Below are 55,378 nucleotides of genomic sequence, written 5' to 3'. Positions count from 1 at the left end.
GCGTGCGGGGCCATAGCCGACGCCGCACAGGTGCGTGCCCTCCCCGGCCCTGGGCGTTCCTAGGAGACCCGGCGGCGGGTCCAGTAGAAGCAGAAAGCGGTCAGGGCGGCGGACAGGACCAGGAAGAGTCCGGTCTCGATCCACTGGAAGGGCCAGAACCGTCCCGCGGGCTGGAAGGTGAGCTTCTGCCGGTAGCCGAGCCGGGTGATCTCGGAGAAGCAGCGTTCCTTCGCGTTCGCCGCGTTCCCCGCCCGGGTCGGCGGCGCGCAGGCCCCCGTGGCCAGCGAGGACGGCAGCGAGCTCACGGCGCGCCCGGACGAGTCGATGGTCCGGCTGGAAAGTTCCCATATGCCGGGCTCCTGCTTCAGCCGTACCTTCACCTCGCGCCTGTCGGTGAACATCAGGCCCTCGATGTTCTCGGACGTCATCTTGGTGACGGTCACCTTCGCGGGGATGTAGTACGGGCGGATCCACGCCGGTACGGCGAGCTGGACGGCGACGAAGACGGCGAGGGTGACGGCCATCGCGGTCAGCGTCCGGCGCAGCAGCACCCCGGCGGTGACCCCGAGCACGAACCCGAACATGGCGTAGCCCAGTGGGACGATGCCACGGGAATCGAACATCAGCGGCGTCATCCGGGGGAACTGCTCGGCGCCCGCCTTCTCCAGGGGCCCGGCCCACCAGCTCAGCATGAGCCCGGCCAGGGCGCCCGAGACCGTCGCGGTGAGCCCGACCAGGCCCAGCTTGACCACGAGCCAGCGGGTGCGGGTGATGGTCTGGTTCCACACGAGCCGGTGCGTGCCGGTCTCCAGCTCGCGGGTGATGAGGGGCGCGCCCCAGAACAGGCCGATGGCGCCCGGGAGGCACATCAGCGCGGCGACGAGCGTCTGGTAAAGGGCCTGGTGGTCGTCGAAGAACTGGCGGGTGAACACGGCGCAGTCGCCGCCCGCCTCGCAGGCGGCGATGCCGCGGTCGTAGTCGTCGGCCATGCCCGGGCCGGTGAGGGCCAGCAGCGCGGCGAGCGCGACGAGGGCGCCGCCCATGATCGCGGCCTGGACGCGGAACTGCCGCAGGGTGAGCCAGATCATCGCAGGGCCTCCAGGGCGGGACGGGCGCCGGCGCCGCCGGACCGGCTCATGTAGGCGAGGACGAGGTCCTCCAGGGAGATCCGCCCGACCGTCCACGAGGGGTCGTGCAGCGGCCCGTCCGAGCGGACGATCAGGCTGGTCTGCCGGTCGGTGTGGCTCTCGGTCAGAACGTGCTGGTCCGCGGGGAGCCGGGACGGGTCGCGCCGGGGCCCGGTCAGCCGGTGGTGGGAGGCGAGCAGCTCGTCGACGTCCCCGGCCACCTGGACGCGGGAGTCCACGAGCACGATCAGGTAGTCGCAGGTGCGCTCCAGGTCGGAGACCAGGTGCGAGGACAGCACGACGCTGAGCCGCTGCTCGACGGCGGCCTCCATGAGGGCCTGCATGAACTCGCGCCGGGCGAGCGGGTCGAGGGCCGCGACGGGCTCGTCCAGGATCAGCAGCTCGGGCCGCTTGGCGATGCCCACGGTCAGCGCGAGCTGGGCGCGCTGCCCGCCCGACAGCCGCCCGGCGCGGCGGCGCGGGTCCAGGCCGAGGGTCGCGATCCTGTCCCGGGCGAGCGCGTCGTCCCAGGACGGGTTGAGGCGCGCGCCGAGCTTCAGGTGCTCGGCCACGGTGAGGCCGGAGTAGGTGGGGGTGTCCTGGGCGACGTAGCCGACCCGGGCGAGCTGGGCCGGGCTCTCGGCGGGCTGTGCGCCGAGCACCTCGATGCTGCCCGCCGTCGGCGCCATCTGGCCGCTGGCGAGGTTGAGCAGGGTGGTCTTCCCGGCACCGTTCGGGCCGACCAGCCCGACGACCCGTCCCGCCGGGACGTCCAGGGTGCAGTCCGACAACGCCCAGTGCTTCCGGTACCGCTTGCCCAGTCCCCGGGCCCGCAAGACGGCGGTCATGCTATTTCCTCCTCGGCCTCGGCCCGAAAGGTGGTCAGGAAGAGGGCCTCGATGCTCTCCTCGTCCAGCCCGGCGCGGCGCGCCTTGGCCAGCCATCGCCGCAGGTCCAGGCGGAGCGGCCCGAGTGCGGCGAGCGAGGCGTCGGCCAGTGTCCGGGTCACGAACGTCCCGACGCCGGGACGGGCCGCCACCAGGCCCTCGTGCTCCAGCTCCCGGTACGCCTTGAGCACCGTGTTCGGGTTGATCGCGAGCTGTGCGACGACGTCCTTGACCGTTGGGAGCTGGTCTCCCTCGCGCAGCATGTCCAGCCGCAGGGCGTGCCGGACCTGCCGGACGAGCTGCATGTACGGCGACACCCCCGACTGGGGGTCGAGATGGAACTCGATCAACGTGCCTCCCTCAGGGCGCTGTCCCCGGCCCTTATCTGATTTATCTAGGTTCCTAGTATTTTAGACTCCTAGACAGACAGACTGTCAAACGATCCGGCCGGGATCGCCCGCCGCGTAGGGGATGCTGGGTCGCGCTCCACCCCGGCGCGGTCGAGCGCGCAGGGGCGCGCCGGGCCGGAAGCGCTTACCGTCCCGACCGAAAGCCTCACCGTGGGCGATCTTGTCTGGGTTTGGTCGTATATGTAGCGTTTGATACCAAGAGCGATGGTCCTGTATGGCTTGCATCCTGTACGGGATGGTGTGGCCGTCTAGGCGATGTGCGTTCCTGATGCCCCGATCGTCGATCGATTCGGAACACGCCGACCGAGGAGTGACGTGGACGTCGAGGAAGCCGGTGGGGCGCCCCGCGCGGCGGGAGCGGACGCTCTCGCGCGGGGTGCGGCGGCGCCGGGCGCGCGGCAGGTCGTACGGGAGGTCGCACGGGAGGTCGAGCGCGACCTGCGGGCGTGCGCGGCGGCGCGTCCCGCGCTGTTCCCCGCCGGGCCGATGGGTCCGGTCGCGTCACGGCTCGCCGAGGCCATCGCCTTCGGTGCCCTCGGGTACACCGCGGCCGAACTGCGTCCGGCGGCCCGCGCCTCGCTGTGGATCTTCGGTCTGGACTACCGGATCGACACGCTGGCCACCCGCGCCACGGAGGTCGGCGGGATCGTGGACCGGTGCCTGCGCGTCGCCGCCGGGGCTCCCGCCGTGACGGCCGCGCCCTCCTCCCCGTCCGGAGCCTCGTCCGGGCCCTCGGCCGCCTCGGCGGGGGAGGACGAGCTGGCGGCCATGCTGGCGGAGCTGCGCGGGGATCTGGCGGACGCTCCGGCGTTCGCCGAATACGGGCCCGTCTGGCGCGAGGAACTGCAGCGGATGCTCCAGGCGATGGCCCGTGAATGGACCTGGAAACAATGCCTGGGCATCGGCCTTCCGGGCGAGGGACGGGAAGAGGCTCCGGCGCGGAGATTCGCGGAGGTGGAGCCGGGCGTCCCCGCGACCCTTGAGGAGTACCTCGCCAACGCCGACAATTTCGGATCGGCGTGGGTGAACGTCTGCCATTGGATCTCCTGCGGCGATCCGCGCGTGCTGGAGAACCTCGATGGGCTGCGGGCCGCGAGCCGGGTCGTCCAGGCGACGTTGCGGCTGCTCAACGACCTCGTGTCCCGCGGCCGGGAGGCCGACTGGGGGGATCTGAACGCGCTGACGCTCGGCGTCTCCGAAACGGCGGTCCGCGCGCGCGTCCGGGAACTGGCGGGGGAGGTCGAACGGCTCCTGCGCCCGCTGGAGGCGGGCTGCCCGCGAGGCGCGGCCTACCTGCGCCAGCAACTGGCGTTCAGCATGGACTTCTATGGTGTCCGTGGAGAGGACTACTGGGGCGAGCGCTGACGCCGGGCTCGGCCGCCGCCGGAATGCCGGGGTATATATCCCTTTTCTGCCTTTTGTCCGACTCCTTGGGGATGATGGGGAAAATCTGGTGACGTCCGATGTGCCGGAAGCTGAACGGCGGGCATCGCGGCGGCGGAGATCTGGCTCACATCTGCGCGTCCCCGATGCCTGGTCCGCACCCCGCCGCCGTGATCCGCGCGGCCATGTCCGAGACCAAGCGGGGGATTCGGTGAATTCGCGAAAAGCTCGTTGCTAGGGTCTTCGGGTGCGAACAGTGGCCTGACGGGCCATCCGACGGCCGGAGAGTGGCGCCGGACCCGGATGCCCGCGGCTTCGCAACCCCCCGAAGATCGTCTGAGGACTCGTCGATGCGTCTGCGCAGATCGCCCGCCCGCCGGGATCGTCCCCGTAACATCCGACTGCGCTCGCGGATCGTGTTCATGCTGGGCTCACTGGTGGCGCTCTGGGTCTTCGCGGCGTGGGTCACCACGCAAGAGGGCTACACCCTGCTGCAGACCGGCAAGCGCGACTCCACCGCGGGCCGTCCCACCAAGACCCTGATCAACCAGCTGCAGGACGAGCGGCGCATCTCCCTGGTGTACCTCGGCGGCAGGCGGCACGGCGCCGACGGCACGAGCCTGCGCGAGCAGCGGGCGCGCACCGACCGGACCGTCGCGCAGTGGCGGCGGTCGGCGCACAAGGCGCCCGGCGACAAGATCAAGCGATACGTCCGCGCCACCACCCGGCAGCTGGAGGGGCTCGCCTCGGTGCGCGCGTCGATCGACGCCGGGACGATCGCCCGCGACGCCGCCGCGGGCTCCTACAACGACACGATCGACGCGGCCTTCCTGATCACCACCGCGACCGCCGAGGTGGACGACGCCGGCATCGCCGCCGACGCCCGCTCGCTCATCGCGCTGACCCGCTCCCGGGAGATGCTGGCCCGCGAGGACGCCGAACTGTCCGGCGTGCTCGCCGAGGGACGTTTCGGCCCGGGGGACCTGACCAGGTTCGCGCAGTCGGTCGCCTTGCGGAACGCCGCGGAGAAGGAGACCGTCCCCCAGCTTCCCGACTCCGACCGCGGCCGCGTGGAGGCCCTCCAGCGAGGGACGGACTACGCCGCCCTCCAGGCGGCGGAGAAGCGGGCGCTGCAGCCCCGCCCGCAGGGCCGGCCCACGCTGACCGCGCCGCAGTGGCAGGCCACGACCCAGCCGCTGATGTCGCAGCTCGACCACATGATCGACCTCGGTGGTGACGAGGTGCTGGAGCGCGCGAAGCCGCTCGGCTACATCCTGCTGCTCAAGTGGCTCGGCGCGGCCCTGCTCGGCGCGATCGCGGTGAGCGCGTCGGTCGCGCTCGCCATCACCAGCGCCCGCCAGCTCCTGCAGCAGCTCAACCGGCTGCGCGACGCGGCCCAGAACCTGGCCGAGCAGCGGCTTCCGCTGGTCATGGACCGCCTCACCGCCGGTGACTCGGTGGACCTCGCGGTGGAGGCGCCGCCGCTGGAGTTCGGCACCGACGAGATCGGCCAGGTGGGCCGGGCGTTCAACGCCGTCCAGCACGCGGCGGTCACCGCCGCGGCGGGGCAGGCCGCCCAGCGCGAGGCGACCCGCCGCATCCTGCTGCACCTCGGCCAGCGCAACCGGGTGCTGCTGGGCCGCCAGATCAAGCTGATCGACACGATGGAGAAGCGCGAGGACCTCGACCTCGCCCAGCTGAAGGAACTGTTCACGCTGGACCAGCTGACCGTCCAGGGGCAGCGCTACGTCAACAACCTGGTGCTGCTGGCGGGCGGCCTGACCACGCACGGCGCCCGCCGCCCGATGCCCATGATCGACGTGGTGCGCGCCGCGATCGGCCAGGTCGAGAGCTACCAGCGGGTCCGGATCAGCCACGTGGGCAACGACCACCTGGTCGGGTACGCGGTCGAGGACGTGGTCAGCCTGCTCGCCGAGCTGATCGACAACGCGGTCACCTACTCGCCGCACAGCGTGGACGTCGAGAGCCAGGTCACCGCCAGCGGGATCGCGGTCACCATCGACGACCGCGGCCTCGGCATCGAGGACGCGGAACTGGACCGGATCAACGCCTTCCTCGCCGCGCCGCCGGAGTTCCTGGACTCGGCCTTCGACGACGCCCCGCAGCTCGGCCACTTCGTGGTCGCCACCCGCGCCCGCAAGCACGACCTGACGGTCACGCTGCGGCGCAGCGCGTGGGGAGGGGTCACCGCCGTCGTGCTGATCCCCGCCAAGCTGTTCGTCGACCCGGGCTCCGAGCCCCGCGACGTCACCCGGCAGAGCTCGACCGGCACGGGCGGGACGCCGGCGCCGGTCGCCGCGTCCGCCGAGGCCGGGGTCCCGGCGCCGGCGGGCAACCTGGCGCTGCTGCACCGGGACCGCCCCGCCGCGCGGACGCTGACCTCGGTGCCCACCTCCGTGCCCGAGCCCGCGCGGGTCTCGGGCACCTCGCCCGTCCCGATGCCGGTCACCGCCCAGTCCGGCCGGGGGGACGAGCCGGCCGGGGAGATCGCGCCCGAGCCGGCCGCCGAGCCCGCCGAGACGCCCGGCGGGCTGCCCATCCGCAAGCCGCAGGAGAGCCTCGTGGAGGCCCTGCGCACCAGCGAGCCGGTGATCGAGCAGGACCCCGAGCCGAGCGAGGGGCGCTCGCCGGAGGAGGTCAAGCGGATCATGGGCTCCTACCAGGCGGGCACCCAGCGGGCGCGGCTGGACGCCATCGCGCAGGAGGACCCGCCCGCCCCCGCCGCCCCGTCCGACGAGCCCGGGGACGCGCCGCCGTCCGGCGGCACCGACCGGTAGCCGGCGGGCCCTCCGGTGCCGAGCGACCGAGGGCCCGAGTCCCGCCCCGGAGACCACCGGGGCGGGCCGGGCGGCTCGATCCTGCGTCCCTACATGACCCGGCGGCCCGGCCCGGAGCCGGCCGGGCACCGCTTCGACCTGGCGGACATGGTGGTCGCCACCGCGCCCTGGACGGCGGCGCGCGCCGAGATCAAGGAGTACGTGACGATCGTCGACGGCGCGCGCACCGTCCGGCCGCGCGCGTTCGGCCTGGAGGCCGAGCACCTGGACGTGCTGCGCTGGTGCCAGGAGCCGCGGACCGTCGCCGAGATCGCCGCGCGGTTCGGCCGGGAGCGGCCCGCGTCCGCGCCGCTCACCGGCGAGGACGCCCTGTTCGCCGCGGAGGTGGACGGTCCCCGCGAGCTGCCCCTCGGGGACGTCCGCGCCCTGCTCGGGGACCTGGCCGACAAGGGCCTGGTCAGGCGGCTCGACGGCCCCGACCTGCGCGACCCGCGCCTGTACGCGGTGCTCCTGGAGGGCCTGCGCGACCTCGGCGGACCGGACGGCCGCGGCACGTCCTGAGCCCGGCGCCATCGCGCCGTCCGGCCGTGAGGTTCCGTTTGTGCCGATGGGGGACTTGCGTGATGCTGGGGGCGTGTCAACGGAGACTCACACCAGCGCCGCCGAGCTGCGCGCGTTCCTGCACGGGCTTCCGGGCGTCGACCGGGTCGGCGCCGCGGAGCGGGCGGACCGGCTGGCCGGCCGCTCGGTGAAGGCGGCGGCGAAGGCCGAGGCCATCGATCTGGCGATCTCCATGGTGGACCTGACCACCCTGGAGGGCGCCGACACGGCCGGGAAGGTGCGGGCGCTGTGCGCCAAGGCCGCCCGGCCCGACCCGTCGGACGCCTCGGTGCCGCGGGTGGCGGCGGTGTGCGTGTACCCCGACCTCGCGGGCGTCGCCGTCCGGGCGCTGGCCGGGACGGGCGTCGCCGTCGCGAGCGTCGCCACCGCGTTCCCGTCCGGGCGGGCGCCGCTGGAGGCCCGGCTGGCCGACACCCGCGCCGCCGTCGCGGCGGGCGCCACGGAGATCGACATGGTGATCGACCGGGGCGCGTTCCTGGCCGGCGACTACCTGAAGGTGTTCGAGGACATCGCCGCCGTCCGGGACGCCTGCGGCCCCGCGCACCTCAAGGTGATCCTGGAGACCGGCGAGCTCGCCACCCTCGACAACGTGCGCCGCGCCTCGTGGCTGGCGATGCGCGCGGGAGCGGACTTCATCAAGACCTCCACGGGGAAGATCCCGGTGGCCGCGACGCTCCCGGTGACGCTGGTGATGCTGGAGGCCGTGCGCGACTACCGCGCCGCGACCGGCCGCCAGGTCGGGGTGAAGCCCGCCGGGGGGATCAAGACCACCAAGGACGCCATCCGGTACCTCGTGCTGGTGAACGAGACCGCCGGCCCCGACTGGCTCTCGCCCGCCCGGTTCCGGCTGGGCGCCTCCAGCGTGCTGAACGACCTGCTGATGCAGCGCCGCAAGCTCACCACCGGCGTGTACTCCGGGCCCGACTACTTCACGGTGGACTGATCATGGTTTTCGAGTACGCGCCCGCGCCCGAGTCCGCCTCGATCGTCGACATCCGGCCGTCCTACGGGCTGTTCGTCGGGGGCGAGTTCGTCGACGGGCACGGCGAGCCGTTCAAGACCGTCAACCCCGCCGACGAGACCGCGCTGGCCGAGATCGCCCGCGCGGACGCCGCCGACGTCGACCGGGCGGTCCGCGCCGCCCGCACCGCGTTCGAGAAGGTGTGGGGGCCGATGCCGGGCGCCGAGCGCGCCAAGTACCTGTACCGGATCGCGCGGCTGATCCAGGAGCGCGCCCGCGAGCTGGCGGTGCTGGAGTCGATCGACAACGGCAAGCCGATCCGGGAGTCGCGGGACGTGGACGTGCCGCTCGTCGCGGCGCACTTCTTCTACCACGCCGGGTGGGCGGACAAGCTGGAGCACGCCGGGTTCGGGCCGGACCCGCGGCCGCTCGGCGTGGCGGGCCAGGTGATCCCGTGGAACTTCCCGCTGCTGATGCTGGCCTGGAAGATCGCGCCGGCGCTCGCCTGCGGCAACACGGTGGTGCTGAAGCCGGCCGAGACGACGCCGCTGACCGCGCTGCTGTTCGCCGACATCTGCCGGCAGGCCGACCTGCCGCCCGGCGTCGTCAACATCGTCACCGGCGCGGGCGAGACCGGCCGGGCGCTGGTCGAGCACGACGGCGTCGACAAGGTCGCCTTCACCGGCTCCACCGCCGTCGGCCGGGGCATCGCGCGGAGCGTCGCGGGCACCCGCAAGCGGCTGACGCTGGAGCTCGGCGGCAAGGCCGCCAACATCGTGTACGCCGACGCGGCCCTGGACCAGGCCGTCGAGGGCATCGTCAACGGCATCTTCTTCAACCAGGGGCACGTGTGCTGCGCCGGGTCGCGGCTGCTCGTCCAGGAACCGGTCGCCGAGGAGCTGGTGGAGCGGCTGAAGACGCGGATGGGCACGCTCCGGGTGGGCGACCCGCTGGACAAGAACACCGACATCGGCGCGATCAACTCCGCCGCGCAGCTCGCCAGGATCGGCGAGCTGGCGCGGGCGGGGGAGGACGAGGGCGCCGAGCGCTGGTCGCCGCCGTGCGAGCTGCCCGGCCGGGGCTTCTGGTTCGCGCCGACGCTGTTCACCGGCGTCGCGCAGTCGCACCGCATCGCCCAGGAGGAGATCTTCGGGCCGGTCCTGTCGGTGCTGACGTTCCGGACCCCCGAGGAGGCCGTCGCCAAGGCCAACAACACCCCCTACGGCCTGTCCGCCGGGATCTGGACGGAGAAGGGCTCGCAGATCCTCTGGACGGCGCAGCGGCTCCGGGCCGGGGTGGTGTGGGCCAACACCTTCAACAAGTTCGATCCGGCCTCCCCCTTCGGCGGCTACAAGGAATCGGGGTTCGGCCGGGAGGGCGGACGCCACGGACTGGAGGGCTACCTCGATGCCTGACGCGACCCGGCTGACCGTCCGCAAGACCTACAAGCTGTTCATCGGCGGAGCGTTCCCCCGCTCGGAGTCTGGCAGGTCCTACGTGGTCGACGACGCCAAGGGCGGCTTCCTGGCCAACGCGTCCCGCGCGTCGCGCAAGGACGTCCGCGACGCCGTCACGGCGGCCCGCAAGGCGTTCCCCGGCTGGTCCGCGCGGACCGCCTACAACCGCGGCCAGATCCTCTACCGTGTCGCCGAGATGCTCGAAGGCCGCCGCGACCAGTTCGTCGGCGAGCTGCGCGACCTCGGTCTCGGCAAGGCCGCCGCGGGCACCGCCGTGGACGGCGCCGTCGACCGGTGGGTCTGGTACGCCGGATGGGCCGACAAGCTCGCCGCGGTCGCCGGGTCCGCGAACCCCGTCGCGGGGCCGTTCTTCAACTTCTCCACGCCCGAGCCCACCGGGACGGTCGGCGTCATCGCCCCCGACGACCCGCTGCTCGGCCTGGTCTCGGTGGTGGCGCCCGCGATCGTGTCCGGCAACACCGCCGTCGTCGTGGCGGCCGAGCGGGCGCCGCTGCCCGCCATCACCCTCGCCGAGGTCCTGGCCACCTCCGACCTTCCGGGCGGCGTCGTCAACATTCTCACCGGGTCGCGCGCCGAGCTCGCGCCCTGGCTGGCCTCCCACATGGACGTCAACGCGCTCGACCTCGCCGGGGCCGCCGCCGAGGACGTCGCGGCGCTGGAGGAGGCCGCCGCGGGCAACCTCAAGCGCGTCCTGCGGCCCGGCGCGCAGGACTGGGCGCGGACCCCCGGCACGGGGCGGATGACGGCGTTCCTGGAGACCAAGACGGTGTGGCATCCGGTGGGCGTCTGAACGCCGTGACCGCTTACCGTGTGTAGAGCGTCACCAAACGTGGAATAGATCTCCCCGTAAAGCTGATCATCACTGGGGGGAGATCAGTGCCTATCAAGACCGCATCGCGTACGGCGTCGAGCCGAGGCACGGCCAGTCGTACGAAGAGCACAGCAGCGAAGAAGTCCACGGCCGCCAAGAAACCCGCCGCCAAGCGGACGTCGTCCGCGCGGTCGGCCTCGTCGCGGAGCACGTCCGCGCGCGCGTCGTCGAGCCGCACCGGGACCCGGACCACCACCGCGCGCAAGAGCACCACCGCGGCGCGCAGGCCGGCGGCGGGCTCGGCGCGGACGAGCGCCGCGTCCAGCCGGACGTCGACGACGGCGGCGACCCGCGTCACCAAGGCCGCGAGCCAGGCCAAGGCCGCCGCGACGCAGATGAAGTCGGTGGCGACCAAGGCGTCCACCTCGGCCAAGGCCATGACGGCGATGACCAAGGCGATGACGACCGCGACCAAGGCGATGACCGACGCCGCCAAGGCGATGGACGCCGCCGCGAAGGTCATCACGACCACGGCCAAGGCCGCGAAGTCCTCGACGGCGCGGACCGGTACGGCCCGCACCGGGACGCGCGCGACGACGGCGCGCGGCACGACGGCGCGCAAGACCACGGGGACGCGGAGCACCGCAGCCAAGTCCGGCACGACCCGCAGGACGTCGACGTCGGCGGCGAGCCGCACCAGGTCGGCGGCCTCGGCGCGGACCGGCGCGGCCAAGAGCACCACGGCGCGCAGGACCGCGTCCGGGACGCGGTCGGCGAGCACCGCGCGCAAGACGCCGGCGGCCAAACCGAAGGCGTCCGCCGCGCGCGGGTCCACCGCGCGGAGCGGCACGGCCAAGGCGGGCACGGCACGGTCGTCGGCGGCCCGGTCGGGCACGGCGCGCAAGTCCACCGCCAGTGCCCGGACGGGCGCGGCCAAGCCGAAGGCGGCCGCGACCCGCGCCCGGTCCTCGGCTCCGGCCCGCCGCTCGGCGACCTCGCCCGCCGCACCGGCGCCGATGGTCGAGCCGAAGACCGACAGCGGGCTCCAGCACTCGACGAGCAGCGACGGCGGGTTCCTGAGCGGCCTGACGAGCGGCTCCGACCGGGGCCGCTGAGCACCGGCGCCCGGCACCGGGCCCCTGCCCGCCCGCGGGAGGGGGCTCCGCCGGAGACCGGCCACGGACGGGGGGAGCCGATGGACGAGAAGGAGATCCTGGCGCGCATCGACGATTACGTCGGCGAGGAGCAGCGGCTCCGCGAGCGGTACCAGCGGGGCGAGCTCGGACGGGACGAGGAGCACCGGCGGCTGGAGCGGCTTGAGGTCGCGCTTGACCAGTGCTGGGACCTGCTCCGCCGCCGCAGGGCCCGGCTGGAGGCGGGTCTCGCGGAGGGCGAGGGGAGCGACGACACGGCGGTCCGGCCGCCGGACGAGGTCGAAGGCTACCTGCAGTGACGGCCGCCGGCCGGTCCGGGCCGCTGCGGTTCGGGCTGTCCCTGATGCCGGACGCGTCCGCCCCGCTGGTCCGCATCGCGCAGGACGCGGACCGGTACGGGCTCGACCTGCTCGGCCTGCGCGACCATCCGTTCCACCGCGGCACCGCCGACACGCCGACGCTGATGGCGACGATGCTGGCGGCCACGTCCCGGATCCGGGTGCTGCCGGCGGTGGCGTGCCTGCCGCTGCGGCCGCCCGCCCTGCTGGCCAAGGCCGTCGCCACCATGGACCGCGACAGCGGCGGCCGGGTCGCGCTCGGCCTCGGCGCCGGGTCGTTCTGGGACGGTGTGGAGGCCTACGGCGGTGCGCGGCTCGACGCGGCGCGGGCGCGCCGCGCGCTGGAGGAGGCGGTGCAGGTCATCCGGCTGCACTGGAGCGACCAGCACGGTCTGCGCTTCCAGGGGGAGCACTACCGGTTCGCCGCCGCGCAGGCCGGCCCGGCGCCGGCCGGCCAGATCGCGATCTGGCTCGGCGTGACGGGGCCGTGGGGCCTGGACCTGGCCGGCCGTGTCGCCGACGGGTGGATCGCGCCGTCCTCGCTCGTCCCGCCCAAGCGGCTGGCGGACGGGCAGCGCCGGATCGACGACGCCTGCGCCGCGGCCGGGCGCGACCCGGCCGAGATCCGGCGCGTGTACGTGCTGGAGGGCGTCATCGACACCGGCGGGTCCCAGGGGTTCCTGCACGGCCCGCCCCGGCAGTGGATCTACGAGCTGACGGAGCTGGCCGTGGGCCATCGCGTCGACACGTTCCTGTTCGGCGGCCATCCCGACCAGCTGGCGCCGTTCGCGCTGGAGATCGTCCCGGCGGTCCGCGAGCAGGTCGCCCGCGAGCGCGGCGCGCCCGGCGTGACCGGCCGGGCGGGCGGCGCGGCGACCCGGCCGCCGCAGCACCGCCCCGTCTGAGCGCCCGGCTGAGCACCCTTCTGAGCGCCCGGCGCCGCCCTCCCGTCCGACGGTTCCGCCCGCCGCGCCGTGTCCGGCCGCCGGCGGGCGCCGCTACATGCGTTCGGGCGTGGGGACGCCGAGCAGGTCGAGGCCGGTGACCAGGGTGCGCAGCGTCACCGCGCACAGCGCGAGCCGGGACGCCCGGGTCGCGGCGTCCGGGGCCTTCAGCACGGGGCAGTTCTCGTAGAACGTCGTGTAGGCGTCGGCGACCGCGTAGACGTAGCCGGCGAGCCGGTGCGGCTCGGCGCTCTCGCCGACCTGCTCCAGGACGGGCCCGAAGTCCAGCAGCCGCAGCGCCAGGGCGCGCTCGGCGGGGTCGGTGAGCGTGATCGGCCCGGTCGTCTCGTCCGGCGCGAGCCCGCCCTTGCGGAAGATCGACCGGATCCGCGCCGCGGCGTACTGCAGGTACGGGCCGGTCTTGCCGTGGAACGAGGTCATCCGGTCGACGTCGAAGACGTACTCGCTGCCGAGGGCCACCGACAGGTCGGCGTACTTCACCGCGCCGACGCCGACGGCCTCGACGATCGCGGCGCGGGAGGCCGCGTCGAACGGCTCGTCGTGCTTGATCTCGTCGAACGCCGCGCCGGCCCGCTCGACGGCCTCGTCGATCAGCTCGGAGAGCTTGACGGTGCCGCCCGCCCGGGTGCGCAGGATCTTGCCGTCGGTACCGAGGACGTTGCCGATCTGGGCATGCTCGGCCTCGACCTCCTCGCCGAGCCAGCCGGCCATCCGGGCGACGGCGAAGACCATCTGGAAGTGCAGCGCCTGCGGCGCGCCCACCACGTAGATCATCCGGTCGACGTGGTCGGTGTCGACCCGGTACCGGATGGTGGCCAGGTCGGTGGTGGAGTAGTTGTAGCCGCCGTCGCTCTTGCGGATGATCACCGGCAGCGGGTCGCCCTCGCGGCCGGTGAAGCCGGGCGGGAACGCGCACAGCGCCCCGTCGCTGACGACCGCGATGCCCTTGTCCTCCAGCTCCTGGACGGTCGGCGCCAGCAGGTCGTTGTAGAAGCTCTCGCCCCGGATGTCGTCGTCGGTCAGCGTGACGCCGAGCCGCCCGTACACCGAGTTGAAGTAGCGCTTGGACACCTCGACGAGGACCCGCCACAGCCGCAGTGTCTCGGCGTCGCCGGCCTGCAGCGCCACGACCCGCCGCCGCGACCGGTCGGCGAAGCCCTCGTCGCCGTCGAACTTGGCCCGCGCGGCCTGGTAGAACGCGGTCAGGTCGCTGACGGAGGCGTCGTCGCGGGCGGCGGCCTCCTCGCCGAGGTCGAGCAGGTGCTCGATGAGCATCCCGAACGGGGTGCCCCAGTCGCCCACGTGGTTGTCGCGGATCACGTCGTGGCCGAGGAACACCAGGATCCGGGCGATGGCGTCGCCGACGATCGTGGTGCGCAGGTGCCCGACGTGCATCTCCTTGGCGACGTTGGGCGAGGAGTACTCGACGACCACGGTCCGCGGCCGCTCGGTCCTCGGGACGCCGAGCCGCGCGTCCTCCAGGGCCCGCTGCGCCTGCGCGGCGATCCACCCGTCGTCCAGCGTCAGGTTGATGAAGCCCGGCCCGCTGACCTGGACGTCGCCGATGAGGCCCGCGGTGTCCAGGTGGGCGACGATCGCGTCCGCCACCTCGCGCGGCGGGCGGCCGAGGCGCTTGGCCAGCGGCAGGGCCACGTTGGCCTGGAGGTCGGCGAACTGCGAGGGCCGGATGACGGGGTCGGCGCCGGCGTAGGACGGCCCGAACGCGGCGGTGAGCGCGTCCTGGACCCGGGCGGCGAGTACGGCTTGCGGAGCGGGCATGGGTCAAGGTTATCGGCGTGCGGCGATTGCGCCGGAACCTTTACCGGACCGCCGAACCCTCTGGTGAACGGAGCGTTCCACACAGTTCACGAGGAGTGGGTTGAGCGGCCGCCCGCGTTGCGGGGATTCTGGGGGTGTCAGCCGCCCCCCGTCACGGCACCCAGTGCTCTCGACACGCCTGAAAGGCGGGAGAGGGACGGTCGGTCATGACCGTGCTCGACACATCACCGAAGACCTGCGCCCCGGCGAGCCCGCGGATGAGCGGGCGCGAGCATCCGGTGGGCGGGATGTGCTGGCGGCGCGCCTTCGCCGGCCGTCCCGCCCAGGCCCGGCCGGTCCGCGAGTTCGTCGCCTTCCTCGCCGCGGGGTTCCCCGGCGCCGACGACGTCGTCCTCGCGGCCGCGGAGATGACCGCCAACGCGATCCAGCACACGCGCTCGGGCCTGCCGGGCGGCCTGTTCGTGGTGGAGCTGCGCCGCTGGCGCGGCCGGCTGGCGCTGAGCGTCACCGACCAGGGCGGCCCAAAGGACCCCCGGCCGGGCGGTTCCCTCCGCCGCGGGCACGGGGGCGCCGCCGCGATCCCGGCGGACGGGACGCCGGAGGAGGCGTTCGCGCTCGCCGAGTCGGGGCGCGGGCTGCTGGCGGTCGCCGCGGTGGCGACCGGCTGGGAGTGGAGCGGCGGGCCGTCCGGGCGGACCGTGACCGCGATCTTCTGACCGGCCCGGGGGAGGCGCCGCCCGCTCAGGTCGCGCCGGGAGGGTCCGGGAGGTCGGGGACGGTGGTGTCGGCGGGGGACGGGTCGTGCGGGGCCGGGTCGCCGCCGGTCCGCTCCGCCCTCTCGCCGCCGTTCCTGTCCGGCCTGTCGGGGGCCTGCTCGCGTTCGCCGTGCGTCCAGCGGCCGAAGCGGGACGTGCGGGTGGCGGCGACCTGCTCCCGGATCCGCTCGACGATGCGCCCGGCGGCGAGCCGGTGCGCCAGCTCGCACGCCGAGGTGATCGCGCGCGCCTCGGACGCGCCGTGCGCGATCACGACCGTCCCGTTCAGGCCGAGCAGCACGCCGCCGCCGTAGGTGTCGGGGTCGAGCCGGTCGCGCAGCTCCTGGAGGCGGCGGCGCTGGAGCAGCGCGCCCATCCGCGCGGCCGGGGTGGCGGTCATCGCGGCGCGGATCTCCTCGAACGCCGTGCGGATGGTGCCCTCCATCGTCTTCAGCGCGACGTTCCCGGTGAACCCGTCGGTCACGATCACCTCGACCTCGCCGCGCAGCAGGTCGTGGCCCTCCACGTTCCCGGCGAACTCCAGCCCGTGGTTGCCGCCGGTGAGCAGCTCGTGCGCGCGGCGGGTGGCCTTGTCGCCCTTGTCGGGCTCGGCGCCGATGGTGAGCAGCCCCACCCTGGGCCGCTCCATGCCGAGGACGATCCGCGCGTAGGCCGTGCCGAGCGCGGCGAACTGGACCAGCCCCTCCGGCTTGACGTCCACGGTGGCGCCCGCGTCGAGCAGGATCGTCGGGCGCGGGCTGGTCGGCAGCGTCACCGCGATCGCCGGCCGCAGCACGCCCTGCTGGCCCTTCAGCCGCAACCGGGACGTGGCCACCACCCCGGCGGTGCTGCCCGCCGACACCAGCGCCGACGCGCGGCCCTGCTTGATCAGGTGGCAGGCGATCGCGATGGACGAGCGCGGCTTGCGCCGGCTGGCCAGGGCGCCCTCGCCCATGTCGAGGGCCTCGTCGGCGTGCACGACGGGGATCTGGCCGATGCCGCCGTAGCGGTCCAGCTCGCGGCGGATCCGCGGCGCCTGCCCGACCAGCACCACCCGGACGCCGTGCGACCGGACGGCCTCGACCGCCCCCGCGATGATCTCTCCGGGGGCGTTGTCGCCGCCCATCGTGTCGACCGCGATCGGCAGTGGGTGGACCACCGCCGGACCGCCGGCGTCCGGGCGGCGGGCCGGTGCCGGACGCGCCGGCTCGCCTTTGCCGGTCATGGCCGCTCCAGGAGGGTGAACGATGCTTCGGGCCGCAGAAACGCAGCTCATCGCATCGTAGGACCTTCCCTCACCGGCCCTCGCAACGCCCGCCCGGAGTGGCGATCCTCACCCCGGGCCCGCCCCCCGGTTCAGCCCTTGTCGCGGCGGCAGTCGGCGCCCAGGCAGAGCACGTTCTCCACGACCGGATGGCCGCCCACGAGGATCGTGTAGTAGGTCTTGTGCGTCTTGCGCTCGCCGCTGCCGAGCACCCGGACGTCCCGCTTGTCGGTGGTCGTGCCCGTGCAGGACGCGCGCAGCTTCTGCTTCGTCCAGCCGGGCAGGTCCGCGCACTTGAGCGGCGCGCTCAGCTTCAGGCCCCGGGCCTGGAGCTCGGCGGCGGCGGTCACCGCGAGCGACTTGCGCAACGCCGACTGTGTCTTGTAGCGCAGCTCGTCGCCGCCCGCGAGCACCAGGTAGGCGATGCCCGCCAGCGCGACGAGGAGCGCGGCGGAGCCCATGACCAGGGCTTTCGTACGATTCAACTCCACACCGGATATCTCCACACCAAGTACGTCACCGACCGTACAGGGGTGTATGCATGGCGTGGTGGTGGTTTTCCCCGTCCATGGGGAGATGTTGCTTTCCGGGGGTCAGTGGCAGCCGAGGCCGAGGCAGTTCTGGCGCAGCACCACGCGCCGGCCGACCGTGATCACGTAGCTCTCCCGGGGGTGGTCGGTGTTGGCGGCGGTGGCGACGCCCCTCACGGCCACGGGTTCGCCCGCCAGGGTGCGGGCCGTGCAGCGCACGTGGACGACGGACGCGGACCCGGAGTCCGGCGTCTTGCAGGAGGGCCGCTTCTCCAGGCGGACGCCGCGGTTCTTCAGTTCCAGCACCGTCCCGTCGGTGACCGCGTTGTTGAACGAGCCGTCGGAGATCCGGCGCATGAGCTTGCAGCCGGGCAGGGTCAGCACGAGCAGCCCCGCCGCCACGGCGGCGGGCACCCGGCCCGCCCGCCGTCCGATCACCTGCCGTCCGATCACGCGGCCTCCGATCATGCGCGTCCGGTCATGCGGTCTCCACCGCCCCGGCGGCGTTCCCGCCCGGGTGGGCGAGCACCGCGGCGACCGCGTCCGCGACCGCGTCCGGGCGGTCCAGGTGCACCATGTGGAGCGCGTCCGCCAGCTCTATCTGGCTCCCGAGCGGGCTCATCGCGGCCAGCCGGGCATGCCCGGCGGCCCACTTGCGCGCCTCGGCGGGCTCCTTCACGTCGCCGAGCGCGGTGAGGACCACCAGCGGGACGGCGGGGAACGGGCACCGCTCGCGCAGCCGCGCCAGGTCCAGCGCCATCTCGGGGTAGGCCAGGTTCTCCGCCAGGGCGGTCCCGAGCACCGTCCCGCGCCCGTACACCGACCGGACGACGCCGCCGGAGGCCGGGTCGTCCCGCCGGCTGGTGTGCTTCAGGACCAGCCGCCGGCCGAGCGGCCCCACGACCCGCGCCAGGCGCGTCGCGCCGAGGACCGCGCCCGTCGCCGTCGCCGCCGGCGTCAGCGCCGCCGCGTACCGGAGGGCGACGCGCGGGTTCCGCTCGTAGCTCGGGTCGACCAGCACCAGCCCACGGACGAGCCCGGGGCGCAGCCGGGCGAGCGCCTCGGCGTGGAAGGCGGCCATCGAGTGCGCGAGCACGACCACCGGCCCCCCGGCCCGCGCGGCCAGCGCCGCGAGCACGTCCACCTCGCGGCGCAGCGTGGGCGCGGCGTGGGCGGCGGGGCTCAGCCCGAGCCCCGGCCGGTCGAAGGCGATCACCCGGTGCGCGTCCTCCAGCAGCGCCGCGCTCGGCCGCCAGTCGAACCAGGCCCCGCCGAGCCCGGAGCTCAGCAGCAGCGGCGGCCCGTCCGCCGGGCCGCTCGTCACGACGTGCACCTGTTCTCGGCCGACGTTGACCAGCTCACCGCCCGGCCGCGCGGCGGCGTCACCGGCGGTGTCCACGGCGGGGAGGCCCGCGGGGGCGCTCGCGGGGCTCCCGGATCCGGCGTCCAGGGCCGCTCCGGCGTTCGCGGGGTCCTCGGCGGCGTCTTCGGCGGCGTCTTCGGCAGGGGGCACGATCTCGGTCATAGGGGGCTCTTCTCTCGTGGGAGCGGGACGCCCCGCTCGGCGCGGCGCACCTCCCGCCGGTCGGCGTACAACGCCCAGGCGATGGTCAGCAGGCCCAGGCACAGGATGCCGATCTGGACGCGCTGGATGATCCCGAGCCAGCGGCCGAGGAGCATCGCCAGCAGGGTGCTCAGCGCGAAGACCGACTCGGCGAGCGCGAGCGGCCATCCCCAGCGGGCCAGCGCGGGCCACCAGCCGTACCGGCGGGCGGCCATCGACAGGGTGAACAGCGAGACCACGCCACAGAAGATCACCGCGCCGCTGGTCACCGAATGGAACTCGTGGGAGAACGAGACGCTCTCGGAGCGCTCCCGGAGCGCGCACCAGGTCTCCAGGCTGGGCGCGCAGTCCAGCGGGAAGAGGGCGTCGCCGATCGCGCACAGCCCGAACAGGCCGAGGAACGCCCAGCCGGCCGTCGCCAGCGGCCGCCGCGCCAGCCGGCCCAGGGCCTGCGCCGCCACGATGATCGTCAGGACGCCGGTGACCAGGTCGCCGCCGCTGTAGACCAGGTGGTAGGGCTGGTCGATCGCCGACAGCTCGCTGACGTAGCCGTTGACCACGTCCAGTTCAGGGCTGAGCCAATTCTCCAGCAGGAACGTTCCGTAGGAGATCCCGGCGACGACGGCCAGCGCGATCACGTGGGCGGGCAGCGTCCCCGGCCCGCCCTTCGCCTCGTCCGAGTTCACCAAGCCCCCTCCGCCGCCTGGCCGCGCCGCCCCCTCCAGTATCGACGACCCCACCGCCCGCCCGTGACCTGGGGCCTCTTTCGGCGAGCCCGTCCCCGGCGGCGGGAGCGGTTGACGTCCCGTAGTCGTTGTACAAGCGGCGGACGGTCCACGATGATGTTTTGGCGATTTGTCTGGATCGGCCTTGACCTGCTTCTTCGTACTCTGTAGGGGGTATCAATTCGGCATGAATCTGCCCGTAACGGTTCAATGGGGGTGCTCCGAGGCTTTCTGATCACGGTCCGTGACGAAGTGCCCCGGGGAGTGTCTCCCCCGCTGACTCCAAGGAGTACCAACACGTGACACTGGTGAACGACGCGGCTCCCGCAGTGCGATCCACAGGTCGCAATTTCCGCGCCTTCACGGCGAAGCACCTGGACGAGCTCACCGCTCGCGCCGGGCTGTCGCCGGCACAGCAGCTCGCGACCCGGGCCGTGGCTACGGTCCTGCCCTTCCGTACCAACGCGTACGTCATCGAGGAGCTCATCGACTGGTCGGCCGCTCCGGACGACCCGATCTACCGGCTGGTCTTCCCGCAGGAGGACATGCTCCCCGCCGACGACGTCGCGCACCTGTCCGACCTGCTCCGCCGCGAGGCACCCAAGGCCGAGGTCGAGGCCGCCGCCCATGCCGTCCGGATGAAGCTGAACCCGCACCCGGCGGGTCAGATGGAGCTCAACATCCCGAGCTTCGGCGACGGCAAGATACCCGGCATGCAGCACAAATACGACGAGACCGTTCTGTACTTCCCCAAACAGGGACAGACGTGCCACGCGTACTGTACTTACTGCTTCCGCTGGGCCCAGTTCGTCGGCGAGCCCGACCTGAAGATGGCGGGCGACGACGTCACCGCCCTGCGCGACTACATCGTCTCGCACCCCGAGGTGACCAGCGTCCTGTTCACCGGCGGCGACGCGATGATCATGGGCGAGCCGGTGCTGCGCCGCTACATCGAGCCGCTGCTGGACCTGGAGCAGCTGGAGTCGATCCGCATCGGCACCAAGTCCCTGGCGTACTGGCCGCAGAAGTTCGTCACCGACCCCGACGCCGACGACATGCTCCGGCTCTTCGAGCAGGTCGTCGAGTCGGGCAAGAACCTGGCCTTCATGGCCCACTTCACGCATCCGCGCGAGCTGGAACCCCTCATGGTCGCCGAGGCGTGCCGCCGCATCCGCGACACCGGGGCGATCATCCGCACCCAGGCGCCGCTGATCCGCACCATCAACGACGATCCCGCCGCCTGGGAGACCATGTGGCGGACGCAGACCCGCATGGGCCTCGTCCCGTATTACATGTTCGTCGAGCGCGACACGGGGCCCCAGGACTACTTCGCCGTCTCCCTCGAACGGGCCTACGAGATCTTCCGGGACGCCTACAAGAACGTCTCCGGTCTCGCCCGCACCGTCCGCGGGCCCTCGATGTCGGCCACTCCGGGCAAGGTCTGCGTGGACGGCGTCGTCGAGCTGTTCGGCGAGAAGGTGTTCGCGCTGCACTTCATCCAGTGCCGCGACTCGGACCTGGTCGGCAAGCCCTTCTTCGCCAAGTACGACCCCAACGCGGTGTGGCTGGACGATCTGAAGCCGGCCTTCACCGACCGCTTCCCCTACGAGCGGTGACCCGCGTGGCGTGTTCGCCGCCCTCCGGCGAACACGCCACACTCAAGCCTCCGCCGCCCCGAACCGGTGAAGCGCCCCGGGGCCGGGGACCCGGCGATCCAGCACCGGCCTACGACGGCCGATGCAGGGACCGGGTGAGGCCGAGGCACACCGCCACCGCCGCGGCGCCGCACAGGGCCATGAGGCGGGGCGGAGAGACGATCTCCCCGAGCGCGCCCGCCGCGCTGATCGCGGCGGCCTGCCCCGTCATGACGCCGGTGCCCGCCAGGCCGAGGGCCTGGCCGCGGACGGCCTCCGGAGCCGCCTCCACCAGGCGATGCTGGACGGTCAGCTCATAGCTCAGCCCGGCCGTGGCACAGGCCAGCACGACGCAGGCCAGGACGAGCCCGGGAGCGAGGGCGAAGAGCAGGAGGGGCGCGCCGGTCAGCAGCGCCAGCGGGAGCGTGAGCCGGTCGCGGAGCGGGGCGGGCACCCAGCGGCCCACGACGAAGTTGCCCGCGAACATCCCGGCGGCGCCCGCGGCGAGGAGCTGCCCCGCGGCGCCCGGCCGGCCGAGATCGGCCGCGTAGGGCACCACCACGCCCTCCGCGCCGGCCGACAGCGAGATGGGCAGCCACCCGGCGAGCAGGAGACCGCGCGTGACGGGATCACGCAGGAGCACCCCGTTGACCCGCCAGGTCTCGCGCGCCGTCCCCCGGGACGGCTGCGACGGCTCGCCGCCGCCGCCCGGGAGCCGCAGGGCGACGACGACCGCCAGGGCCGCGCCCGCCGTGCACAGCCACAACGTCCCCGCCGCGCCGAGCACCGGCAGCAGCAGGCCGCCTGCGGCCTGGCCCACGATCTGCGCGCCCGCCGCCGCCATCATGAACAGCGACCGCCCGAGCACGTACGCGTCGCCGGGGAGCAGCCGGGGAAGACGCGCCTGCACCGCCGCCGACCCGACCGGGGCGAAGAGGCCGGTCAGCGTCAGCAGCGCGATCGTCACCGGGAGCGGTGTCGCACCGGTCGCCAGGACGGCGGTGACGGCGAAGCGCAGGAAATGCTGGCCGGTCAGCAGCACGCGGGCGGGAACGCGGTCGGCGAGCGACAGCAGGAACATGCCGCCCACGACGTAGGGGAGCATGCTCGCGGCGAAGACCAGCGCGGCGGCCAGGGCTGATCCGGTCCGCTCGAAGGTCAGCACGGACAGCGCGACCGCGCGGGCCGAGTCGCCCGTCACCTGGAGGGTGAACAGCGTGAACAGGACGCGGAACTCCGCGACGCCGAAGGCGGCGCGGTAGCGGGCGGGCGTCCGAGGGGGAGCGGTCATGGGGTGATCCTCCGGTCGCGGTCCCGGCCCGGGATAACGTTTCGGTGAGGAGCGAAACATGTACCGGATAGTGATCGGCCCGCAGGACCTCGCGGCCAGCCGCTTCGGCGTCGCGCCGCTGCTGGAGACGCTCACCGCGCTCGGCCTGGTGGCCGGCCGCGCCCCGGCGGGGCCGCTGCGCCCCTGGGTGGAGCGGATGCGGCCCGCCTACCGGGAGGCGGCGGGCGACCCGGCCGTCCGGGCGCTGGCGTTCCTGCGCCGCCGCCACGCCTACATGGCCGACTTCGTCCAGCCGCCGCCCGTACGGCCGAACCTGACGGTCGCCGCGCAGCTGGCGGTCATGCGCGCGACGCCGCCGGACCGGGCGCGGTGGGAGATCGCCCGCAACCTGGACGGGCTGCCGGAGCCGGAGCCCGCCGTGCGCGACGTCCTCGCGGCCCCGGACGTGGTGGAGCGGCTGGCCGCGGGCCTGGAGGTGGCGTGGCGGGCGCTGCTGGAGCGGGACTGGCCGCTGGTCCGGTCGATCCTGGAGCAGGACATCGTCCACCGCGCCGGCCGCCTGGCCGCCTACGGCTGGGCGGAGGCGCTGGACGGCCTGTCCCGCCGGGTGCGCTGGCGCGACGGGGTGATCGAGGCGGACATCGGCGGGGAGCCGCGCGACTGCCGGCTGGACGGCACCGGCCTCGTCCTGGTGCCCACGGTGTTCTCCGAGCTCGGCGGGCAGCTGGAGCAGGGCCCGCCGTTCACGCTGATGTACCGCGCCCGGGGCGTGTCCGTCCTGTGGGAGGGCCGGGCCGCGGCCGGCGGGGCGGCCGCGCCGGACGCTCTGGGGCATCTGCTCGGCCGGACCCGCGCGGACGTGCTGCGCGCCCTCGCCGAACCCGCGACGACCAGCCGGCTCTCGGCCCGCCTGCGGGTCAGCCTCGGCGGCGTCGGCGGCCATCTCGCGGTGCTGCGCGCGGCGGGGCTGGTCACCCGCGGGCGGGACGGCCGCGCCGTCCTCTACCGGCGCACGCCCCTCGGCGACCTTCTGGCCGCCGCCGGGTGAGCCGCGCCGTCACCCGCCCGGCGGTCCGCCGGGCGGGCGGCGGGTCAGACGCCGTACTCGGGGACGATCGAGGCGCGGGCGAGGGTGTGGGCGGTGATGTTGAAACCGGCCACGGCGGGGGAGACGGTGGAGTCGATGCCGAGGGTCTCGACGTCCAGGGCGTGAACGGTGAAGACGTAGCGGTGGGGGTCGCCGGGCGGCGGGGCCGCGCCCCCGTACGCCTTGGTGCCGTAGTCGTTGCGGACGTGGAACCCGTCCGCGGGGTCCGCGGCGCCGGCCCCGGTCGGCAGTTCGGTGACGGTGGCGGGCAGGTCGACCAGCGCCCAGTGCCAGAAGCCGCTGCCGGTCGGCGCGTCGGGGTCGTAGCAGGTCACCGCGAAGCCCTTGGTCCCCTCGGGGAACCCCGACCAGCGCAGGTGCGGCGACTCGTTCCCGCCGCCCAGGCCCCAGTCGTCGAACACGTGCCGGTCCGCCAGGCGCTCGCCGTCGGTCACGTCGTCGCTGGTGAGGGTGAACGACGGGACTTCGGGCAGGTGCTCGTGCGGGAGCGGCGGCTTGCCGGGCATGGCGGTCTCCTCGTCAGTAAAAGCTCGTCCCCCCCATCTTTATCAGGATGGGGGGGACGAGGACGCCGTGCCGGCGGTGCCGCCGCGTGACGGGGGTTACTTGCCGGTGGCCTCGATGTAGGCGGGGATGACCTCGGCGGGGTCGCCGTCCATGTGCATGCGGCCCTCGTCGATCCAGATGACGCGGTCGCAGGTCTCCTTGACGACGTCGAGCTGGTGGGCGACCAGGAACACCGCGCCGGCCTCGCGGCGCAGCTCCTCGATCCGCCGCTTGCTCTTGACCTTGAACTTGGCGTCACCGGTGGCGAGCGCCTCGTCGATCAGCAGCACGTCGTGGGTCTTGGCCGCGGCGATGGCGAACCGGAGCCGGGCGCCCATGCCGGACGAGTACGTCCGCATGGGGTACTGGATGAACCCCTCCTTGAGACCGGCGAAGTCGACGATCTCCTTGTACTTGGCGCGGGTCTCCTGGGGCGTCATGCCCATGGCCAGGCAGCCGAGGACGATGTTGCGCTCGCCGGTGAGGTCCTTCATCAGCGCGGCGTTGACGCCGAGCAGGGACGGCTGGCCGTCGGTGAAGACGCCGCCGCTGTGCGGCGGGAGGAGCCCGGCGATCGCCTTCAGCAGCGTCGACTTGCCGGACCCGTTGGTGCCGATGATCCCGACCGCCTCGCCGCGGTACACGACGAAGGACAGGCCCTTGATCGCGTGCACCTCCTTCATGGAGGGGCGGCTCTCGCGGCGCAGGACGCGGGAGAACGCGCTGGCGGCGTTGCCCTTCCCGCCCGCGCCGAACACGCGGTAGATGATGTGGAGGTCGTCCACCACGACGATGGGCTCGCGGTGCGGGTCGATCTGGAGGGTCCCTCGGACCTTGGTGTCAGCCACGGCCGTATCGCTCCTCGGCTCGGTAGAAGAACCAGAAGCCGCCGATCAGCGCGACCGCGGCCCAGGCCAACGCGTAGGCCCACAACTGCGTGGTGGAGTGCATGCCCATCTTGTGGACATAGCCCCGGTACTCGCCGAGCAGCGTGTGCCTGCTCAGCTCCACGTAGATGTAGGCGGGGTTGGCCTCCAGCAGGCCGGAGAGCCAGGGGTTGTCCTTCAGCGCGGCCTTGTGGTTGATCAGCTGCGGCAGGCTGAAGATGACGCCGGACATGTAGAGCCACGTCCGCATGATGAACGGAAGCAGCTGGGTGATGTCGCGGTTGAACGCGCCGAGCCGGGCCATCACCAGGCTCGCGCCGACGTTGAACAGCAGCTGCAGGGCCAGCACCGGGACGAACAGCAGCATGTGGAAGGTGATCGGCTCACCCCACGCGAACACGATGGCCAGCAGCACCACCAGCGACAGCAGCAGCTGCTGGAACTCGACGACGGCGATCGCCAGCGGCAGCGTGGCCCTCGGGAAGTGCAGCGCCCGGATCAGCGAGAGGTTGTCGCCGACGGACTTGGAGCCCGAGGTGATCGACCGCTGCGTGAACCCGAACATGAAGACACCCGTCACAAGGAACGGGATGAAGTCGGGGACGCCGCGGCTGGTGCCCAGCAGGACACCGAAGATCAGGTAGTAGACCGAAACGTTCAGGATCGGTGTGAGCAGCTGCCACACCTGACCCAGTCGCGATTCGGTGTACATCGAGATGTTCTTGGCCGACGCGAACGCCCAGATGAAGTTACGTCGAGCCCACACATTCTGGATGTACTTGCGCAGCGGGGGGCGCGCCGCGCTCTGCTTCAGCCCATACCGTGCGGCGTAGGCGGCCAGCGTCTCGTTCACGTGAGGAGGCTCCGCGATCGTGCCGACCGACTCGCCACCCTGGGAACCGAGCCGTTCCGGGTGACTCATGCCGCGAAGCCTATTGCAGTCGACGATGTGTGAGCGACGTTCGCCCGCATGTGACCCCCGATTTGAGATCTTTACGGAATCATGTCGTCGTCCTAGGGGATACCCCGGTCATGCGCGCCAACCATCCGACGCCGGGTCACCGGTCACTGCCCGTGCACGCCCGCGCCGCGGCGGCCCCGCCGCCCCCGCGCCGCCGCCGTCCCCGCGCCCCCGCGAGCGGCCTGCTCCGCAGGCTCGGCCGGGCCGACCGATGGGCGTTCGACCGGGTCGCCGCGGCCCGGCTGCCGGGCCTTGAGTACGTCCTGCCGCGGCTGTCGCGGTCCGCCGACCACGGTGTGCTGTGGTTCGGGACGGCGGGCGCGCTGGCGGTCAGCCGGCGGCCCCGGCTGCGGCGCGCCGCGCTGCGCGGGTCGATGGCCATCGCGGTGGCGAGCCCGGCCGTGAACATCCTCGGCAAGCAGGCGTTCCGCCGCAAGCGCCCGGTGGTGGACCTGGTGCCGCCGATCCGGATCCGGTGGAAGCTGCCGACCTCGCACGCGTTCCCGTCCGGGCACTCGGCGTCGGCCGCGGCGTTCGCGACGGGGGTGGCGCTGGAGGCGCCGCCCCTTCTCGCGGCGCCGGTCGCGGTGGCCGCCGCGGCGGTGGCGTTCGCCCGCGTCTACACCGGCGCCCACTACCCGGGGGACGTGCTGGCGGGGCTCGGGATCGGGACGCTGGCCGGCCTCGGGACGCGGATGGTGTGGCCGGCGCGCCCTCCGGTGGCCCGCGTGACGCGGGCCGAGGGAGAGGACGTCCAGGTCAGTGAGGACGGGGCCGGGCTCGTCGCGGTCGTCAACCCGGGGTCGGGCACCGGCGGCGAAGTGCCGGGCGGGCTGCGGCCGGGCAACGCGGAGGCGGCGCTCGGGCTGATCCGGCGGGAGCTGCCCGCCGCGGAGATCGTCCGCCTGGAGCCCGATGAGGACATCGACAAGGCGTTCGGCAAGGCCGCCGAGCGCGCGCGGGCGCTGGCCGTCGTCGGCGGCGACGGCACCGTGAACGCCGCCGCCCGCGCGGCGCTGAAGCACGGCGTTCCGCTGCTGGTCGTCCCCGGCGGGACGTTCGACCACTTCGCCCGCGCGCTCGGCATGGAGACGCCCGCGCAGGCCGTGGCCGCGTACCGGGGCGGGCGGCTCGGCCTCGCGGACGTGGCGTACGTGACGCCCGCGAGCGCCGCCGCGGGCCCCGAGGAGGAGCGGCTCTTCCTCAACACCGCCAGCTTCGGCGCCTACACCGAGCTCGTCGACCGGCGGGAACGGCTGGAGCGGCGGATCGGCAAGTGGCCCGCGCTGGCCGTCGCCGCCGTCCGGACCCTGCGGCACGCCGAGCCCGTCGAGGCGGTGGTGGACGGCCGCCGCCGCCGGGTCTGGCTGGCGTTCGTCGGCAACGGCGTCTACGGCTCGCACGGCGCCGCGCCCACCTGGCGGGAGCGCCTGGACGACGGGCGGCTCGACATCCGGATGATCACGACGGGACGGCGCGTCCCGCGGACCCGGGCCGTCGCCGCGGTCCTGGCCGGGCATCTGCGCCTCACCCCCGGTTACCGTGCGTGGCGGGCGGGGGCGCTGGAGGTGGTGTCGCCGGGCGGCGAACTGCGGCTCGCCCGCGACGGCGAGGTCTCCTCGATGCCCGCCGCGGTCCGCTTCGGCAAGCACGCGGGCGCCCTCACCGTCTTCCATCCGCCCGAGGACTGAGGCGCAGGGTTCCCGCGATGTTCAGGCGCCCGTCACTCCCCGGCGGGCGCCTGAGGCGTCGTTGATGCCCGGTATGTCAGTCATTGCGATGTTCGGTCCGGCGGGCGCGGGACGGCGGTTCACCCGGCGGACACCGGGTAGAGGAGAGGCGGCACCGACTCGGCCGACCCGCGGGCACGGGCCCGCGGGAGACACGGGCCCGCAGAGGACACAGAGGCGCCGCGCACGGGTGCACGGGCGTGCGCCGGAGGGAGCACCGCAGATGACGATGGGAATCGACCCGGGCGTCCTCACCGACGACGATCTCTTCCGCGAGCTGGCCAGCCTGTACGACACGAGGCTCGACGCCCTGCGGCACGCCGCCCCCCAGGCGTACGGGGAGCACACCCGCCGCATGAACGAGCTTGAGACCGAGTACCTGCGCCGCCGCCCGGCCCGCGAGATCGACCCCAACCGGCTGCGCGAGGGCGCCCGCGCCCGCTGAGCCCTGCCCGTGCCCCATCGGCCCGAGCGCGCCGACGCCGCCCGCGCCCGCCGTGCCCGCCCCGCCGTGCCCGCCACCGTCCCGCCATCGTTCGCGTCGACCCGTGCGCGCTGACCCGTTCTTCGCCGTCCGGTCATTCGCCGTCCCGTCACCGGAGTCCACGCCGACCCGCGCGTCAGCGCGCCGGGGATCGGCCGCGCGCGGGTCGCGGCTCCCGGGCGCGGCGGGCACGGGTGAACTGGTCGTCGAGGGTGCGCGGGAACGGCAGCATCCGGTGCCGGTCCCGCCAGGGCGCGAACTGGCGGACGGCGTTGAACCCGGCCGCCGTCACGATCCGCTCGACGCGCGGCCCCGGCGGGCACGCCGGATAGGCGTCCAGGTGGGCGAACCCGGCGGGCAGCCCGGCCGGCCTGCGGGGCGACACGACGGTCATGCGCGGGGCGGCGCCCTCCAGGGCGGCCATGTCCCGCGCGTAGCCGGCCAGTTCGAGGATCTCCTCGTCCGGGCCGCCGTGCACGATGATCCAGCCGTCCAGGTCGAGGGGCTCGGCCGGCGGATCGATGAGGGTCAGCGGCCCGATCTCGGCGGAGACGCCGCGCAGGTGCGCCTCGTGCGCCGGGTCGAGCGGTTCGAGGACGAACGTCCGGTCGAAGCGCGGCGGATCGGCGGGCAGCAGCGGCCGGTAGGCGTCCCAGCGCAGCAGGCGGGCCAGGTGCGTGACCCGCGCGTCCCCGGGGAGGACGGTCAGCTCCCCTTTGAGGCCGGCGGGGAAGGCGTCGACGACCACCTCGTCGGGCCGCAGCGCGGCGAGGGCGCGCGCCGGGTCGGACGCCGCGATCACGCGGAGGCCGTCCACGACCCGGCGGTCCCGCGCGAACGGGGAGGCGGTGATGACGGCGGCCTCTCCGGGAGGAACGCCGCCGCCCGCCCCGAGGGTGTGCAGGTAGGCGCGGAGCCGCGTCAGATGGCCCAGCCCGTCCCCGCACGCGTAGAAGACGATCATCCGGGCGCGCCGGGCCCCGTGCTGGACCCAGTGCCCGCCACGGCGTCCAGGACGGCGAGGTACCCGGCCGTCTCCCCGGCCGGGGTGAAGTCGCGGCGGATCCGCTCGGCGCCCGCCGCGCCGAGCGCGGACAGCCGCGCGGCGTCCGCGCGGGCGGCCCGGTCGATCGCGGCGCGGCAGCCGTGCGCGTCGCCCGCGGGAAAGGTGAACCCGATCTCGTCGTCGGCGACGTCGCCGAGGCCGCCCGCGTCCGAGGCGAGCAGCGGGACGCCGAGCGCCGCCGCCTCCAGCGCCACGTTCGGCATGCCGTCATAGAAGGACGGCAGGGCCGCCAGGTCGCAGCTCGCGTACACCGACGGCAGGTCGTAGCGCTCCAGGAACGGCAGGAAGGAGTGCGCGACGCCGCCGTCCGGCTCGGCGAGGCGCGCGGTCACGCTCTCCTCGACCTCGCCCACGAGCAGCAGGTGAAACGCGTCCGCGTGCCCGGACGCGAGGAGGGCGTCCAGGAAGAACCCGACGCCCTTCTTGTTCTTGAGCTGGCCGATGAGCCCGACCGTCCGCCGCCCGCCGGTGACGTTCTCCGCCCGCCACGTGCGCGCCCGCTCCCGCTCGGACGGCAGGATCCGCCACTGGCCGGTGTCGACGCTGTTGGCCACGAACGTCACCGCCGCGTCAGGGGCGAGCGCCGTCACCAGCGGCGCGTGCGAGCGCGCGACCACGCACACGTGCGCGGAGGAGCGCAGCGCGTCGGTCAGCACGCCCCGCCGCCGGAGCGAGAAGACACCGATGTCGATGTCGTTGCCGCGCAGCAGCGTGACCAGCGGGACGCGCAGCAGCCGCGCCAGGACGGGCGCGGCGAGCATCGGATACGTCCCGCCGAACGCGACCGTGTGCGAGTACGTCCCGCCGGTGAGCCGCTCGGCGGTGAGGGTCGTCCAGAGGCGGCGCAGAGCGTGCTCGGGGTCGTCGCCGAGCGGCGCGGTCAGCAGCCGCCCCCCGTTCTCGCGCGTCACGCTCCAGGGGCGGTCGCGCCGGGTCAGGTGCGCGACGTCCACCTCCACTCCCGCGCCGCGCAGGCCCCGCACGATGCGGTCGCATGACTGGGCCATACCGCCCTGGCTCGGCGGGTAGTGCTCTGTAATCCACAGGACATGTGCCATCAGCTGTCCACGAACCCGGTTCCGTCGGAGCCGAAATCGCCCTCGTCGTAGGTGTAGCCGCTCCCGGGCTCGAACGCCCCGCGGTCGTAGGCGTCGAACGACGAGTACCAGGTCGTGTCGTTGTAGGTCTCCGAGGTGCGCTCGTAGTGGCGCCGCCGGTAACCGGCGACCCAGGACGGGTCGTGCGGGTCGCGCGAGCCGTGGCCCAGCGCGGCGAGGCATTCCGGGCAGTGCCCGCCCTGCGGTGCGGCGTGCTCGCCGCAGACCGGCCGCCCGCACTGCGGGCAGCCCGTGACGGCCGGGCGGCCGCAGCGTCCCAGCACGAAGAACCCCGTGGTCACGTCGCAGGGGGTCATCGCGCCGCCCTGCCCGTCGTGCCGGGCGGCGTCCACCGGAACGGCTCGGTCGACACGTGCAGGATCGCCTCCATCAGCCGTTCCTCCGTCGGCGCCCCGGGCAGCTTGCCGCTCGCCCGGATCACCGTCCGCGAGCCGGGCCTGACCCGCACCCGCACCCATCCCGGCGGCGCCGACCCCGGCCGCCGCACCGCGGCGTCCTTCGGCAGCCGCCGCGTCACGCTCACCATGTGCACGGTCTTCGACTTCACCTTCGTCTTGATCTTTCCGCGCGGATTGCGCTTGCGGATCCGGCGCCGCCGCGTCCGGTCGGTCACCGCCAGCTCCAGGACGCTGCCGTCGCGCAGCTCGGCCCGCATCCGCAGCCACGGGTCCATCGCCCACCACTGCTCGGCCGACAGGACCGGGTGCTGGACGGGCATCGGGTGCGGCGTCCCGTTCTTGTCCGGGACCTCCATCCCGCGCAGGTCCGCCGCGACCGACAGCACCCCGTCCGGCCGCATGTCGGCCGCGAGCACCCGCAGCAGCGGCACCAGCACGGCGCCCGCCCGGCTCGGCGGCCGCCACTTCGCGCGCCGCACCTGCGCCGCGTGCCCGGCGAGGCTCCGGATCACCGGTTCCCAGTCGTCGCGGCGCAGCGACACCGTGAACCCGCGCTGGTGGATCAGCGCCTGATGCAGCGGATGGAAGCGCGCGATGGCGGCGCGCTGCTTGCGCCAGAACATGACGACACCACCTATCGGTCGGCTCGGGAGAGTGCGGCGGACGGTGTCAGGGCACGGTAGACGGCGCGGAGCGCGGCGCGCGAGTGCGCCCAGGTCAGGCCGCCGGCGATGTGCGCTCGGGCGCGCCGTCCCATGGCCGCGGCCTCCTCCGGGTACTCCAGCAGGATCCGCACGGACCGGGCCAGCTCCGCCGGGCGGTCGGCCGGGACGAGCCGCCCGTGCTCCCCGTCGGCCATCAGCTCCCGCACGGCTGGCAGGTCGGAGGCGACCACCGGCACGCCCGCCGCCATCGACTCCAGCACCTTCAGCGGCGCGCACCCCTGGTCGAGGTTGCGGGCACAACCGGTCAGCGGCGCCACCGACACCGCGGCGTGCGCGAGCCACGCCGCGACCTCGTGGTGCGGCAGCGTGAACCGCCAGTCGACGCGTTCGGCGACGCCGAGCCGCTCGGCGAGCCGCCGCACCTGCCTCGCCCGCCGCTCGGGGACCGACGAGCAGATCACCAGCCGCAGCTCGGGCAGGTCGGCGAGCCGCGCGAACGCCCGCAGCAGCACGTCCAGCCCCTGCCACGGCTGGAGCGCGCCCACGTAGACCAGGTACTCGCCGGGCGCGTCGTCGGGACGCCGCGGCCGGTCGCGCACGTCCGCCCCGTTCGGGACGAGCCGGACTCGTTCGCCGGGGACGCCGAGCCCGCGGACGGCGTCGCCGATCACCCGGGACGGCACCACCACCGCGTCGGCGCGCGCCAGGCAGAACCGCTCCAGCTCACCGATCTTGGCGAGCGTCTCCGGCGCCGCCCACGGCCACGTGTGCGCCATCTCGATCGACGGCAGCCCGTTCACCTCGTACACGACCCGGTACCGGCGGCCGGTCGCGGTGACGACCGGCAGCGCGCTCCACGGGTCCCGCACGTGGCAGACCTCCAGCGTCTCCAGCCGCGTCTCCAGCAGCCCGGCGACCCACGCCGAGTACGCCTCCGCCCGGTCGATCAGGTTCGGGATCGGGGCATCGAACCGGACGATCTCCCGCGTCCCCTCCCGCTGGTACCGGGGCAGGCCGCCGCCCAGCACGCCGAGCAGGCCGCCGCCGGCCCACGTGAACAGCTCGTCCGCCATCTGCGCGATGTGGACCGCCGATCCCTTGCTCGAAGGGAACCGGTCGAACGCGAAGTACGCCGCACGGGGCCCCTGGGCCGCGTTCATCCGGCCCGCACCTCCTCCTGGACGCGCAGGGCCCGGTGCCAGGCGATCTGGTCGGCGAGACCCTCCGCGAGGCCCGTCCGCGCCGTCCAGCCGAGCAGCCGCGCCGCCCGTTCGGTGTCGGCCCATGTCCGCGTGGCGTCGCCCGCGACGGGCGCCGCCCGCTGGATCTGCGGCCGCACGCCCAGCACGCCGGTCAGCACGCCGATCGCCGACCGCACCGCGACGGGCTCGTGGTGGCCGACGTTCACCGCGATCCCCGGCGGCAGGTCCGCCGCGGCCGCCGCGAGCGTCGCGCCCACCACGTCCCGCACGTGCGTGAACGACCGCGACCGGCGGCCGTCGCCGAACAGCGGCAGCGGCCGCCCGTCCAGCGCCGCCTCCACGAACCGGTGGAACGCCATGTCCGGACGCTGCCGGGGCCCGTACACCGAGAAGTACCGCAGCAGGACGGTCCGCAGCCCGTCCCGCGCCGCGAGCGCCGCCAGCCGCTCCACCTCGACCTTGCTCGCCGCGTAGGGGCTCTCCGGGTTCGGCGGGTCGTCCTCCCGGTTCGGCCGGTGCCCCGCCGATCCGTACACCGACGAGCTGGAGGCCACCACCACCCGCGGCCGCCGCCCCGCCGGCCGTCCCGCGCATGCCGCCAGCAGCCGCGCGGTGGCCCGCACGTTGTCGCGCTCGGCGGCGGCGCGGCCCGGCCCCCATGAGCTGCGCACCCCCGGGCGTCCCGCCAGGTGCACGACGACGTCGGCGGCGGCGAGCGCGTCCAGCGCGTCCACGGCGAGGTCGGTCTCGACGGCGGTCACCCCGGGGCGCGAACCGACCCGCGCCCACGTCCGCCGCGCGACGCCCGGCGCGAGCGAGCGGCCGGGCGCGTCCACGGCGAGCACCTCGTGTCCCGCCGCCGCGAGCGCGTCGGCCACATGGCTCCCGATGAACCCCGCCGCTCCCGTCACCACCACCCGCATTCGCCGCACCCTACCTACGACCAGGCGAATTGGACAGGGCCAAACGTGGCCTACCAGGCGAGATCGATTGGACTGTAAAGGATCCGGCGGCGCCGGACATCTCTGGACGACGTGCAAGACGAGAGAAGGGAGCACCGTGTGCCGGAGCCAGACGATGACTTCGCCCAGCTGTGGAACGCGCACTACGGCGACGTGCTGAGCTACGCGACCCGCAGGACCGACCCGGAGACGGCCCGCGACATCGCCGCCGAGACCTTCCTGGTCGCCTGGCGCCGCCGCGGCGACGTCCCGCCCGACCGGCCGTTCCCGTGGCTGCTGGCCGTGGCCCGCAACGTCCTCGCCAACGAGACGCGCGGCGACCGCCGCCGCGGCAGGCTGCTCGGCCGGCTGCGCGGCGACCGCGACCACCAGCGGCCCGTCGCCGACGTGGCGACCGGCCTCGCCGAGGGCGGCCGGATCGCCGCCGCGCTGCGCCTGCTGCCGGACCGCGACCGCGAGGTCCTCCAGCTCGTCGGCTGGGAGGAGCTCGACACGCGGGAGGCGGCGACCGTCATGGGCTGCTCGGCCCGGACGTTCGCGGTGCGCCTGCACCGCGCCCGCAAGCGCCTCACGGCCGCCCTCGCGAAGGTCGACGCCGGGTCGGCCACCCCATCGGTCCCGGCCGTTCCCCGCCCGGCCATGACCGCCCCGGGAACGCAGCCGAGCCGGTACTGAACGAACCAGGAGGAAGCAGAAACATGAAGCACGACACCGACGTCCAGGAGATCCGGGCGATGCTCGCCCCGGCGAACCCGTGCCCGCCCGGCGGCCTCGACGGGGCCGCGAACGACCCGGTCGGCCGCGCCGCCTACGCGCGGGTGACCCGCCCCGGCGCCGCCTCGTCCCGCCGCGCCGCCGCGCGGTCGCACCGGACGGTCTTCCGCGTCGCCGCCGTGGGCGGTCTCGCCGTCGCCATCGCGGCCGGCGGGACCATCGCGCAGAACATCGGCGGCACCGACAAGGACGGTACCCGGCACAGCGTCGTGCCCGGCCTGCCCGCGGCGCCCGCCGCGAACGCCCAGGAGGTCCTGCACCGCGCCGCCGACAACGCCGCGCGCGCGCCCTTCACCCCGCCGCGGCCGGACCAGTGGATCTACACCGTGAACCGGTCCAAGGTCAGCCCCAAGCCGGACGAGGGCCAGGCGGTCGGCCCGGACACGCCGCTGAAGACGGAGACCGCACGGCAATGGGTGAACTACAACGGGAACAAGCTGGCCTGGTACGAGAAGGGCAGGCTCGTGACGTCCGCCACCGGTGGCGGTACGCCGCCTACCGACTACCCCACCGTGTCCCGCATGCCGCGTGACGCGGACGGGATGCTGGCCTGGGCCCGCAAGCAGCGCACCCCCGGCGACGCCAACTCAGGGGCGTACGCGATGTTGTCGTCCCTCCTGTACAACAACCCGGTCATGCCTCCCGCGCAGACCGCCGCGACCTACCGCGCCCTGGCGAAGATTCCCGGCGTGCGACTGGACAGGACGGCCAAGGACTTGGGCAGGCCGGTGCTGTCGGTCTCCCTCGTCATCGGAGGTTGGATGGCGGACGAGACGCTGCTCGACCCGTCCACCTACGCCTTCCGGGGCCACCGCAGCAGGATCGTCAAGGACCACGTGACCGACTGGGGAGGCACCTACAAGAAGGGCCTTGTCGAGGTCGCGGGGGTGCGCCTGACGGTGCGGGTGGTCGACCGTCCCGGACAGGTGTCCTGACCGGGGGAGGGCGGGCCTCCCCCCAGGGGGCCACCCTCGCTCACCGGTGGAAAAAGCCGCTGGCAGTACCCCATTTCGGCCATCCAGAAGATCGCGGACGTCCTAGGGTGTTCCCGACCTAACCGGAGGTGGACATGGGTACCTGGGACACCGGTCCTTTCGACAACGACACCGCCGCCGACTTCTCGGGGCAACTGGACGCCCTCGACGAGGACGAGCGCCCGGCCGCGATCCGCGGGGCCTTCCAGGACGTCCTCGCGGAGACGGATTACCTGGACTACTACGAGGCCACCATCGCCGTGGCCGCCGCCGCCCTCGTCGCCGCCCAGTGCCCGGGCGGGAAGCCGACCGACGAGGTCTACGGCCCGGACGGCTCGATCCCGCCCCTCTCCACCGACCTGCGTCCCCTCGCCGTGCGGGCCCTCGACCGCATCACCGCCGAGGACTCCGAACTGCACGAGCTCTGGGAGGAGACCGGCGCCGAAGGATGGCTCGCGGAGATCGAGGCCCTCCGCACGATCCTGTCCGCCTGACCCGCGCCTGGCCGGACCGTGCCACCTGTCAACGCCCCCGGCAACGGCCGCGTCCCACTCGGACCGCGCCCTTGTTCCCGGACGACAGGACAACAGCATGGACCGACCCAGAACCGCACTAGGGATCCTCTTCGCGGGAGCATGCCTCTTAACTGCTTGCGGTACCGGCACGGACGGCGCGTCCACTCCGAGGGCGACGGTCACGGTCACCGAGACCGAGACCGAGACCGAGACCCCGGAGCCGAGCCTCACGACCCCGGAGCCCGCCCTTCCGACCTCCGAGCCTGAGCCGACGCCGTCCGACGAGCCAACGGAGAAACCCAAGCTCACGTCCCCGGACACCGATCCCCGCTACCGGACCTGCGCCGAGGCCAAGTCCCACGGCCTGGGCCCCTACACGCGCGGCATCGACCCCGAATACAACTGGTACATCGACCGGGACCACGACGGCTCAGTCTGCGAGTGACCCCGCTCGGCCGGTCGTGCCCGGATCCCCGGAGGTCGAGGCGCGGGGGCGCAGCTCGGGGGTCAGCCGCTCGGACTCGGCGGACCGTCCCCGCAACAGGACCGCCAGCATCTCCAGCGCGCGGCGGCCGATCTCGTGCATCGGGACGGCGACGCTGGTCAGGGGGATGGGCAGCTCGGCCGCCAGCGGTGTGTCGTTGTACCCCATGACCGCCAGGTCGGCGCCCACACGCAGGCCGTGGTCGCGGGCGGCGCCGAGGGCGCCGATGGCGGCGAAGTCGTTGACGGCGAAGATCGCCGTGGGCCGGTGCGGGCCGGCGAGCAGCCGTTCGGCGGCGGCGCGCCCGCCCGCGGTGTCGAAGGAGGAGTGCACGACCGAGTCCGGGGGGACGTCCACGCCGCGTTCGCGGCAGTGGGCGAGGAAGCCCGCCGTCCGGTCGGCGCCCGTGCTCGCGTACGGCTCGCCCGCGATGACCGCGACGCGCGTGTGCCCCAGGTCGAGCAGGTGCCGGGCGGCCAGCCGCCCGCCGAGCGCGTCGTCGGGCGTCACCGAGGGGTGCTCTCCCGACCGGCGGTTGGCCAGGACGAAGCGGACGCCGTCGGCGGCCAGCTCGTCCAGGAACGCGTCGTCGAGGCGCGCGTCGCCGAAGACGAGCCCGTCGACGCGGCGGGCGAGCAGCATCCGGGTGCGGTGCCGCCGGGTCGGGTCGTCGTCCAGGGTGCCGGCGGTGATCGTGGTGATCCCGCGCTCGGCGGCGGCCTCGTCGACGCCCTCGTAGATCGTCGCCAGGACGAGGTCGGACAGCCGCGGGACCAGCACCCCGACCAGCCCGCTCCGGCCGGTGCGCAGGCCGGCGCCGTGCGGGTCGGGCTGGTAGCCGAGCTCGGCCGCCAGCCGCCGGATGCGGTCGGCGGTGTCGCCCGAGGCGGCCCTGCCGCGGGCGTCGGCGCGTCCGTTCAGCACGCGGGAGACGGTCGAGACGTGGAGTCCGAGCTCGTCGGCGATGTACCGCAGCGTGACCGGTCGCTCCTTCGGCTCCGCCACCGGCACCTCCCTTCCCTCAAGGGGCCGGACCGGCCGCCGTGACGATATCGCCATCCGTGCCGGGGACGGGAGCCGCGCCCGTCCCGCGGATGACTTCGGCGCGAACTCTTGACGGCGCCGGGGCGGCGTGCCCATAGTAACCCAAACGTTTGGCCCAAACGTTTGGGTTCCACGGAAGGACAGAGCATGACGCCAACCGACGCAGCTCAGGGGCAGGACCACCAGGACCACCCGGTCAGCCCGGCCCGGGTCGCCGTGGTGCAGTTCGCGCCCCGCGCGGGCCTGGACAACCGCGAGGCCAACGTCGGCCGGGCGCTCGAACTCGCCGAGCGCGCCGCCCGGGACGGGGCGACGCTGATCGTCCTGCCGGAGCTGGCGAGCACCGGCTACAGCTTCCGTGACCGCGCCGAGGCCTACGCCCACGCCGAGGACGTCCCGAGCGGCGACACGGTCGCCCGCTGGGAGGAGTTCGCCCGCCGGCACGGCGTGCACCTGGTCGGCGGGCTCGTCGAGCGCGCGGGCGTCCGCCTGTTCGACACCGCCGTCCTCGTCGGGCCGGACGGCTACGTGGGCCGCTACCGCAAGACCCACCTGTGGAACCGGGAGAAGCTGTGGTTCACCCCCGGCGACCTCGGCTTCCCCGTCTTCGAGACCCCGATCGGGCGGATCGGCCTGCTGATCTGCTGGGACATCTGGTTCCCCGAGGTCCCCCGGCTCCTCGCCCAGCAGGGCGCCGACATCATCTGCAGCGTCAACAACTGGGTGTGGACCCCGCCGCCGATCTTCGACGAGACCGGCCGGTGCATGGCCGCGTACCTGACGATGACGGCGGCCCACGTCAACAACGTCTACATCGCCGCCGCCAACCGGGTCGGCACCGACCGCGACGCCCGGTTCCTCGGCAACTCGCTCATCACCGGGACCAACGGCTGGCCGGTCGCCGGAGTCGCCGGAGCCGAGGAGGAGACGTTCCTGGCCGCCGACCTCGACATCGTCGCGGCGCGCAGCGCCCCGATCTGGACGCCGCTCAACGACCTGATCCGCGACCGGCGCACCGACCTCTACGATCCGCTGCTCGGCTACCGTCTCGGCCAGGCGTTCCCCCGCTGAGGACGCGGCGATGACCACCACGGGCATCCGCACCCGCTTCGGGCGGCTCGACGTTCTCGCCCTCTGGGGCGCCGCCGCCGGCTGTGCCGCCGCGGCGGCGCTGCTCGCGGCCGTGCTCACCGACCTGCGCCCCTCGCTGCCCGCGATCAGCGCGGGCTACACGTCCTGGCACCTCGGCTACGGCGACCCGGACTGGTACCTGTACTGGATCGTCGGCGACGCCACCGAGGCGACCATGGCCAAGTCCGCCCTCGGCGCGGTCCTCATGGTCGCCGGCGCCGCCCTCGCCCACGCGCTCCGCCGCCGGGACGGCGGCCCGCGCGGATTCGCCCAGGCGTGCGGGACGAACCTGTGGCCGTGGGTCCTCGCGAGCGCCGTCCTGGGCACCCTGGCCAGCAACCTGATGTGGGGGTGGACGCTGCGGTCCACCGGGGCGTGGCAGCCGACCTTCGCGCCGTTCGTCTCCGTCCCGCCGGCCGTCGTGGTGCTGTACGGGGCGGGCTGGCCGGTGGCCCTGACGGGCGCCGTGCTGGGCGCCTCGCTGGTGACGCCCATCGCGCTGGCGCTGGTGAACTGGGTCTGCGTCCCACTGGACGTCTCGCCCGTGGTGGGCAGTGTCCTCGCCATGAGCATCGGCGGGCTGATCGCCTTCGCGATCTGCCGCGGGCTGCCCTGGCTCCGCCCCGAGCGGCTCCGCCCCGCCGAGCCGGTCGAGCCCGGCCCCGACCGGACCGGGACGGCGTCCTGGATCCCGCGCCGGATCCTGGCCGACTTCACCGAGGCGCACTTCTACGGCAGTGAGTGGGCCGGGGCGGGCCTGCTGATCGGGTGCGTCCTGCAGTTCCTGCTCAACCCCGCCGGGCCGGCGTACGGCAGCGGCCTGCTGCCCCAGATGATCGCCGCGCAGGTCCTGACGGCGGCCTGCGGCGTGCTGCTGTGGCGGACGCGCTGGTCGGCCGCCGGGTGGTACCCGACCTTCGTCCCGGTGGTGTCGGTCGCGCCCGCCACGGCCCTGGCGTTCGGCGGCGCGCTCGTCCCTTCGGCGGCCGGTGCGCTGCTCGGCGCCGCCGCCGGTCCTCCGCTCGCCGCCGCGCTGGCCCGGCGGGTACCCGCACACGTCCACCCGATGGTCGCCTACACGGCTGCCATGGGCGTCTGCACCGCGACGATCATCCCGCTGGTTGACCTCCTCCCCGGCTGCCGTCTGTCCTGATGTCCGTGACGACTCCATCGAAGGCCACCGTGTCCCCGACCCCGTCCCGCACCGCGCCCGCGTCCGGCCGCACCGCCGCCGCTGATCGGGCCCGGCCACCGACGATCACTGACCTCGCCCGTGACCTGCGCGAGGGGCGGACGACCGCCACCGAGCTCGTCCGCCGCACCCTCGACACGATCGCGGATCTCGACCCCGGCCTGAACGCCTTCGTCACCGTGGACGCCGCCGGAGCCGAGGCGGCGGCCCGGCGGGCGGACCGCGAGAGGGCGGAGGGCACCGACCGGGGGCCGCTGCACGGCGTCCCCGTCGCGGTGAAGGACCTCGTGCCGGTCGCGGGCCTGCCGTCGACCATGGGATCCCGGCACTTCAGCGGCCATGTCGCGCGGGACGACGCCGCGTGCGTGCGGCTCCTGCGCGAGGCGGGCGCGGTCGTGGTCGGGACGACGACCACCCACGAGTTCGCCTACGGGCCGACCGGCGACCGGTCGGCGAACGGCGCGTCCCGCAATCCGCTCGACCCCGAGCGGATGTCGGGAGGTTCCAGCGGCGGCAGCGCGACCGCCGTCGCCGCCGGAATGGTGCCGCTGGCCATCGGCACCGACACCGGTGGATCGGTCCGCATCCCGGCGGCGCTGTGCGGAGTGGCGGGCTTCAAACCCGCGTACGCGGCGATTCCCGGTGACGGCGTCTTTCCCCTTTCGAGGACGCTCGACCACGTTGGCCTCTTCGCCCAGACGGCGGAAGACTGCCTGACCGCCTACCAGGCGCTCGTCCCGGACGGTGTCTCCTCCTCGGCGGGCGCGCCTCGCGTCGGCTGGCTGACCTCGCTGATGTCCGCGGCCTGCGATCCGCGGGTCGTTCGCGCCGTGCGCGGCTCGCTGGAAGCGGGGATCGGCCCGGTCGCCGACGTCCGCGCGCCCTCGTGGGACGACGGCTCCGCATGGGACGAGGTCAGAGCCGCGTTCTCCGCCGTCCAGAGCAGCGAGGCCGCGGCCGTCCACGCCGACCGGCTGGCCCATGCCCCCGACCTGTTCGACCCGGAGGTTCTCGACCGGCTCCGGCACGCCGCCGCTGTCCCCGGCTGGCGCTACGTCCGCGCCATGGCCGACCGCGAACGGTTCATCGCGCGTGCCGGTGCCCTGTTCGAACGGTGCGACGTCCTCGCGCTGCCCACCGTCCCGGTCACCGCGCCGCGCCTGGGGGAGCGGACGGTCCGGATCGACGGCGTTCCCACCCCCGTCCGGGGCGCGCTGCTGTCGCTGACCAGCTCATGGAACCTGCTGGGCCTCCCCGCGCTCAGCGTGCCCGCCGCACCGGTCGGCGGCCTTCCGACCGGGCTTCAGCTCATCGCCCGCCCCGGCTCCGAGCACCTGCTCTTCACGACCGCCTTTTCCCTTGGAAAGTCCGAGCAAGAATGATTGAGGAGCAACGAATGACACCCGGCCACCAGACCCTCGAACTTCAGAATTTCGAGCTGGAACGCGGTGCGGTCCTGCCCGTGGCACGGCTCGCCTACCAGACGTACGGAGAGCTGAACGAGACCAAGGGCAACGCTGTCCTGCTCCCCACCTGGTTCGCCGGAGACCACACGTCCCACGAGTGGCTGATCGGCCCGGACCGCGCTCTCGACCCGCGCGAGTACTTCGTCATCGTGCCCAACCTGTTCGGCAACGGCGTTTCGTCGTCGCCGTCCAACACCCCTCCGCCGCACGCGGGCCCGGACTTCCCCCAGGTCACCATTCGCGACAATGTCCGCGCCCAGCACATCCTGGTGACCGAGCATTTCGGCATCGAGCGGCTGGAACTCGTCATCGGTACCTCCATGGGCGCCTTGCAGACCTACCAATGGGCCGTCGGCCATCCCGACATGGTCGCCCGCGCCCTGCCCTTCTGCGGCGCCCCGAAGACCTCGGCGCACAACACGGTGTTCCTTGAGAGCCTCAGGGCCACCCTCACCTTGGACCCCGCGTTTCAAGATGGGCGCTACGACGTCCCGCCCGTCGCGGGCCTGCGGGCCTTCTCCCGGGTCTACGCGGGATGGGGCTTCTCCCAGCCCTTCTACCGGGAGGGCGCTTATCAGCAGTTGGGATTCACCGACCTGGAGGAATTCCTCACCGGTTTCTGGGAGCCCAACTTCGCCGGGCAGGACGCCAACGACCTCCTCGCGATGCTCTGGACCTGGCAGAACGCCGACGTCTCCACGACTCCCGGCATGGACGGCGACCTCCCGCGCGCCCTCGGATCCATCACGGCCGAACTGCTGGCCATGCCCGCCGAGAGGGACCTCTACTTCACGCCCGAGGACGAGGAGGACGCCGTCCGGCACATCCCGAAGGGAAGACTGCGCACGATTCCGGGGATCTGGGGCCACCTGTCCAGCGGCGGCGCCAACCCCGAGGACGTGGCCTTCGTCGACGCGGCCGTAGGCGACCTCCTGGCCGGCAGATAAGGGAGCGGCCCGCCATGAGACCGGCCGCGCGCCGCGCCCCATGTCGGGCCGCCCGCGCCGGCCCGGCCGGGGACGCGATCAGCGTTGCCAGCGCGTGGGCGTTCCGGGAGGCCAGCGGAGCATGTGACCGTGCAGGCGAGTCCACGTAGGCCAGCGCATGGTCACCCCGTCCTCCACGCCCAAGCGCATGTACAGGCTGAAGGCGAACGTGGCTCCGAACACCAGGCCCAAGGACGCGCCGATCCGCAGTCCCTCGGCAGAGGGGATCATCAGCAACGCACAGAGCACCGCCAGCGCCAGGCACGACGCCGACGTCCACCGCCACCCCCGCTGCCGGCGTCTCGTTCTCACCACGGACGACACGCGCACGTTCAGCGTCCTGCCACATTCAGGGCATTGCAGGCGGTGTTGCTCCCACCCGCGCTCTGGCCGCTCGACGGGAACGGGCTGGACGAGCCACTCGTGCTTGGTGACGAAGGCGCCATGAGAGGTGGACAGCAGATGCCCGTATCCGATCCCCGGAGACGGGCCTAACGGCAGTCTGCTCATGTCTGCTCCTCCGCACCGCGTGCCCCAACGCTAGCCGCGCGGGTCGTCCACGACCCGTCCTCGCCGCTTGCCGAAACCGGCCAGTCGCCCGCGCCGGGGAGATCTACTCGACGGCCATGCCGGCGGAGCTCTCGACCGTCCGGACCGCGGGCGGCGGGTCGGGGGAGGGCTCGCCGGGGGCCGCCCCGCGGAAGAAGCGCAGGAAGACGAAGGCCGCGGCCGCCGTCGCGCCGACGCAGACGATCACCAGGGCCCAGACGGCCTCCGGGTTCTCGGTGGGCCCGAAGCCGGGTGGCATGACCGCCATCTGGAGCAGCGCCCCCACCGGTACCGTCAGACCGGTCAGCAGACCGATCGTCCCCGTCCGGCGGGCGGCCGCGCCGACCGCGCCGAGGACCAGGCCCGTGACCAGGCCGACCGTCCACCAGAACACCATGAGCCCTTGGTGCCAGGCGAACGGCTCCTCAAGCAGATAGGAGTCCACGCGGTAGTAGGCGGCCGTCGCCGCCGTCAGTGCCATGACCCCGGCGATGGAGCCCCGGACGGGAGTGCGGGCCAGCCAGCCCACGGCGACGGCCAGCCCTGCCCACGCCCATCCCACGTCCACTAACAGGCTCACGACCTCCGCGACGCTGCGGACGCCCCCGGAAACCGCCTCGACGCGTCCACCGGACGACCTGTACGGCGAGGAGAAGTCATTGATCCACGAAGTGGCCGCGCCGAACGCCCCGCCCAGCGGCACCGACACGAGCACCAGCTTCGTGATCTTCATTCCACGACTCTACTGAGAAGGCGTCTCGTCACCAGGCCACGCCTACCAACACCCGACCGAATGTGGTGAGTCGCAGATACCAATGACATCTCGGCCGCGCCCTCGCTTTTGCGAGGGGTGAATCGCATTGGGTCTTGCTTTTGAGGGAGGACAATCTACCGTGGTCGGGGAAAGCGTCGGCATCTCGTGAGAGGGAGCGTCGAGGTGGTGGATCGGCCCGCGGTGGCCCGTGCCGGCATGGGCGTCGTCGTCCGCGTGGCCGGTGAGGTGCTGGCGCCGCGCGACGTGCGCATGGCCGACCTGCGCGCCCTGCCGCAGCACGAGCGCGAGGTCACCTTCCGCTGCCGCAGGAGCGGTGTGCGCAGGCACCGGTTCACCGGCCCGCTGCTGCTGGACGTGCTGGCGCCGGCGGCTCCGCTGTTCGTCCCGGGGGAGCGCAGGGACCGCCTGCGGTTCCTCATCTCGCTCCGGGCGGGCGACGGCCACCGGGTGGTCCTGTCCTGGGCGGAGATCGATCCCGAGTTCGGGAACCGGCCGGTGCTGCTGGGCGTCCGGCGGGACGAGGCGGCGCTGGACGGAGAGGGGCCGCAGCTGGTCATGCCGGACGACGTGTGCGGCGCCCGCAACATCAGCGGGGTGACGGAACTGCGGATCTTCTCCGACCCCGGTGACCCGTCTTAGCGCCCGGCCGGCGGAGCGTTCCATGTCGGCCGGGCGTGGACGTGGTGGCCGGTGGTCGTCACTCGTCCATCATGTGAGCGACGGGCGTGTCCCGTGCGGGAGCCACGGCCGGGGGGACCTTCGGGGCGGCCTGTCGCCGGGTGAGCCGGTGGGCCAGCTCCGACAGTCCCAGGGCGAGCAGGGCGATCACGGCGGCGGCCGGGGCGAGCCGGTCGGCGCCCAGCCAGGCGATGCCGGCGGCGCCGGCCATGCCCGACAGGGAGATGGCCAGGTAGAGGATGGCGGCGTTGAGCGACACGTAGACCGACGCCGAGGCCGGGTCCAGCGCGATCAGCCGGTGCTGCTGCGGGGTGGTCAGCGCCCAGGCCGGGATTGCGTAGGCGATCAGCATCACCGTCGCGGCGGCGAAGGAGCCGGTGGCCAGGGGCATCACGAGCAGCGTCACGACGAGCAGGACGATCGCGCCGGAGGCGACGGTGCGCCCGCCGATCCGGTCGGCCAGCGCCCCGCCCGCGAAGTTGGCCACCGTGCCGACCAGGCCGAAGATGAACAGCAGCAGGGCCAGACGGTCGGGGTCTCCGCCGGTCGCGGGTTCGAAGACGGCGGAGATGTAGGTGTAGGGGATGTAGACGGCCGTGAACCCGGCCAGGGTGGTGCCCATCAGCGCGAGCGCGCGCGGGTCGCGCAGGGGGCGCAGCCGCTCGCCCAGGCCGGCGGGCGCGGGAGCCGTGATCTGCTGGGGGATCAGGGCCAGGACGGACCCGATGCCGAGCACCGCGAGGCCGACCAGGAACCACACCGTCGCGCGCCACCCCAGCGTCCCTCCCAGGACGGTCCCGATGGGGGCGCCGAGGGCGGTGGCCGCGGTGAAGCCGGTCATGACCACGGCGATCGCCCGGCCCCGGCGCTCGGCGGGAACGAGGGACGCCGCGGTCACCGTCGCCGCCGGCACGAACATCCCGGCCCCCGCCGCCGCGACCATCTGGGCGCCCAGCAGCGCCGGGAACGTCGGCGCGACCGCGGTGGCGGCGTTGCCCACCAGGTAGACGCCGAGCGCGAGCAGCAGGATCCGCCGGCGCGGCCAGCGGGCGGTGAGTGTGCCGAGGACCGGTGCCAGCACCGCGGAGACCAGCGCGAACGCGGTGACCACCTGCCCGGCCGCGGCGATCGAGATGTCGAAGGTGTCGCCGAGCAGGGGCAGCATTCCGGCCAGGACGAACTCGTCCGTCCCGACCGCGAAGACGCCGAATCCGAGGGCGAGCACGCTCCAGCGCGCCCGCCGCGTCCAACCTTCACCGGCCACCATGACCTCCAAAACGGTACCGATCGGTTCCATCTGTACCCGCGATACGGTACTGGTCGGTTCCGTTTAGGGTCAAGCCACCGCGTTCTCGGCGTAGGTGGGCTCACACCCGTCTGGGCAGGCCGCGCGGCCAGACGGTGCGGCGCCCGCGCGCGGGCCCGCGCCGCTGATCAGCTCCACGCGCCGCCGGAGTCAGGTGCCGCCGGAGTCAGGTGCCGCAGAGCACCCTGACGCGCATCCAAGAGACCTCGTCGACGATGTTCTTGACGTAGACGGTCCAGGTCTTCCCGTCCGAGCTCGGGTAGGTATCGGTGATCAGGTTGCTGCCGCGCGGGGAGGAGTCGCCGCCACCGCTCAGCACCTTCGATCCCGCCGGGCAGGTCGCGGTGGCGTTCGCGCGACCGCCCTTGGCGACCCTGACCGTGTCACTCAACTGAAGTGACCTGGTGATGCCGCGCCCGCAGATGTTGTACAGCGTTGTGGACACCTCTGAGGTCAGGGAGATGTTGAGGACCGTGGTCTCCCATTGGTTGGTGCCACCCGGGTAGGAGTCGAGCAGCCTGAGTCCCTGGGGACCGTCACTGCCACCTCCCAGCGTCAGCGAACCCTCTGGACAACTGGGCGAGAACTCCCGGCGGGTCTGACCTCGCGGAATGATCTGGTCCTGGAGGTAGGTGAGCTGGTATCCGGGGATTCCGCTACCGCAGACCACGCGCGTGCGAAGAGTGACCGGAACTGCCTGCGAGGCGTTGTAGAAGGCGGTGTGCCATCCGTTGAACACGTCGTCCGGATTGGACGCGACGAGCTCGGCCCCGGTCGGCAGGAGCAGGGTGTTCGACTCGCCGCCGCCCAGCACGACGGTCCCCGCCGGACAATAGGCGTACGCCCCTTGGCCCCTGCCCGGATTCGCGGTCACCGGATCACCGATGACGACCTGGTAGGTGGCGAAGGTCCGTCCCTGCCCCTTCGTCGCGGCGCCCGGCGTGGACGAGGCGGCGTGGCCGAGCGATTCACCGGCGGGGAGCACCGAGGCCGGCGCGATGGTCAGCACTGGGACCACGGCGACCGCACCGAACCGGCGAAGCAGACGAACCCCCATTGATGGGCGGTGACCAAGCGACACGGCCTTACCTCCCCGAACGGCGACAGGCCATCTTGATCATTCCCTCAGAGATGGTGACTAAAAGTAGCCGTGGAGATTCATTCGGTTGCCTTCCCGGAATGGTCAGGTGGCGGTCAGGCGCCCGGTTCCCGTGCCGGCGGTCAAGGTTGATCGCCGTGAGCGTCCGATGTGGCGCCTACTGTGACGGCCTCCCCGGCGAGGCCGTCGTGGAGGACTTCCCGCTGCCATCGGTCTCGCGGCTGGGTGTGCAGCCGCCAGTAGTGTTCGGCGATGTCGTCGGGGTCGAAGGCCGTGCCCGGGGCGACGGGACCGGCGACGGTGACGCTGGCCGCGTGAACTCCGGAGGCCCCGTACTGGTGGTCGAGCAGAGTCACCAGGGTCCGCACTCCGGCCTTGCCGAGCGAGAGGCTGACGTACTGCGGCTTCGGCTCGGGCATTCCGCCGGTGATGATGAACGAACCGCTCCCGCGCCGCGCCATCGCGGGGGCGACGTGGGCGGCGGCGGTGAGCGCGCCGACCACGTTGACCGCCCAGGCGTCCAGCTGGGCGCTCGCCGGCAGCTCTCCGGGCGCGTCCAGCTGGATGATCGCCGCGTTGTGGACCACGACGTCGGGGAGACCGAACTCGGTGGTCGCGGTGTCGAGGGCGGCGCGCAGCGCCGTCTCGTCGGTGCTGTCGGCGGCCAGTGAGCGGACGGGCACATCGAGGGACGAAACGGCCCCGGCCACCTCGGCGAGCGTTTCGGTGGTCCGTGCGATGAGCGTGATCGGCAGGCCCTCCCGGGCGAACCGGAGGGCGACCGACCGGCCGATTCCCGGACCGGCTCCGATGACGACTGCTCCCGGCATGTGCTGCTCCTTCACTGGAAGATGACGGACAGCCGGGACGTTAAGGTGTCACATCGGTGTGAAGGTCAAACTCGGAGCGAGGGAATCAGATGCGGATCGGGGCCCTGGCCCACACCACGGGGGTCAGCCGGCGGTTGCTGCGCTACTACGAAGAACAGGGGCTGCTCCAGCCGCTACGCCTCCCCAACGGCTACCGCGAGTACGCCGATTCGGACGTCGCGGCGGTGCGCCACATCCGCGCCCTGCTGGCCGCCGGCCTGCCCACCACGGTCATCGCCCGCCTGCTGCACTGCGTCCATGACGAGGGCGAACGGGTCGTACCGTCCCCCTGCCCCGAAATGGTCGCCAACCTGCGCCAAGAGCGCCGCCGCATCACCGAGGCGATCACGCACCTCCAGTCGTCCCAGCAGGCCCTCGACACCATGCTCGACGAGGCCCTGCGGCAACCCGGCGACCGGCCCGAACTGCGGGAACAGGACCACCCGGCAGCATCGGCCTGACATCAGAAAGGGCCCGGCCTCGGTGACCGTGCCGCGCATCCCTTGCAAGTCAGGCGGCGCGCCATCGGGACGGCCCGCGCACCGGACATGGCAACGCCCCCGCCGGCGGGGTGAGCGGCGGGGGCGTTGGGTACGCGGGCCCCAGGTTGTGTGAGCCGCGGATCTTTCCGGCGAACGCCGCATGGCTGAAAACCAGGACGGAGCCGTCAGGGCCCTTGGAACCTTGCATGGCCACCACGGGGCGAGGGGCGTGCGGGTTACCAGTTTGATGCGGGTCGATGAAAGCGGCTCATCGGGTCTTCACGATGAGTGCGGCCGGAACGCGCAGGTTGGCGGCCTGCTCGTAGGCGATGGGGCGGTCGGGGTCGGCGAGGTGGCAGCCGCGCGTGGCCTCAAGGATGCCGGTGGCGATCGCGAGGGCGTGGTCGCGTCCGGGGCATGAGCGCGGCCCGGCGCCGAAGGCGAGATCATCCCCATCCGGGTTCTCGCCCTGTGTGAGGTCCAGCCGGACGACGGTTCCGGCGGGGATCTCGGTACCGGCGACCCGCGTCCGGGTGCGGGCTACCCGGCGGGTGCTCAGGATCGGCGGCTCGGCGCGGAGTGTCCGGTCGAGCAGGGCGTTCACGCCGAGGTCCGGGTAGCCGGTGAGTTCCGCGGCCAGGGCGTTGCCGACCAGGCCGGTGGTGGCGTCGCAGGCCTGGACGAGCAGGCAGATGCGCGCCGCCGTGGTCTCATCGGCCGTCCCACCGCAGGCGGCGACGAGATCGCTCACGGCGAGGTCGGCGGCGGCGGTCGCCTCGACATGGGGGTGGTAGGCGTGCGCGACCTCCGCGACCGTCGCCGCGTCGGTCTCGATGCCCAGCGCCCTCGCCAGCACCAGGACGGGGACGGGCCGCGCCACCCGCGCGATGAGGTCGATCGGCTGCTCGCCCGCCTCGCTGAGGACGGCGGTCGTCTGCTCGAAGGCGTCACGGTGCAACGTGGCCGGGACGACCTTCGCCAGGGCACCGGTGCCGAGGGCGCGCCGCCTCAGATGGTCGGGACCGTTGCTGAACCGCGACACCGAGGCCCGTAGCCAGGCGATCCCTGGGGGCGGACCGGCATCGGGCACCGGAGGGACAAGGAAGTCCGCGCTGTTCAGCACGGCGCGAACCTCGCCGGGGCTGGTGATCTGCTCCACGCCTGAACTATAGGACGGCATTGTTTCGACGCCCGTCGAAACGACCCCCGGCAGCCGGTCGGCCCGCCATCGGGGCGATGTCGAGCCGCCACATCCGCTCAGGACAACGCCCCCGTCCGCCCAACGGCGCGTCCGAAGCCGGGTCGTCTCCGCTCGCACGTCGGCGACCAGACGAGCCGGCGTCGCACCTCTCGCAGCGGAAGTGGTGCACGCAATCCTGGTTCGCTCAGCGGACCACGGGCTTGCGTGCACTTCGAAACCCGGAGACGATTTCCGAGGAAATCCGAGCGAATGGCACCACGGGGCGACCCTTAATGGTCGGTGGTGTGAATGTTCGGGGTCATGCAGTCACGGAAGGGAAGTCAGAGATGAAGGGAAAGGCGATCCGCCTTGCCATGGCCCTCTCGGCCGCATTTACGGTGGCGAGCGGTCCACTGTTGGCGAGCCACGCGTCAGCTTCCGACGTGCGCCACGCGGACCCCAATTTGCCGCCCTTGCCGGCGAAGTTCTCGCTGATGGTCTCGGCGCTACAACCGGACGGCACAACGTCGCTCGGTCGGTACCTCGGGCCACTTGGGACGGTCAGCATCTACGCCTGGTCGGGCGGCATCGCGTACAACAACGACGGAACCTTCAAGGCCGAACTCAAATGGCGTGCGGAGGTTCTCGGTGGAGAGAGGGACCAACAAGACTACCCCGTCTACTGGGTTCGGCTGGTCAACGACTTCAATGGAAATTGCTTGGAGATCAATGGGGATCCCACCGAACCTGGCCGTCGCGTATGGCAGGCTGCCTGCGAGAGCGGAAAGAAACAGGTATGGATCCTGCATGAGAAGCCCGTCTGGCAACCGGGTTCACTTCATCGGCTTTTTGAAATCTCCTCCGACATCCTTGGGAAAGACAAGCTGAGATGTCTTGACGCTGATTACTTCACACGGATGGAGGTGTATCAGTACGTCACCACCCAGGAATGCAAGGGCAACGAAGAGCAGAAATGGTATTTGGTGAGCAAAGTGCTTCCATAGTTGCGGAGGTCGGGCGCCGGTTCCGGATGACGCGGACGTCGGTGAACCGGTGCCGGCGGGTCTGGTGGACCGGCGGGACGGGGGCGCCGGCGTCCCGCCGGTGTGAAGGTGTTGCCACACCGGATCGGGCGGAGCGTGCGGCCGCCGTCCCGCCGCCGATCGTTGCTCGGTCAGGCGGGTGGTCGGTAGGTGGCGGCGAGGTGGTCGTGGAGTTCGGCGTGGCGGAACTGGTAGATGGGGCCGACCGCGCGCAGGAGTCCGAGGCGATGGCAGTCGTCCAGGAACGGCATCAGCCGGCGCGGCAAGAGGCGGGCCCAGGCGAGCCGGCAGGTGGCCACCAGATACGCCAGCCACGCCCGATGGTCACCGAGCGCGAGCCCGCCCGCGAGCCCGAACGTGAAGCCGACCGCGAGCCCGCCCCCGAGCCCGACCCCGAGCCCGACCGCGAGCCCGACCGCGAGCCCGCTGTTGGTGGCGCGGAAGAGGTTCAGGGTTCGGTCGGCGTGCCAGTTGTCCATCGGGGTCTGGGTACGACGTGCGTGCGCTGGTGTCTCTGCCCACTGAGTGAGCCCGCTCGCGAGGCCGACCGTGAGCCCGACCGTGAGCCCGACCGTGAGCCCGACCGTGAGCCCGACCACGAGCCCGAACGTGAGCCCGACCGTGAGCCCGACCGTGAGCCCGACCGTGAGCCCGAACGCGAGCCCGAACGCGAGTCCGCCCGCGAGTTCGCGCAAGAATTCGGTGAGCCGTCGTCGGATACGCAGGTCGGCATATCCCGGCCGATCCTTTGCCCAGTCCCCGGCGGTAGAAGTGATGAGCACCCCGCTCGCGAGCCCGCCCGCGAGCCCGAACGCGAGCCCGCCCGCGAGCCCGAACGCGAGCCCGCCCGCGAGCCCGAACGCGAGCCCGGCCACGAGCCCGGCCACGAGCCCGCCCGTGAGCCCGGCCACGATGGTGAGGACGGCGAGTGCGAGTCGGGTGGTGTGGGTGGTGGCGGCCAGGCGCCACCAGGCCAGGTCGCGGGTTCCGGTACCGGTCCCGGTGGGGGCGGGTTGGTGCGTGAGGTGGTGGGCGAGGTAGCCCAGCCAGCGGCGGACTTGGGCGGGGTCGTGGCGGTGGCGGGGGCGGAAGGGGTCGGCGGGGTTGCCGGTGGGTGGGCGGGTGGCGATGAGGGTGGGAATGAGCTGGTCGAACAGGTGGGTTTTCAGGGCGTCGGCGGTGGGGAAGCGGGCTGGGTCGGTCAGGGGTGTGGGGTCGGTGCCGGGGGTGAGGTAGATGGTGCGCAGCAGCCACAGTCCCAGTGGGGTCTGGGTGACCTCGGCCAGCGCCGCCGCCGGGTGGCCGGTGCCGGGTGGGCGCCGGGCGGGCGGTGGTGCGTGGCGCAGGGTGGTCAGGGTGTGCTGCCAGGGCGGTGAGGGGGTGGGTGGCAGGCAGGTGGCCAGGTAGTCGGCGGCGGCCGCGGGGTCGAGCGGGCGGGGCTCCAGCACGGCTGCGGAGGTGATGACGTCTCCGGCGCGGGTGACCGCCCGGGTGAACTCGGTGGTGCGGCTGGTGAGGATGAGCTGGTCGCCGCCGCCCAGCGAGCGGTTCAGCGCGCCGATCACCTCGGTTTGTGCGAGTGGGGGGAGTTCGTCCAGGCCGTCCAGGACGGGCAGCAGATGCCCGCGCGAAGCCAGTGCCCGCACCACGTCCTGGCCGAGTCCGGGGGCGCGCAGTGCGGGGTAGTCGGCCAGGAGCCGGTCGGTGAGCCAGTCGTGCAGGCGGGGGAGGCGTTCGGTGTCCCACCCGGCGATCGGGAGCAGGATGGGGACCGGTTCGTCGTGGTGCTGGGGGCGGGTGGCCAGCAGGTGGAGCAGCAACTGCACGGCCAGGGTGGTCTTACCCGCCCCCGGGCCACCCAGGATCACCAGGCGACGCCGCCTGGTCTGGCGGAACCGGTCGGCAAGGGCGGCGATGTCGGCGCTGGAGGCCGTCCACCACACCCCGCCGCCCGAACCTGCGGCGGGGTCGATCTGGCGGGGATGGTCCATGATCGCGGGCGTGTACTCGCCGGACGCGGGTGCGCGCCAGCGGACCGGGATCGGGTCGGGGTCGTCCAGGGACCGCAGCCGCGCCTCGTCCTGCCACTGTTCGGCGACCAGTTCGGCCAGCAGGTTCTTGGCGTCGGTCAGCGCATCGGCGGCGGGCGGGGCCGGTGCCGCCAGTTGGCGGGAGCGGCGCCGGGCCCACCACCACGCCGAGATCAGCGGCACCGCGCCGGCCAGCACGAACCCGCCGGTGAGCTGGGCGCGGTTGGCCGCGGTCTGTAACCCGTCCTCGCCAGTCAACGGGGCGAAGGTCACCGCCGCCAGAACCAGGACCCCGCCCACCGCCGCGAGAAAGACCAGCCACGGCCACCGGCCCCTGCCATCGCGCATGGCTGCCATCCTGGGACGATCCGCCCCCGGCTGGTGGGTCGAAGTCCACAAACGGCCTCAGCAGGACGGCCGCACACTCGGTACCGGCCCGGCGGCGTCCAGTCAGTTGATCAGCGGTGCGACGCCGTCGCCGTTCTTGGCTCGGGTGAAGCGGAGCTGTCTCCCGAACCTCCGGCTCCGTGTCGGCCCGCCACCAGCCACCGTGACCGTCGAAAGGTGGCGGGTAGAGGTGTGGCCGATGTTGGGCTGACCGTGGCGGACCTGGGCGTCTGGATCCGCTTCGAAGACGAAGCCGACCAGCCAGGGTTCTTGGAGTCCCGCATGGCCATCAGGCGGACGAGGCCGGCGACCTCTACGCAATTCCCGCCGAACCGGCCCGCATCGGACGGCGCTCCCGCATCGACGGCACCTCAGACGGGATTGCCGACACAGCGATGACTGACTCGTTCCGGTCGCCCATCCAAGTGGCCCACCACCATCGACCGCCCCGATTCCGTCCCTGAAATGGAGCCTTGGCCTTTCAGGCGATCGGGTTGTCCGGCGAGTCCAGCCAGATGTGCTGCCCGTCAGGGTTCACCGTGACCCCGTACCGGGACGGCTCCGGCTTACCCGCTGCCGCCCATCGCTCCTCGGTCTCGTGAAGTACCGTTTGCGGCAACCGCTGACCGTAGAGCGGCATGAATCGGGCCGGGACCGTGAATCGTCCCTCTGCCGTGCCGTCACCTCGGACCGTCAGGACCGCCAGCGGTCCCGTCGGATGGAACGTGGCCGCCCACGGGACGACGATCAGCCCATCCTTCTTCGTCTGCTCGATCCAGGCATGGGGAACCGTGTGAGCCGCCGCAGTCGCGACCACCCGATCGAACGGGCCATGTGACGGAGCACCGATCTCCCCATCGCCCGTGATCACAAGCACGTCCGGATGACCTGCGGCCGACAGGGCATGACGGGCCTGGTCCGCCGCCGCCGGGTCGATCTCGACCGACACCACCTCGGCCCCCAGCGCAGCGAGGCACGCGGCGTTGTAGCCCGTCCCGGTGCCGATCTCCAGCACACGCATACCGGCGTTGAGGCACAGAGCATTGATCATCTCGGCCATCACCGACGGGCCCGACGATGACGACGTGGGCAATGCCCCGTCCTTGAGTTGCGTAGTGATCGGTTCATCGGACATCACCAGCCTGTCCCACGCCTCCGGCTCATCGCGGCGCGAGAGCGCTACGAAGCCGCCGTCACGTACGACCCATACCGTTTCCGGGATGAAAACGCTTCGATCAACGTGCGGAAGCCCGGAGAATTCGATCACTTTTCCCCAGTCCCGTTGCATGCCTTGCAGGTGATCTTCTCCTCTTTGCCGTCCAGGTTTACCATGGCCCATCCTTTTCCGCCACATGGCTCGCAGGCGTTCTTTTTCTCGTGCTTGCCCATACCTGTATCCTTCCTCCATCACATGCCCTTAGGCAATAACGCTGGGGCGCTACTCTTTCGTTTCACCCGGCTCGGCCGTCAACAGTTCACTGCGCCCTCTTCGGAGTAGAAGGCGCGGGACCCATCGCGATCTTCTCCACCCGTACGACAAGCGACCGTGCGATCTGCCGCACCGGATCCGCGTGGTCAGGTGAGCGCGGTGCGGTTCTGGCCGGAGGTCAGGGCGGCGTGCAACTCCCGCACGGCAGGACGATCCCGCTTCTCGACCGGGACGGCTCGCAGGACGGCCTTCCCGGTTTCGATGATCATTTGACTCTGCTGGGTTGGCGGCAGCGCGGTGAGGATCTCCGTTGCCCGAGTCGTGCCGTGATCGGCCCCGCCATTGACCACGGTGCACAGGGCCTCGTGAAGCTGGACGTTGGCGGTGTACTGGTAGTCGCGAGTCCGGGCAACGACGATCTCGCGTGCCCTTCCTGCCTCGGACTCGTTCCCCTCGTGTGCATACACCCAGCTCTCAGCGAAGTGAGCCTGGCTCATGGTCCACAGAGCGGGGATGATGCCCGCTCGGGCGTCCTTCCCTTCGTAGCCGACAAAGGTGTTCAACGCCTTCTTGGCCTCGTCGTGCCTGCCGAGGAGGGACATCGCCTTCGCTCTGGAGCCCGCGAGGTCGGCGTGCCAGAAGGAGGGCGTGTCACCTGCCAAGTGTTCCGCTGCCTCGATGAGCTGGAGCACGGTGGTCAGGTCGCGTTGCCCGTAGAGTCCGTAGCCCGCCTCCTCGCAGCGGACCATTAGCCGCAAATTGAGGTCACCGGAGGCATCGGCGGTCATGCGCGCCGTCCGTTCCCATTGGATCGCGGCGCCGTGATCGCCGAGGCGGGTGAGCGCGTTCGCGTGCAAGATGGACAACCCGGCCGTGACACGCTGCAACTCGGTTTTGTCCTCGGCCTTGGCGGTCCGTGATTGGTACTTAATGGCAATCAGGTCGACCATCATGTCTTTGCTGACCTGTGCGGGCGACCGGGTGCGGAGCGCGTGGAGATGATCGGACAGCGTGAGGTGCCAGTCGTCGACGTCGCGGGGTTCGTCGTTGAGGGCCAGGGCGAGCAGTTGCCGGGCGGATTCACCGGTCGAACCGAGCGCGCCGGCGCTTATGCCCAGCATGGTGAGTTGTAGCAGTGAGCGTCGCTCCATGTCGTCGTCCCCCTGATCGGGAGTGGGACTCCGACCCAGAGTACCGCTCGGTATGCCGGATACATCGCCCTGTGTGGAGTGTGTGTATCCCTCTGGTTCGCCCTGGTATGGATCTTCTGTCGGTTGGGGGTGGGGTTGTAGTCCGAGGAGTGGGCCGGGGATGTGGAGGCCGTCGCGGAGTGATTCGAACTCTTTGATCGAGTAGCGGCGTCGCTGGCCGCCTAGGATCTTG

General features: G+C 72.9%; 56 protein-coding genes and 1 pseudogene (1 of these 57 cut by a window edge). 25 read left to right on the top strand and 32 right to left on the bottom strand.

Translation table 11 applies throughout. The annotated features are described in order from the left end of the window. Positions 1-63, top strand: the end of a protein-coding gene (locus E1291_RS08175) for a winged helix-turn-helix transcriptional regulator (protein ID WP_131737122.1). 369 nt of this gene lie to the left of the window's left edge; 63 of the gene's 432 nt are visible here — the last part of the coding sequence; its start codon lies beyond the left edge, outside the window; its stop codon occupies positions 61-63. Here E1291_RS08175 and E1291_RS08170 read toward each other — a convergent pair. The 3 genes from E1291_RS08170 to E1291_RS08160 are packed head-to-tail and all read right to left on the bottom strand — an operon-like array spanning position 60 to position 2,364. Continuing rightward, positions 60-1,088, bottom strand: a complete 1,029-nt coding sequence (locus E1291_RS08170; protein WP_131737121.1) for an ABC-2 membrane transporter-related protein — start codon at positions 1,086-1,088, stop codon at positions 60-62. The two genes, E1291_RS08175 and E1291_RS08170, sit on opposite strands and share 4 nt — an antisense overlap. Further along, positions 1,085-1,975, bottom strand: a complete 891-nt coding sequence (locus E1291_RS08165) for an ABC transporter ATP-binding protein (protein WP_131737120.1) — start codon at positions 1,973-1,975, stop codon at positions 1,085-1,087. The genes E1291_RS08170 and E1291_RS08165 overlap by 4 nt, the downstream gene beginning before the upstream one ends. Further along, positions 1,972-2,364: a GntR family transcriptional regulator gene (locus tag E1291_RS08160; protein WP_165495016.1), complete on the bottom strand. Its 393-nt coding sequence runs from the start codon at positions 2,362-2,364 to the stop codon at positions 1,972-1,974. Before E1291_RS08160 ends, E1291_RS08165 begins: the two co-directional genes overlap by 4 nt. A gap of 375 nt (positions 2,365-2,739) precedes the next feature. Here E1291_RS08160 and E1291_RS08155 point away from each other — a divergent pair, with 375 nt between their 5' ends. The 6 genes from E1291_RS08155 to E1291_RS08130 all read left to right on the top strand — a co-directional run bounded on the left by E1291_RS08155 (position 2,740) and on the right by E1291_RS08130 (position 10,455). Beyond that, positions 2,740-3,789 (top strand): terpene synthase family protein, encoded by a 1,050-nt coding sequence (locus E1291_RS08155; RefSeq protein ID WP_131737119.1) that lies wholly within the window; start codon positions 2,740-2,742, stop codon positions 3,787-3,789. A 368-nt stretch (positions 3,790-4,157) separates the two neighbouring features. Beyond that, positions 4,158-6,605 carry a sensor histidine kinase gene (locus E1291_RS08150; protein WP_131737118.1) on the top strand — a complete coding sequence of 816 codons (2,448 nt, stop codon included), beginning with the start codon at positions 4,158-4,160 and terminating at the stop codon, positions 6,603-6,605. A gap of 15 nt (positions 6,606-6,620) precedes the next feature. After that, positions 6,621-7,166: a helix-turn-helix domain-containing protein gene (locus E1291_RS08145; protein WP_131737117.1), complete on the top strand. Its 546-nt coding sequence runs from the start codon at positions 6,621-6,623 to the stop codon at positions 7,164-7,166. A gap of 46 nt (positions 7,167-7,212) precedes the next feature. Continuing rightward, positions 7,213-8,169 carry a deoxyribose-phosphate aldolase gene (gene deoC, locus E1291_RS08140; RefSeq protein WP_131737116.1) on the top strand — a complete coding sequence of 319 codons (957 nt, stop codon included), beginning with the start codon at positions 7,213-7,215 and terminating at the stop codon, positions 8,167-8,169. Between the two features lie 2 nt (positions 8,170-8,171). Further along, a complete protein-coding gene (locus tag E1291_RS08135) occupies positions 8,172-9,602 on the top strand; it encodes an aldehyde dehydrogenase family protein (RefSeq protein WP_131737115.1) in 1,431 nt (476 codons plus the stop codon). Continuing rightward, positions 9,595-10,455: an aldehyde dehydrogenase family protein gene (locus E1291_RS08130; protein WP_131737114.1), complete on the top strand. Its 861-nt coding sequence runs from the start codon at positions 9,595-9,597 to the stop codon at positions 10,453-10,455. The genes E1291_RS08135 and E1291_RS08130 overlap by 8 nt, the downstream gene beginning before the upstream one ends. 13 nt (positions 10,456-10,468) lie before the next feature. Here E1291_RS08130 and E1291_RS08125 read toward each other — a convergent pair whose 3' ends face one another. Then, on the bottom strand, positions 10,469-11,608 hold the full coding sequence (locus E1291_RS08125) for a hypothetical protein (RefSeq protein ID WP_131737113.1): 1,140 nt from the start codon (positions 11,606-11,608) through the stop codon (positions 10,469-10,471). Between the two features lie 63 nt (positions 11,609-11,671). On the opposite strand from E1291_RS08125, the gene E1291_RS08120 reads away from it, so the two are divergent. Both E1291_RS08120 and E1291_RS08115 read left to right on the top strand, forming a co-directional pair. Further along, complete coding sequence (locus E1291_RS08120; protein WP_131737112.1) at positions 11,672-11,929, top strand: DUF2630 family protein; 258 nt, start codon at positions 11,672-11,674, stop codon at positions 11,927-11,929. Then, the gene (locus E1291_RS08115; RefSeq protein WP_242614017.1) at positions 11,926-12,873 is read left to right on the top strand and encodes an LLM class flavin-dependent oxidoreductase; all 948 of its coding nucleotides are present in this window, start codon (positions 11,926-11,928) and stop codon (positions 12,871-12,873) included. The genes E1291_RS08120 and E1291_RS08115 overlap by 4 nt, the downstream gene beginning before the upstream one ends. 93 nt (positions 12,874-12,966) lie before the next feature. On the opposite strand, the gene argS is transcribed toward E1291_RS08115, so the two are convergent. Further along, positions 12,967-14,712 carry an arginine--tRNA ligase gene (argS, locus tag E1291_RS08110; RefSeq protein WP_131737111.1) on the bottom strand — a complete coding sequence of 582 codons (1,746 nt, stop codon included), beginning with the start codon at positions 14,710-14,712 and terminating at the stop codon, positions 12,967-12,969. A gap of 206 nt (positions 14,713-14,918) precedes the next feature. Between argS and E1291_RS08105 the strand changes: the two genes are divergently transcribed. Continuing rightward, complete coding sequence (locus tag E1291_RS08105; protein ID WP_242614016.1) at positions 14,919-15,428, top strand: ATP-binding protein; 510 nt, start codon at positions 14,919-14,921, stop codon at positions 15,426-15,428. Positions 15,429-15,453: 25 nt separating this feature from the next. On the opposite strand, the gene plsX is transcribed toward E1291_RS08105, so the two are convergent. The 5 genes from plsX to E1291_RS08080 form a co-directional block, all read right to left on the bottom strand. Beyond that, the gene (gene plsX / locus E1291_RS08100) at positions 15,454-16,692 is read right to left on the bottom strand and encodes a phosphate acyltransferase PlsX (RefSeq protein ID WP_131737110.1); all 1,239 of its coding nucleotides are present in this window, start codon (positions 16,690-16,692) and stop codon (positions 15,454-15,456) included. Positions 16,693-16,823: 131 nt separating this feature from the next. Beyond that, a complete protein-coding gene (locus tag E1291_RS08095) occupies positions 16,824-17,216 on the bottom strand; it encodes a hypothetical protein (RefSeq protein ID WP_131737109.1) in 393 nt (130 codons plus the stop codon). A gap of 108 nt (positions 17,217-17,324) precedes the next feature. Beyond that, positions 17,325-17,714 (bottom strand): hypothetical protein, encoded by a 390-nt coding sequence (locus E1291_RS08090; protein ID WP_242614015.1) that lies wholly within the window; start codon positions 17,712-17,714, stop codon positions 17,325-17,327. A gap of 25 nt (positions 17,715-17,739) precedes the next feature. Beyond that, a complete protein-coding gene (locus tag E1291_RS08085; RefSeq protein WP_131737108.1) occupies positions 17,740-18,786 on the bottom strand; it encodes an alpha/beta fold hydrolase in 1,047 nt (348 codons plus the stop codon). Next, the gene (locus E1291_RS08080; protein ID WP_131737107.1) at positions 18,783-19,511 is read right to left on the bottom strand and encodes a DUF998 domain-containing protein; all 729 of its coding nucleotides are present in this window, start codon (positions 19,509-19,511) and stop codon (positions 18,783-18,785) included. Before E1291_RS08080 ends, E1291_RS08085 begins: the two co-directional genes overlap by 4 nt. A gap of 338 nt (positions 19,512-19,849) precedes the next feature. Between E1291_RS08080 and E1291_RS08075 the strand changes: the two genes are divergently transcribed. Then, entirely contained in the window at positions 19,850-21,166 is a 1,317-nt protein-coding gene (locus tag E1291_RS08075) for a KamA family radical SAM protein (RefSeq protein WP_131737106.1), read from the top strand. A gap of 109 nt (positions 21,167-21,275) precedes the next feature. On the opposite strand, the gene E1291_RS08070 is transcribed toward E1291_RS08075, so the two are convergent. Beyond that, positions 21,276-22,475, bottom strand: coding sequence for an MFS transporter (locus tag E1291_RS08070; RefSeq protein WP_131737105.1), 1,200 nt, complete (start codon positions 22,473-22,475; stop codon positions 21,276-21,278). A gap of 58 nt (positions 22,476-22,533) precedes the next feature. Between E1291_RS08070 and E1291_RS08065 the strand changes: the two genes are divergently transcribed. After that, complete coding sequence (locus E1291_RS08065; protein ID WP_131737104.1) at positions 22,534-23,523, top strand: winged helix-turn-helix domain-containing protein; 990 nt, start codon at positions 22,534-22,536, stop codon at positions 23,521-23,523. Positions 23,524-23,567: 44 nt separating this feature from the next. On the opposite strand, the gene E1291_RS08060 is transcribed toward E1291_RS08065, so the two are convergent. From E1291_RS08060 to E1291_RS08050, 3 genes are all read right to left on the bottom strand, one after another. Further along, positions 23,568-24,089, bottom strand: coding sequence for a YbhB/YbcL family Raf kinase inhibitor-like protein (locus tag E1291_RS08060; protein WP_131737103.1), 522 nt, complete (start codon positions 24,087-24,089; stop codon positions 23,568-23,570). 96 nt (positions 24,090-24,185) lie between these two features. Continuing rightward, complete coding sequence (locus E1291_RS08055) at positions 24,186-24,977, bottom strand: ABC transporter ATP-binding protein (protein WP_242614014.1); 792 nt, start codon at positions 24,975-24,977, stop codon at positions 24,186-24,188. After that, a complete protein-coding gene (locus tag E1291_RS08050) occupies positions 24,970-25,938 on the bottom strand; it encodes an ABC transporter permease (RefSeq protein ID WP_131737102.1) in 969 nt (322 codons plus the stop codon). The genes E1291_RS08055 and E1291_RS08050 overlap by 8 nt, the downstream gene beginning before the upstream one ends. Positions 25,939-26,048: 110 nt before the next feature. Here E1291_RS08050 and E1291_RS08045 point away from each other — a divergent pair, with 110 nt between their 5' ends. Next, positions 26,049-27,668, top strand: coding sequence for a bifunctional phosphatase PAP2/diacylglycerol kinase family protein (locus E1291_RS08045; protein ID WP_207400625.1), 1,620 nt, complete (start codon positions 26,049-26,051; stop codon positions 27,666-27,668). A 262-nt stretch (positions 27,669-27,930) separates the two neighbouring features. Continuing rightward, positions 27,931-28,152 carry a DUF6158 family protein gene (locus tag E1291_RS08040; protein ID WP_131737101.1) on the top strand — a complete coding sequence of 74 codons (222 nt, stop codon included), beginning with the start codon at positions 27,931-27,933 and terminating at the stop codon, positions 28,150-28,152. Positions 28,153-28,327: 175 nt separating this feature from the next. Here E1291_RS08040 and E1291_RS08035 read toward each other — a convergent pair whose 3' ends face one another. Genes E1291_RS08035 through E1291_RS08010 form a run of 6 tightly spaced genes read right to left on the bottom strand, consistent with a single transcriptional unit; the run spans position 28,328 to position 33,563 of the window. Further along, the gene (locus tag E1291_RS08035; RefSeq protein ID WP_131737100.1) at positions 28,328-29,155 is read right to left on the bottom strand and encodes a hypothetical protein; all 828 of its coding nucleotides are present in this window, start codon (positions 29,153-29,155) and stop codon (positions 28,328-28,330) included. Next, a complete protein-coding gene (locus E1291_RS08030; RefSeq protein ID WP_131737099.1) occupies positions 29,152-30,315 on the bottom strand; it encodes a glycosyltransferase family 4 protein in 1,164 nt (387 codons plus the stop codon). Before E1291_RS08030 ends, E1291_RS08035 begins: the two co-directional genes overlap by 4 nt. Further along, positions 30,315-30,671: a hypothetical protein gene (locus E1291_RS08025; RefSeq protein ID WP_131737098.1), complete on the bottom strand. Its 357-nt coding sequence runs from the start codon at positions 30,669-30,671 to the stop codon at positions 30,315-30,317. The genes E1291_RS08030 and E1291_RS08025 overlap by 1 nt, the downstream gene beginning before the upstream one ends. Then, the gene (locus E1291_RS08020) at positions 30,668-31,396 is read right to left on the bottom strand and encodes a hypothetical protein (protein WP_131737097.1); all 729 of its coding nucleotides are present in this window, start codon (positions 31,394-31,396) and stop codon (positions 30,668-30,670) included. Before E1291_RS08020 ends, E1291_RS08025 begins: the two co-directional genes overlap by 4 nt. A gap of 11 nt (positions 31,397-31,407) precedes the next feature. Continuing rightward, entirely contained in the window at positions 31,408-32,598 is a 1,191-nt protein-coding gene (locus tag E1291_RS08015; RefSeq protein WP_242614013.1) for a glycosyltransferase family 4 protein, read from the bottom strand. Then, positions 32,595-33,563 carry an NAD-dependent epimerase/dehydratase family protein gene (locus E1291_RS08010; RefSeq protein WP_131737096.1) on the bottom strand — a complete coding sequence of 323 codons (969 nt, stop codon included), beginning with the start codon at positions 33,561-33,563 and terminating at the stop codon, positions 32,595-32,597. The genes E1291_RS08015 and E1291_RS08010 overlap by 4 nt, the downstream gene beginning before the upstream one ends. A 138-nt stretch (positions 33,564-33,701) precedes the next feature. Between E1291_RS08010 and E1291_RS08005 the strand changes: the two genes are divergently transcribed. The 4 genes from E1291_RS08005 to E1291_RS07990 all read left to right on the top strand — a co-directional run bounded on the left by E1291_RS08005 (position 33,702) and on the right by E1291_RS07990 (position 36,310). Beyond that, positions 33,702-34,277 carry an RNA polymerase sigma factor gene (locus E1291_RS08005; RefSeq protein WP_131737095.1) on the top strand — a complete coding sequence of 192 codons (576 nt, stop codon included), beginning with the start codon at positions 33,702-33,704 and terminating at the stop codon, positions 34,275-34,277. A 23-nt stretch (positions 34,278-34,300) separates the two neighbouring features. Continuing rightward, a complete protein-coding gene (locus E1291_RS08000; RefSeq protein ID WP_131737094.1) occupies positions 34,301-35,311 on the top strand; it encodes a CU044_5270 family protein in 1,011 nt (336 codons plus the stop codon). 134 nt (positions 35,312-35,445) lie between these two features. Next, positions 35,446-35,844 (top strand): DUF4259 domain-containing protein, encoded by a 399-nt coding sequence (locus E1291_RS07995; RefSeq protein WP_131737093.1) that lies wholly within the window; start codon positions 35,446-35,448, stop codon positions 35,842-35,844. A gap of 97 nt (positions 35,845-35,941) precedes the next feature. Next, positions 35,942-36,310, top strand: coding sequence for an excalibur calcium-binding domain-containing protein (locus E1291_RS07990; RefSeq protein WP_131737092.1), 369 nt, complete (start codon positions 35,942-35,944; stop codon positions 36,308-36,310). Here the strand turns inward: E1291_RS07990 and E1291_RS07985 are convergent. Then, positions 36,296-37,354 carry a LacI family DNA-binding transcriptional regulator gene (locus E1291_RS07985; protein ID WP_207400624.1) on the bottom strand — a complete coding sequence of 353 codons (1,059 nt, stop codon included), beginning with the start codon at positions 37,352-37,354 and terminating at the stop codon, positions 36,296-36,298. The two genes, E1291_RS07990 and E1291_RS07985, sit on opposite strands and share 15 nt — an antisense overlap. 186 nt (positions 37,355-37,540) lie before the next feature. On the opposite strand from E1291_RS07985, the gene E1291_RS07980 reads away from it, so the two are divergent. The 4 genes from E1291_RS07980 to E1291_RS07965 are packed head-to-tail and all read left to right on the top strand — an operon-like array spanning position 37,541 to position 42,129. Continuing rightward, positions 37,541-38,464, top strand: a complete 924-nt coding sequence (locus E1291_RS07980; RefSeq protein WP_131737090.1) for a nitrilase family protein — start codon at positions 37,541-37,543, stop codon at positions 38,462-38,464. 10 nt (positions 38,465-38,474) lie between these two features. Next, the gene (locus tag E1291_RS07975; RefSeq protein ID WP_131737089.1) at positions 38,475-39,677 is read left to right on the top strand and encodes a hypothetical protein; all 1,203 of its coding nucleotides are present in this window, start codon (positions 38,475-38,477) and stop codon (positions 39,675-39,677) included. 5 nt (positions 39,678-39,682) lie between these two features. Continuing rightward, entirely contained in the window at positions 39,683-41,098 is a 1,416-nt protein-coding gene (locus tag E1291_RS07970; protein WP_242614012.1) for an amidase, read from the top strand. A gap of 14 nt (positions 41,099-41,112) precedes the next feature. Next, entirely contained in the window at positions 41,113-42,129 is a 1,017-nt protein-coding gene (locus E1291_RS07965) for an alpha/beta fold hydrolase (protein ID WP_131737087.1), read from the top strand. Between the two features lie 78 nt (positions 42,130-42,207). Here the strand turns inward: E1291_RS07965 and E1291_RS07960 are convergent, their stop codons facing one another. Further along, positions 42,208-42,678, bottom strand: a complete 471-nt coding sequence (locus E1291_RS07960; RefSeq protein ID WP_131737086.1) for a hypothetical protein — start codon at positions 42,676-42,678, stop codon at positions 42,208-42,210. A gap of 103 nt (positions 42,679-42,781) precedes the next feature. Next, a complete protein-coding gene (locus E1291_RS07955) occupies positions 42,782-43,450 on the bottom strand; it encodes a hypothetical protein (RefSeq protein ID WP_131737085.1) in 669 nt (222 codons plus the stop codon). Between the two features lie 204 nt (positions 43,451-43,654). Between E1291_RS07955 and E1291_RS07950 the strand changes: the two genes are divergently transcribed. After that, positions 43,655-44,131, top strand: coding sequence for a molybdopterin-binding protein (locus E1291_RS07950; RefSeq protein WP_207400623.1), 477 nt, complete (start codon positions 43,655-43,657; stop codon positions 44,129-44,131). A gap of 58 nt (positions 44,132-44,189) precedes the next feature. On the opposite strand, the gene E1291_RS07945 is transcribed toward E1291_RS07950, so the two are convergent. The 3 genes from E1291_RS07945 to E1291_RS07935 form a co-directional block, all read right to left on the bottom strand. After that, positions 44,190-45,467 (bottom strand): MFS transporter, encoded by a 1,278-nt coding sequence (locus tag E1291_RS07945; RefSeq protein ID WP_242614011.1) that lies wholly within the window; start codon positions 45,465-45,467, stop codon positions 44,190-44,192. A gap of 175 nt (positions 45,468-45,642) precedes the next feature. Beyond that, positions 45,643-46,533: a hypothetical protein gene (locus E1291_RS07940; RefSeq protein ID WP_131737084.1), complete on the bottom strand. Its 891-nt coding sequence runs from the start codon at positions 46,531-46,533 to the stop codon at positions 45,643-45,645. A 164-nt stretch (positions 46,534-46,697) separates the two neighbouring features. After that, entirely contained in the window at positions 46,698-47,405 is a 708-nt protein-coding gene (locus E1291_RS07935) for an SDR family NAD(P)-dependent oxidoreductase (RefSeq protein WP_131737083.1), read from the bottom strand. Positions 47,406-47,494: 89 nt separating this feature from the next. Here E1291_RS07935 and E1291_RS07930 point away from each other — a divergent pair, with 89 nt between their 5' ends. Next, positions 47,495-47,905, top strand: coding sequence for a MerR family transcriptional regulator (locus tag E1291_RS07930; RefSeq protein WP_131737082.1), 411 nt, complete (start codon positions 47,495-47,497; stop codon positions 47,903-47,905). A 289-nt stretch (positions 47,906-48,194) separates the two neighbouring features. Here E1291_RS07930 and E1291_RS07925 read toward each other — a convergent pair whose 3' ends face one another. After that, on the bottom strand, positions 48,195-49,085 hold the full coding sequence (locus tag E1291_RS07925) for a cytochrome P450 family protein (protein ID WP_207400622.1): 891 nt from the start codon (positions 49,083-49,085) through the stop codon (positions 48,195-48,197). A 368-nt stretch (positions 49,086-49,453) separates the two neighbouring features. Here E1291_RS07925 and E1291_RS07920 point away from each other — a divergent pair, with 368 nt between their 5' ends. After that, a complete protein-coding gene (locus E1291_RS07920) occupies positions 49,454-50,110 on the top strand; it encodes an RICIN domain-containing protein (RefSeq protein ID WP_165495015.1) in 657 nt (218 codons plus the stop codon). Positions 50,111-50,280: 170 nt separating this feature from the next. Here E1291_RS07920 and E1291_RS41845 read toward each other — a convergent pair whose 3' ends face one another. From E1291_RS41845 to E1291_RS07895, 5 genes and pseudogenes are all read right to left on the bottom strand, one after another. Next, complete coding sequence (locus E1291_RS41845; protein WP_165495014.1) at positions 50,281-52,527, bottom strand: NACHT domain-containing protein; 2,247 nt, start codon at positions 52,525-52,527, stop codon at positions 50,281-50,283. Between the two features lie 110 nt (positions 52,528-52,637). Further along, positions 52,638-52,889: pseudogene (locus tag E1291_RS45050) on the bottom strand (hypothetical protein); the annotation flags it as partial. 158 nt (positions 52,890-53,047) lie between these two features. Next, positions 53,048-53,854: a methyltransferase domain-containing protein gene (locus E1291_RS07900; protein WP_131737080.1), complete on the bottom strand. Its 807-nt coding sequence runs from the start codon at positions 53,852-53,854 to the stop codon at positions 53,048-53,050. Continuing rightward, positions 53,830-53,955 carry a YuiA family protein gene (locus tag E1291_RS43815; RefSeq protein ID WP_165495013.1) on the bottom strand — a complete coding sequence of 42 codons (126 nt, stop codon included), beginning with the start codon at positions 53,953-53,955 and terminating at the stop codon, positions 53,830-53,832. The genes E1291_RS07900 and E1291_RS43815 overlap by 25 nt, the downstream gene beginning before the upstream one ends. Before the next feature lie 186 nt (positions 53,956-54,141). After that, positions 54,142-55,146: a hypothetical protein gene (locus E1291_RS07895; protein WP_131737079.1), complete on the bottom strand. Its 1,005-nt coding sequence runs from the start codon at positions 55,144-55,146 to the stop codon at positions 54,142-54,144. Positions 55,147-55,378 lie beyond the last annotated feature (232 nt).

This window comes from Actinomadura roseirufa (assembly GCF_900659635.1).
GTDB classification, from domain to species: Bacteria; Actinomycetota; Actinomycetes; order Streptosporangiales; family Streptosporangiaceae; genus Spirillospora; species Spirillospora roseirufa.
The sequence above is the reverse complement of the archived record's forward strand: the minus strand, read 5'-3'. Positions and strand labels throughout refer to the sequence as shown.

Coding starts and splice junctions, on each gene's coding strand:
- E1291_RS08170 (WP_131737121.1), bottom strand. CDS start 1,088: ATGATCTGGCTCACCCTGCGGCAGTTCCGCGTCCAGGCCGCGATCATG.
- E1291_RS08165 (WP_131737120.1), bottom strand. CDS start 1,975: ATGACCGCCGTCTTGCGGGCCCGGGGACTGGGCAAGCGGTACCGGAAG.
- E1291_RS08150 (WP_131737118.1), top strand. CDS start 4,158: ATGCGTCTGCGCAGATCGCCCGCCCGCCGGGATCGTCCCCGTAACATC.
- deoC (WP_131737116.1), top strand. CDS start 7,213: ATGGGGGACTTGCGTGATGCTGGGGGCGTGTCAACGGAGACTCACACC.
- E1291_RS08135 (WP_131737115.1), top strand. CDS start 8,172: ATGGTTTTCGAGTACGCGCCCGCGCCCGAGTCCGCCTCGATCGTCGAC.
- E1291_RS08130 (WP_131737114.1), top strand. CDS start 9,595: ATGCCTGACGCGACCCGGCTGACCGTCCGCAAGACCTACAAGCTGTTC.
- E1291_RS08120 (WP_131737112.1), top strand. CDS start 11,672: ATGGACGAGAAGGAGATCCTGGCGCGCATCGACGATTACGTCGGCGAG.
- argS (WP_131737111.1), bottom strand. CDS start 14,712: ATGCCCGCTCCGCAAGCCGTACTCGCCGCCCGGGTCCAGGACGCGCTC.
- E1291_RS08105 (WP_242614016.1), top strand. CDS start 14,919: ATGACCGTGCTCGACACATCACCGAAGACCTGCGCCCCGGCGAGCCCG.
- plsX (WP_131737110.1), bottom strand. CDS start 16,692: ATGACCGGCAAAGGCGAGCCGGCGCGTCCGGCACCGGCCCGCCGCCCG.
- E1291_RS08085 (WP_131737108.1), bottom strand. CDS start 18,786: ATGACCGAGATCGTGCCCCCTGCCGAAGACGCCGCCGAAGACGCCGCC.
- E1291_RS08070 (WP_131737105.1), bottom strand. CDS start 22,475: ATGACCGCTCCCCCTCGGACGCCCGCCCGCTACCGCGCCGCCTTCGGC.
- E1291_RS08065 (WP_131737104.1), top strand. CDS start 22,534: ATGTACCGGATAGTGATCGGCCCGCAGGACCTCGCGGCCAGCCGCTTC.
- E1291_RS08060 (WP_131737103.1), bottom strand. CDS start 24,089: ATGCCCGGCAAGCCGCCGCTCCCGCACGAGCACCTGCCCGAAGTCCCG.
- E1291_RS08050 (WP_131737102.1), bottom strand. CDS start 25,938: ATGAGTCACCCGGAACGGCTCGGTTCCCAGGGTGGCGAGTCGGTCGGC.
- E1291_RS08045 (WP_207400625.1), top strand. CDS start 26,049: ATGCGCGCCAACCATCCGACGCCGGGTCACCGGTCACTGCCCGTGCAC.
- E1291_RS08040 (WP_131737101.1), top strand. CDS start 27,931: ATGACGATGGGAATCGACCCGGGCGTCCTCACCGACGACGATCTCTTC.
- E1291_RS08035 (WP_131737100.1), bottom strand. CDS start 29,155: ATGATCGTCTTCTACGCGTGCGGGGACGGGCTGGGCCATCTGACGCGG.
- E1291_RS08030 (WP_131737099.1), bottom strand. CDS start 30,315: ATGGCACATGTCCTGTGGATTACAGAGCACTACCCGCCGAGCCAGGGC.
- E1291_RS08025 (WP_131737098.1), bottom strand. CDS start 30,671: ATGACCCCCTGCGACGTGACCACGGGGTTCTTCGTGCTGGGACGCTGC.
- E1291_RS08020 (WP_131737097.1), bottom strand. CDS start 31,396: ATGTTCTGGCGCAAGCAGCGCGCCGCCATCGCGCGCTTCCATCCGCTG.
- E1291_RS08015 (WP_242614013.1), bottom strand. CDS start 32,598: ATGAACGCGGCCCAGGGGCCCCGTGCGGCGTACTTCGCGTTCGACCGG.
- E1291_RS08010 (WP_131737096.1), bottom strand. CDS start 33,563: ATGCGGGTGGTGGTGACGGGAGCGGCGGGGTTCATCGGGAGCCATGTG.
- E1291_RS08000 (WP_131737094.1), top strand. CDS start 34,301: ATGAAGCACGACACCGACGTCCAGGAGATCCGGGCGATGCTCGCCCCG.
- E1291_RS07995 (WP_131737093.1), top strand. CDS start 35,446: ATGGGTACCTGGGACACCGGTCCTTTCGACAACGACACCGCCGCCGAC.
- E1291_RS07990 (WP_131737092.1), top strand. CDS start 35,942: ATGGACCGACCCAGAACCGCACTAGGGATCCTCTTCGCGGGAGCATGC.
- E1291_RS07980 (WP_131737090.1), top strand. CDS start 37,541: ATGACGCCAACCGACGCAGCTCAGGGGCAGGACCACCAGGACCACCCG.
- E1291_RS07975 (WP_131737089.1), top strand. CDS start 38,475: ATGACCACCACGGGCATCCGCACCCGCTTCGGGCGGCTCGACGTTCTC.
- E1291_RS07965 (WP_131737087.1), top strand. CDS start 41,113: ATGACACCCGGCCACCAGACCCTCGAACTTCAGAATTTCGAGCTGGAA.
- E1291_RS07960 (WP_131737086.1), bottom strand. CDS start 42,678: ATGAGCAGACTGCCGTTAGGCCCGTCTCCGGGGATCGGATACGGGCAT.
- E1291_RS07955 (WP_131737085.1), bottom strand. CDS start 43,450: ATGAAGATCACGAAGCTGGTGCTCGTGTCGGTGCCGCTGGGCGGGGCG.
- E1291_RS07945 (WP_242614011.1), bottom strand. CDS start 45,467: ATGGAACCGATCGGTACCGTTTTGGAGGTCATGGTGGCCGGTGAAGGT.
- E1291_RS07940 (WP_131737084.1), bottom strand. CDS start 46,533: ATGGGGGTTCGTCTGCTTCGCCGGTTCGGTGCGGTCGCCGTGGTCCCA.
- E1291_RS07935 (WP_131737083.1), bottom strand. CDS start 47,405: ATGCCGGGAGCAGTCGTCATCGGAGCCGGTCCGGGAATCGGCCGGTCG.
- E1291_RS07930 (WP_131737082.1), top strand. CDS start 47,495: ATGCGGATCGGGGCCCTGGCCCACACCACGGGGGTCAGCCGGCGGTTG.
- E1291_RS07920 (WP_165495015.1), top strand. CDS start 49,454: ATGAAGGGAAAGGCGATCCGCCTTGCCATGGCCCTCTCGGCCGCATTT.
- E1291_RS41845 (WP_165495014.1), bottom strand. CDS start 52,527: ATGCGCGATGGCAGGGGCCGGTGGCCGTGGCTGGTCTTTCTCGCGGCG.
- E1291_RS07900 (WP_131737080.1), bottom strand. CDS start 53,854: ATGCAACGGGACTGGGGAAAAGTGATCGAATTCTCCGGGCTTCCGCAC.
- E1291_RS43815 (WP_165495013.1), bottom strand. CDS start 53,955: ATGGGCAAGCACGAGAAAAAGAACGCCTGCGAGCCATGTGGCGGAAAA.
- E1291_RS07895 (WP_131737079.1), bottom strand. CDS start 55,146: ATGGAGCGACGCTCACTGCTACAACTCACCATGCTGGGCATAAGCGCC.